Raw genomic sequence first — 56774 nt, forward strand, 5'->3', positions numbered from 1 at the left:
TGGTTGTACGTAGTGATAAGTCCGTTGCCGTGATCGATCTCTATCCGGTTGCCTCCACCCCAGGCATGCCAGCCCACCTCGCGCACGTAGCCGTCATCAGCAGAATGGACCGGTGTGCCACAGGCCGCTGCGAAGTCCTGCCCTGTATGAAATTCCCCCGGGGCACCTGTGATCGGATTGGTGCGTAGCCCAAAAGGTGAACTGGGGCGCAGATTCAGCAATGGGGACATCAACGAGCCGGGTCCCGGCCGTACATGACGGGACTCAGGGTTCCCCACCGATGTTTGCCACGAGCCGCCGCCGGAACAGGTAGATGCACCCTGGGAATTCAGGAAACTCACGATTTCCTGTGCCAGCTCCCGGTACTTGGTGTAGTGGTCTGGATCCTGGTTCCGCTGCACGAGGTGGATGGCCAGGCTGGACGGCAGAAGCTGCCAGTCCTTGATGCCCTTCAGGGCAAGGAAGAAGCTGGTTGCGCTGATGAACGGATCCATGCGATCCGCATAAGAGCCCCATGCGCCGTTGGCGCGCTGCTGGAAAAGCCCGCGGGAGTCCGGCCCAGCGGCGTCACCGAAGTCCTTGCTTTCAAGGGAAGATTCGCCAAGGGCGGCTTGTACCCCAAGGATTTGGGCGTCGAGTGTTAGCCCCAGCTTTTTGCCCGCCACCATGATGGCCGAAGCGTTGCGGAGTTGGAGGTCTGAAGGGCCGCCGCTGGTGGACGCCACTCCAAATCCTGAGGCTGTTTGTTGACAGAGTGTCGCGGCCAAGGGGTTCGTAGGCCCAGGCTCAACCGTTCCCGAAGGGGTGGTGCTATTAACGGCAGTGTCATTCGTGGACCGATTGGCTACTGAGGATGCATCAGCCGTTGAATCTGCCCGGATCTGCTGGGTGGCTGGGGGCGCCGTGGTGACCGCTGCAGATTGGAAGCAGCCAAGCATGACCGCCGCCGCGAGAACCGCTAACGGAATCCGGGCGTGCCCATGGAGCCGGGTTGGGCCCTTGTCAGGAGGTTTGTTGTTCACAAAACCCGCTCCTGACATGGATCCGTGCCCGGCGAAAAGTGTTGGAGGTCCACACCATTGTCTGGATCCGATCACTGCATGTTACGGGTACTGCAGGTCTATGGGAATGACGGGCTCACGTCAAGCCATGTTTGCGCGAACATCGCCACTTAACCAGACTTCTATCTGTCCTGTGCCCCTCCAAATCCAGATGCTTGGCTAAGTCAAACAAGGTAAGTTGGCATGGTGACCCCCTCCGTGAAGCCTGCCATTGACCGCGCCCCCGGAATCTCCAAGGAGATCGAGGACGCGGCCTGGTATGTGTTGGGCCCGGCACTCCAAGGGAGACCGTCAGCGCTGGACGGCCATACGCTGACGTGGACGGCGGACGCCGCCGGAGAACTGCTGGAACGCCTTGAGCGCGGGGTGGAAGATTCCAAGGCCCCCATGATGACCAATCTTCGGCAAAACCTCGAAGGCGCGTCACGGGAAGCCAAGCTGCTGGCAGTGGAATTGCTCTTCCTGCAGTCGCTGCCATTGGCCCATGAGGTCAAGTCCCTCAGGGTCAAGCGTGCTCGTGTGGCCGAGGCTGCCTCCTGGGTAGAGCCGCCGATCGAGTTGCCGGGGGAGCTCTACGAGGGCATGACGGACCACGGCGTGATCCGTGACCGTACCGCCGAGTTCAACTGGACCATTTGGGACCACCTGAAATGGCTGTGCCGCTTTGTTGCGCATGTAGACGGCCAGAGCACGGAGACCATCAACCAGGCGCTCGCCGATCCGTTGAAGTTCCACGAGCTTGCAGTGGGAACACCAGAGGACCAACCAGCCATGCGCCGCAGTATCGAGTATTTGGTGTGGCCCAGCTACTTCGAGCCTGTGGTGGCTGACGTGGAGCGCCGGGAGATTCGTGATGCTTTCGCCTCACTCGTTGGTGGCGCCGGGGGCGATACCGAGGAGGACGTGACTGCGGACATCCATCGGATCCGGCTGCACCTGGACGAACAAGCCGGCCAGCGCATCGATTGGTATGCACGCCAGCTGGTCAGCCAATGGCGCAAGGTGGGGGACCCCGGACGCCGCTCCTGGTTGCTGCGTACCCATCACGACAACGCTGACCTGCTGGCCGCCTGGGTTGCTGAAGAGAAGGCCACCCTGGACGTTGAGCACCTCCGCTCCCTCACTGCCGGAGTCACTGCCGGCGTGGTCCAGCATGCAGTGGACGAGGATTACAAGCACCTGGGCTACGTAGAGCGCGAGGACACCAAGACGGCGGTCTTCGCCTTCCTCACGGTGATGAAACCCGGTGACCTTACGCTCTACCAGCACGCCGGACGGGTCCGTGTGGGAGTGGTCCTTGGCGAGCCCGAACACCACGAGGACAACCGGCGTATCCGCCGCAAGGTCCGCTGGTTCGATGACAGTTACGCCATCACCGAACTCCCACGCCATGCACAGCGGCAATTGTCCACGCCCGGGATCATCGTGGATGTCACCAGGGTCATTCAGGCGTTGCAGGAACTCCTGCCGGTAGAAGCCGAAACCGACGGCGAGGACGAAGCGCCGCCCACCGCCGTCGTCGAGGTTGTCCAGCAGGGTTTCCGGCCGTTGACCGAAGAGTTCGCAGCTTCCCTTCACATGGACCTTGAGCCGCTGAAGGAAATCGCCGAACTGCTCGAAGAGAACCGCCAACTGGTTCTTTACGGACCTCCAGGTACCGGCAAGACGTACCTGGCCAAGCACCTCGCTGCCGAACTCGCCGGCGACAGCACCGATGAACGCGTGAAGCTGGTGCAGTTCCATCCGTCATACGCGTACGAGGATTTCTTTGAGGGTTACCGTCCGGACAAAACCGACGACGGCCAGGTCTCCTTCAAGCTCGTGGCCGGGCCGTTGCGTCGGCTCGCGGAGGAAGCTGCCAAGCCGGAGAACGCGCACAAGCCGTACTTCCTGATCATCGATGAGATGAACCGTGCCAACCTGGCCAAGGTCTTCGGCGAGCTGTACTTCCTCCTTGAATACCGTGATGACCGCATTTACCTGCAGTACAGCCCCAACGAACCCTTCAGCCTGCCGGACAACCTGTACATCATCGGCACCATGAACACCGCTGACCGCTCCATCGCCATGATGGACGCCGCCATCCGTCGTCGTTTCGCGTTCATCGAACTCCATCCCAAGGTGGAACCGGTGAGGGGCTCGCTGCGGCGCTTCCTGCAGGCCCGCGGCCTGGACACCCTCAATGCGGATCTCCTGGACGCCCTCAACGACGCCATCGATGACTGGGACAGGGACCTGATGATCGGGCCGTCCTACTTCATGAAGAACGCTGCCCAAAACCCCACAGGATTGCGGCGCATCTGGAAGTACGAGCTCATGCCGTTGCTGGAGGAGCACTATCACGGGCAGTTGAACCGTGCCCAGTTGGAGGAACGCTTCGGCCTGGACCAATTGCTGGGACGACTTGCTGCCCGCTAAGGCCGTCCCGCCACGCCCGCGGCGGCCACCGGCAAGTGCCGGTACGGCGCGGACGGCTGCCGGGACCCGGCACATCGTCATGGACGAGCTCTCACGGGGAGTCGTTGACAAGCTCGACCCCCCAACCGCTGCGTTCATCAACGCCAGTGGGCTGGCGAAAGCGTCACCGATTGGCATGGGCCTCTATAGGATCGAACCCGTCGGCAAAGTCGGTGCGGTGCGCACTTCCACTGTCCAGCTCGAGGTCCGCCCCAAGGACCGGCTTGGCCTGAGTCGCTTGCTTTTCCTCCTCAGCTACGCCGGTGACCAAGGCTTCCGCGACCACTCCGTAGAAGCGGTTGAGCACCCGGATCTCTGGAGCGCCTTGGCCGAGTCACTGGCCCAGCTGGCTGACCGCGCGCTGAGCCGCGGCGTCCTGCAGGGCTACCTCACCATCCATGAATCGCTGCGGACCGTCAAAGGCCGCATCCGCATCTCGGACCAGATCTCCCGCAGGCCCGGCATGATGGTGCCCTTGGAAGTGTCCTACGACGAATTCACCGAGGACATCGCTGAGAACCGCATCCTCCGCGCCGCCTTGGAACGGATGGGGAAGGTGCCGGGCGTCCGGGCCGACGTCCTGAGCCGCTTGCGCCAGCTCAAGGGAAAGCTCGACGCCGTCACCCGTCTGCAGTCCGGAGCCCCACTGCCGCCGTGGCGGGCCAACCGAATGAATCTCAGGTACCACGCCGTTCTGCGGCTCTCGGAGGTCATCCTGCGCAATGCCTCCGCCGAGGCCGGCGAAGGGAAGCAGCAGACGGCTTCCTTTGTGGTGGACATGGCACAGGTTTTCGAAGAGTTCGTGGGCACGGCTTTGCGTCATGCGATGAGTGTTTACCCGGGGGAGATGCGCCTCCAGTACGGAGCGCTGCTCAATGAGGCTGTCCGGGACGCGGATCGCCTGACAGTCCGCCCCGACGCCGTGCACTTCCTGGGTGGGAGGCCCGTGGTGGTCTACGACTCCAAGTACACAGCGGCAGGAGATGCCGGCGCTTCACTGAACGCGGACCATTACCAATTGTTGGCGTACTGCACCGCACTCCGGGTCCCGACGGCATGGCTTGTCTACGCTGGACCGGGCGAGATGAAGTTGCGCAGGATCCTGAACACGGACATCGACATCGTGGAGTATCCGCTGGACCTGTCCCTGCCGCCGTCGGAAATCCTGGCTGCCGTGGCGGACCTCGCGGAACAGTCGTGGGGCGAGGTAGTGCGTCAGGCTGTGGCGGGACGAACGGCGTCAGACTAGCCTGAGAACTACGGCCGGGTGAACGACGGCTGAGGGGAAATTCTCGAGGGAGGCATCATGGCTGGCAGGAAATCGTGGCGCGATATGAGCAAGGGCCAGCGGATCATGGTCATCGTCAGCGGAGCCATAAATATGGCCCTGCTGGGTGCAGCGCAACGGAGCATCGGAAAGACCCCCGACTCCAGAATCAGGGGAAAGAAGGCGGTGTGGCGCGCTGTTTCGTTCATCAACTTCTTCGGACCGGTGAGCTACTTCCTCTTCGGCCGCCGTCGTGATGCCGCAGTAGCAGGCAGCGGGCGCTAACGCCTAGGTGGGCATCTTCACGAGGAAGGTCGTGCCCCGGCCGGGTTCGCTTTCCAGCGTGATGGTTCCGCCATGCGCTTCGACGATCGCCTTGCTGATGGGCAGTCCAAGCCCGACGCCGGGAATGGTGCTGTTGCGTACGCCGCCGGCCCGGAAGAACTTGGTAAAGGCCTCGGACTGCTCTTCTTCAGTCATGCCCATGCCGGTATCGGAGACGCGGCAGAACACGAAATCCTGGTCCTCCCACGCGGCAACCTCTACGTTTGCGCCTTTGGGGGAGTACTTGATGGCGTTTGATACCAGGTTGTCCAGGACCTGGGCTATTCGTGAGGAGTCCACGTGGGCCTCCAAGGACTCAGGGACATCCATGGACAACCGGATGCCCGCTTTGGCTGCCCGGGGACCGGCAGAGCTCACGCTTCCCCGCACCAGCTCGGCCACGTCCACCGCGTGCGGCTGAATGACCATTTGGCCTGAACGCACTGCCAACAAATCCGATACCAGGGTAAGCAACCGTTCGGCGTTCCTTCGAACGATATCGAGTTGCCTGCGCGACGAGGGATCCAGGGAACGCGGTTCATCCAGCAGAAGCTCAACGTAACCAAGGATGGACGTCAGCGGCGTTCGGAATTCATGGGAGACGTTGGCGACGAAGTCGTCCTTGGCGGCCAGGGCATTGACCAGGTCTGTGACGTCGCTGAAGACAATAACCGAGCCGGCGAAGTTCCCGGCGTCGTCAACCATGGGGCGGGCGCTTGTGGTGAAGGCGCGCTGGTCTGCTCCGGAACCAAGCCATACGAGTTGGTCCGTGAACCTTTCCCCCAGGACCGCACGCCGGACTGGACGGCGGTCAGAGGGCAACGGCGTGGTCCTGTCCTGGTCGAAGACGAGCAGCTCGGATTCGTTCGGATCGTCATTGCCTGGAGGAGTTGCCAAGGAGTGGGTTTGCCGTTGGCGGCGGTTCATGAGGATGTCATGGCCTTCGCCATCCACCGCCACCACACCCAGGGGCAAGGCTTCCATGACAGTGTTCAAGAGCCGTTCCTGCTTGGTGCTGACGTCGAGCGCTTTCTTTAGTTCCTCATCCTTTTGTTCCAAGGCCCGCTGCTGGCGCACCATGCTCAGAGTCAGCACGCTCACGGACACGCCGATGCCAAGCATCAGGATCGGGAAGAGCAGGGGCTTGGTGAGGTCCTGCTCAGTGAAGGAGCCCTTGACGAACAAGGGAGCCCAAACGATGCAGAGCGGACCCACGAATGACAAGGCAATCGCCAGTCTTGGGTACAGGCCGGACGCACAGAGCCAAATGACGGGCAGGACCACCAGGACACTGAGCCCCGTGAGCGCTTCCTGCCCTCCTTCCCTGCCGAACGAAATCGACACCATGTCCAGGATCGGTAGCACCAGGAAGCTGGGGAACGGCAGCCGGTGCCACGGCACAATGACGCACACCGCCAACAGGAATGCCTGGCTGAGCAGGAAGAGGAGGAACATGGGATTTTCGAGCGTGGCCGGGAAAAACAGCCACACCAGAATCGCCGAAATGCACACACAGACGGACAGCGGCAATTGGCTGAGAACCACCCTCATTCGCAGGGTGTGTTCGTGGAAAGAGCGCCGGAAAACCAGGAGTTTTTTCTTCTCGCCAAGATCCCAGGTGGTTGGGCGGGTCACGGCGCAACCACCCGGAATGCAGAAGAAAGTCGGTTCATGAGATCAGCCTAACCATAATGGTTATACTTCGAAGGGTTATCGAAGGGGCTGAGGGGCAGCGATGAGTGAAGTACGTGTGGGGCTGGTCATTGAAGATGACCAGGATATTCGCGAATTGGTGCGTGTGGTCCTTTCCCAAGCGGGATTTGACGTCCATGTTGCATCCACTGGATCCGCGGGCGTCACGTCAGCCCGCGAACTGAATCCAGACGTCATAACGCTGGACCTGGGCCTGCCCGACATCGATGGTTTCGAGGTGGCACGCCAGATCCGGAAATCCTCGGACGCCTACATCATCATGTTGACGGCTCGTGCGGAGGAACTGGACACCCTCATGGGCCTCGAGGCCGGCGGCGACGACTACCTCACCAAGCCGTTCCGCCCGCGCGAACTTCGTGCACGCGTCGAGGCCATGATGCGAAGGCCCCGCGCGTCGTCGGAGTCCAAGGCCGCCGCTGAAGAAACCGACCCGGAGATGACCCACAACGGCCTTGCCGTTTCGGCCGGCTCCAGGACGGCAGTCTTGAACGGTCAGGAACTGAGGCTGACACGCACCGAATTCGACCTCCTGCTTGCCCTGCTCGAGACAGGCAGGATTGTGCGGACCAAGGCAGATCTGGCGCGGCGCCTTCGCAATGAACCCTACGACGTCGGTAGCTACGTCAGCGATGCCGACGAACGTGCCGTTGAGGTGCACATGGGCAACCTGCGCAAGAAACTTGGCGACAGCATCCAGAACCCGCGCTGGCTTGAGACTGTGCGCGGCGTGGGGTACCGGCTCGCGCCGCTGGCTCAGGGCAACTAAGGATCTGCTGGACCACGCCCGGAGCTTGCCCTATGGTTGGGGCATCAACGGTCGTTGGCCGATGGAGCTCCATCGCGGAGGTGCATCATGGGTATTATTTCTTCCGGTTTCCGTGGACGGCGGTCCGAGAATGCTGCGTTGCCTCCGGGACAGCATGAAACTCAGGACTTTCCTGTCCTGACCGCGGGACCCGCTCCGCTCATTCCCGTTGAAGAATGGGAGTTCTTCATTACCGCGGAGGATGGCCAGCGGCTCGCGTGGACCTGGGATGAGTTCATGGCCTTGCCGCAGGAAGAGATCACCCAAGACATTCACTGCGTCACCAGTTGGTCAAAACTGGGAACAGTGTGGCGTGGAGTTTCGGTGGACACGCTTTTCGAAAAGGTGGAGACAACCCGCGACTTCGCCACCGCCCATTCATTTGGCGGTTACACCACCAATGTTCCGCTGTGGGACCTGTTGGGCGGCAAGGCCTGGGTGGCGTGGGAGTTCGATAACGAACCACTTGAACGCGCGCATGGCGGTCCGGCGCGGCTTTTGGTGCCGCATTTGTATTTCTGGAAAAGCGCCAAATGGATTCATGGTTTGGAACTGACGGATGACGACGTTCCCGGTTTCTGGGAATCGAATGGATATCATCTGCACGGCAATCCTTGGCGCGAGGAGCGTTACTCGTGAGGCCTTTGCTGTGAGTTCTGTATGGCGGGTCGCTGAAGTGGTGGGCGGGGAACTGGAAAACGCCACAGCCCGGACCATTAGGCTGCGCGTGGATGGTTTGATGGGATACCTCGCCGGGCAGCACATTGATATCCGCCTCACCGCGGACGACGGCTATACAGCCATCCGGTCTTACTCGGTGGCATCGGCAAGTGCGGATGAGCATCTGGAAATCACCGTTGATGAACTGCCCGACGGCGAAGTCTCGCCGTACCTCGTCCGGGACCTGGCGGTCGGAGACCGGTTGGAAATCCGGGGACCCGTGGGCGGCTGGTTTGTCTGGCGGAATGGAAATGCCAACCCGGTGCAGCTGATCGGAGGAGGGTCAGGTGTGGTGCCGCTGATGTCGATGATCCGCGCCCATCAGGCATCCAACAGCGTGGCCCCTTTCAAGTTGCTCTATTCCCTTAAAGCTCCTGACGCTGCGCTCTACCGTGACGAGCTGCATCGTTTGGACCAGGATTCAGCCAAGCTGATGGTCGATTACGTCTACACGCGTTCGACGCCGGATGGCTGGCCGGCAGCGCCAGGCCGCCTTACGTCGGAGACCCTTTTGGGCAAGATCTTCCCGACAGAGGAGAACCCGGATGTTTTTGTTTGCGGCCAGACAGTCTTCGTGGAGACCGTTGCGGACTGGCTTGTAATGGCCGGTTATCGGCCGGAGTCGATCAAGACCGAGCGGTTTGGCGGGACGGGAGGTATCCGGTGACCAGCACCGACGACTTCGCTGTCCCCGAGTCCGATGACCCGGACATTGCAGCAGGACCCCATGACCCGATTCCGTATGTTGACGGGAACGCCGCGGCCGGCGCCCTGTCCGAAGTCTTCCGGATCGACATCATCGCGGCGCTCGGGCGGTGCAGGCACTGCGGTTCCGTCAGGGCTTTTGGCGAGGCCATGGTCTTCACGGACGCGCCCGGCATTGTGGTCCGGTGCCGCGACTGCCAGGGCGTTCTGCTGCGATTGGTCCAAACACCAACGCGTTATTGGCTGGATCTGAGCGGTCTCAGCTACTTGGAGATCGACCGCGAAGAATAAGCGCCAGTTGCGGCGCTTCAGGTAGGCGTTCATTGCCTGTACGGCTTCTTAATTACTCACGCACCTGGATGATCGTCTTCCCATTCCGGCGGGCGGCTGGATTGAGGGCGTTGAGCGCGTCGTCGAATTCGCCGATGTTTCCGATGTTCGTCCGGAGTCGTCCGTCCCGGATTCGCTGGACGATCTCACCCAGCTGCGCGCGATCCGACTCGACAACGAAATCCACTGCCAGACCATCCGTAGGGCGTGCTTCAACTGGACCGGTGATGCTCACCAGCGTTCCGCCGGGGCGGATCAGGGCCGCTGACTGCTTCTGGATGTCACCCCCGATCACATCGAATACCAGGTCAACCCCGCCGACATCTTGCAAGGTGTCATTGGCGAGATCGACGAACTCGTGCGCGCCGAAGTCAAGCGCCTTCTGCCGGTCGGCAGTTCGTCCGGTGCCGATGACGTAGGCGCCCGCTTCGCGTGCCAGCTGAGTCACCATCGTTCCGACTGCCCCGGCAGCGCCGTGCACGAGTAGGCTCTGCCCCGACTGGATGCGGCCATGGATAAACAATCCCTGCCATGCGGTCAGGCCAGAGATGGGCAGGCTGGCGCCAACTGTGAAGGGGACATCGCCAGGCAGCGGCGCAAGGTTACGTGCTTCCATGGACACGTACTCCGCCAAGGTGCCGTCCCGGTGCCAGTCCGCAAGGCCAAACACGCGTTGACCCACAGTCAGGCCTGTCGTGCCATAGCCGAGCGCGGTTACAACCCCGGCCACCTCGTGCCCAATGATGGAGGGTGTCCGATCCCTACCGGCTCGATCAGTCCAGGTCGAGGACCACTCGACCTCGGTCGGAACGAATCCAGAGGCATGAACCTGAACAATGACATCGTTTATCGATGCCGACGGCTGCGGCCGTTCGGCCATCCTGAGCCCGGCCCTTCCGGCGGACTGATCTGACACAACAATTGCTTTCATCAAAAGCTCCCGGTCATCGATCCTGGCCTACACGGCGGTTTCACACTTGTAGTTCTAGCAGTCCAATCGCTCCGGTACCGCGAGCAGTGCCGCCTAACTGGCCACCCGCACCGGCTCCGCGATCACTACAGGATGATCGCGGCCCACGTCCTCGAAAAACTCCGCGTTCGCCCTGACGTAGTCTGCCCATTCGTCAGGGACATCCTCAGCGTAGTAGATCGCCTCTACGGGGCACACGGGATCGCATGCCCCGCAGTCAACGCACTCGGACGGGTGGATGTAGAGCGAGCGTTCACCTTCGTAGATACAATCCACCGGACACTCGTCAATGCATGCCTTGTCCTTCACATCCACGCAGGGCTGTGCGATCACGTAGCTCATGGCGCACTAAATGCCTGTGTAGACGGTCTTGCCCCAGGTGTAGAAGTCCAGCGCTGACCTGCCTTGCTCACGGAAGGTATTGGTGGAGGAATCCTTCACACCGCCGAAGGGGACGTTCAGGTCCAGCCCGGCAGTTGGCCGGTTGATCTTCACCACCCCTGCCTGCGCCCTGTCAGCGAAGTCCGTCGCGAGGGCCAGTGAGTCCGTGCAGATGCCGGCGGTGAGCCCGTAGCGGGATTCATTGATGGCAGAGAGGCCGGTTTCGTAGTCGGCCACTTCGAGAACGGCCACCACTGGCCCGAAGATCTCTTCCGTCACGGCTGCGTCGTCGAACGGCAGTCCGGTGAGAATCGCCGCCGGGAAGAACAGCGCACCGTTGGGGTCGCCGTCGTACTGTCCGTGCAGGAGTGTAGCCCCGCGTTCGACGGCGGTACGCACCGCTGCCTGGTCCTGCTCGAATTGTTGCTTGCTCACTACGGCTCCCATCCGGGCGTCGCCATCAAGCCCGTCACCGGTGGTGTAGGCGGCGGTCTCCTGAACCAACGCATCGAGGAAGGCGGAGCGGATGCCGGGGGTCACGTAGACGCGGGACGTTGCTGTGCATGCCTGTCCGGTCAGGCCGAATGCGCCCGCCGCTACTACCTGCGCAGCTTTGCGGGGGTCGGCGTCGTCCAGCACCAACACGCCATTTTTACCGCCCATTTCGAGCTGTACGCGGGCGCGGCGGGCACTGAGGATCTCCTGCAGCCCAAGGCCAACATTGGTGGAACCCGTGAACGACAAGCCGGCAATGCGAGGGTCCCGGGCCAGCGCGTCGCCCACCACGCGGCCCTTGCCGTGCACCACGTTGAACACGCCGGCGGGCAGTCCGGCGTCCTGCAGGGCACGTGCCAGGTGGGTGGTGGACAACGGAGTGAGCTCGGCCGGTTTGATCACCACGGCGTTGCCGCTGATCAGGGCAGGCGCGGTTTTCCAGGCAGGAATGGCGATGGGAAAATTCCACGGGGTAATGAGCCCCACCACGCCCAGCGGTTCGCGACGCGTCGTGATGGTGGTGTCGGGCAGGCCGCTCGGGAGGACTTCGCCCGTTGCTGCCCAGCCCAGCGAGCCGAAGAAGCGCAGCACGTCCGAGGCACGCTTGACCTCGCCTTTTGCTTCCGCGAGCGTCTTTCCTTCCTCACGGACCAGGTCCTCGGCGATGGCGTGTTGGCGTTCGTTGAGCAGGTTTCCGGCCGCGATGAGGATAGCGCCCCGGGCTGGTGCGGGCAGGGCCGCCCACGATGGCTGGGCCGCGGCGGCCGCGGTGATGGCGGCGTCGACGTCCTGAACGGTGCCGCTCGGTGAGAGTGCTGCGATTTCGCTTGGTCGGGCCGGATTCATTCGCTGCGTGTCGGCGTCTCCGAGCCATTGGCCATTGATGAGGTGGTGGGCGGTAATCGTGTGAGGGTCGGTGGTGGCCTGCGTGTCAATCGCTGTGGAAGTCATGATGTTCCTTTGGTTTTCGTGAAGGGGGCTAAAGGCTGCGGATCAGGCCGCCGTCGCACCTCAGCGCGACGCCGGTGATGTACGACGCCGGCGCGCTGCACAGGAAGGCGGCAGCCGCGCCGAACTCGGCAGGTTCTCCATAGCGTCGGGCGGGGATGGTTTTGCGGGATTCGAGCTGGATGTCTTCCAACGTGGTGCCGCGCCGCTTGGCCGCGGCCTGGTCAAGTTGGGTTACACGGTCCGTGGCGATGCGGCCAGGTAAGAGCAGGTTCACGGTGACCTCGTCCAGGGCCACTTCCGCAGCGAGGGTCTTGAGATAACCGGCCAGGGCAGCCCGGCCAGTGTTGGAGACGGCGAGGTTGGGAAGCGGGGCTGTCACGCCGCTGGACCCGATAGCCAGGATCCGGCCCCACCGCCGTTCCCGCATTCCGGGAAGCACGTGGGAAACCAGGGCGTGCTGCGGTTTGACCAGCAGATCGAACGCCGCCGCGATGTCATCGGAGCTTAGCGTGGCTGCGGCACCGGGTTTGGGCCCCGGGCCGTTGAGGACCAGGATGTCGATGGGTCCCAAGTCCGCGACCGTCTGTTCGACTGCCGATTCGATGCCCTCGGGCGTGGTCAGGTCTGCCTCGATCGCCACGGCGTCGAAGCCCTTGGTCGCTATACCGGAAGCGCCGTTCCCGGCAGTACCTGTTCCGTACGCAGCCTGGAGTTCAGCGACGATCTCCTTTGCACGGTCCCGACGACGGCCCACGATCGCCACGCGAACGCCTTCGGCAGCCAGGGCACGAGCCACGGCCAGGCCCAGCCCGCCTGTGGAAGCGGCGACCAAGGCTGTCTTGCCCGCAATTCCCAGATCCATCACAAGCTCCTTACAAGGGTCGTGTCATTTTCGAGGGCAGCAGCTGCCTCCCGAAGGTGCGTGGCCATACTCCCGCGCAGGGCTTCGGGGAAGCCCGCTGCAGGTGCGCGAACGCCCGAGTCCTTGATGAGTCCCCGTTCACGCAGGCATTCCTTGCGAATAGCCAGGGCTACCTTCGCCTGCTGCTCAAAGTTGATCAGCGGCAGATACGGGAGCAGTTCGCGTTGGGCTGCTTCATAGCCCTCTTCCTGCCAGGCCCGCACACACGCGATGAGGGCCTCAGGGTAGGAGAAGCCAGTCATTGCGCCCGCTGCGCCGGTCATCAGTTCATCCAGCAGTCCCTGCCCGCCTAGGCCGCCAAAGACTGAAACCTCGACGCCGGCACTCAGCTCAGCGATCGCGACGCTGGTGGGTGGCGCTTCGGCCTTGACGGCAATGACGAAGTCGCAAGAGGTCACCACCCTGATCAGAGCGGGTGTGGGGATACTGACGCCACTCGCCAACGGATAATCCTGAAGGACAACCTTGGCGCCAGTAGCCCGGTGGATGGCATCCAAGTGCGCAATCACCGTCTCCGGCTTGGCCGAGTTGGCCTGCACCATCACAGCTGCGAGGCGTTCCCCGGCAACTTCCTGGGCTGCCCGCACCTCCTCGATGGCGGGACGCGTGGCCAGGGCGGTCACGCCCACCACCAACGGCAACGCAGTGCATTCGACCACCGTTTCCAGCACTTGCCGGCGTTCCTCAGCCGTCAGGGCGGCTGCTTCGCCGAAGACTCCCAGTACGGTGAGTCCCGTGGCGCCTATGGCCTCGTAATGCTCCACAAGCTCGGACAAACTGTCCAGGTCCACGTCCAGCGTGCTGCCTTGGAATGGTGTGGCAACAACGCCCCAGACACCCGGTTGCAGGCTGTCCTTGCGGGTGTTTTTGGGCACGGAAGATTGCTGCATGTTTCTTTCCTTTCAGGACGAACGTGGAAGGTTGGGGGATCAGCGGCCCGGCCAGACGGGCGCGCGCTTTTCCTGGAATGCACGAACTCCTTCGGCGGAGTCTTCGCTGTCCAGGGCCGCCATGAGAGCCGGCAGTCGCAGGCCGCGGGCTTCCCTGGCCGTGAGGTGGGACGTCTGTGTCACCATCTGCTTCACCGCGCGGACGGAGGTGGGGGCGCAGGCAAGGATCTGGTCCACCCAGCCCTGCACAGCGGCGTCGAGCTCTTCGGCAGGAACTACTTCGTTGACGAGGCCCATGGACTGCATCTCTGCGGCATCGGCTTTGCGGCCTGTCACGAGCATTCCCATAGCCTGCGTATAGGGGATCCGCCGCACCAACTGGTGGATGCCGCCGTCGAGCGCCAATCGCCCAACCCGAGGTTCCGTCAAGCCGAACTTCGCGGTGTCGGCGGCCACCACAATGTCGGCACCCAGCACAATTTCCATGCCGCCGCCAAGGGCGTAGCCGTTGACCCGGGCGATGACCGGGACATCCAAGGTGGTGCGCAGGCTCAGGCCGCCGAAGCCGTTGGGATCCAGTCCCGCCCAATACTCCAGGCCGGTCTTGTCCACGGCCGACGCCGACATGTCAGCACCAACGCAGAAGGCACGGGATCCCGCACCTGTGATGACAACCGCACGCACGGACGGGTCCTGCTCAAGCTGAGTCCAGATCTCGTTGAGCCGCGAATGGGTTGTGGCATCCACGGCGTTGAGGACGTGCTGACGATCGATGACCACCGTAGCCACGTGGTTCTCGATGGTCAGGGTGACAGTGTCCACTCGCTCGATTACGGATGTCACCGCAGAACCCCCAGCTGCTGCAGGCGCTCGATTGCCTCTTGGTCGAAGCCGTTCTCCAGCAGGACCTCCACGTTGTGCTCACCGAGGCGCGGTGCGGCGCGACGGATGGTGGGCGGGGTAGCGGAGAGCCGGATGGGGGCATTCAGCATACGGACCGTGCCGACGCCGGGGTGCTCTGCTTCCACGATCATCCCGTTGGCCTCGGTTTGCGCATCGGCCAACGCCTGTTCCAGGGTGTGAACCGGAGCATTCAGCAGCCCCTGCCCTTCAAGCTGGTGTGTCCAATACTCAGTGGTATTGGTGGCGATGCGCTCGCGGAAGATGGCCTGCAATGCCGGCTTGTTCTTGAATTGCTGCTCGAGGTTGGCGAATTCAGGCCGCTGGGTGAGGTCCTCGTCCAGGCCAAGTGCTTCGGAGATCCGGGCCAGGGGATCCGGCGTGAAACCACCCACCATGCACACGGCGCCGTCGGTGGTTTCGAAGACCCCGCTCAGCGGCATGGCGCCCCAGTTGACCTCGTAGCCGCGGTTGAGCTGCATGCACGCTTCCTGCATCTGCAGGTGCAGCATGGAGTCGTACATGGTCACCTCCACCTTCTGGCCCACCCCCGATGCCTCTCGTGTGCGCAGCGCCAGAAGGATGCCCTGCATGAGGTGCATGCCGGTGATGTAGTCGCACAGGGTGGTGGGGTAGATGGAGGGCTTGGTGTCATCGGATTCCCGGCGCCACATCACTCCGGAATACGCTTGCGCGATCGCGTCCTGGCCGCCTTTATGGGCGTAGGGTCCCTCCGGACCGAAGCCTGTGCCCGAGGCCCAGATGATCCCCGGGTTGGCAGCTTTGAGGTCCTCGTAGCCGAAACCCATCCGTTCCATGACTCCGGAGCGGAAGTTGCTGACCACTACGTCCGCATCCGCCATGAGCCGGTGCAGTACCTCGCGACCTTCGTCGGTGCGGGTGTCCACCGAGACGCTGCGCTTGTTCCGGTTGATGGACAGGAAGATCGGGTTGTCCTGTCCGTCCTGGTCCGGGAAGGAATTGCGGGAGATGTCGCCTGCGCCGGGACGTTCCACCTTGATGATGTCTGCACCGTAGTCGCCCAGCAGCTGCGTGCAGGATGGGCCCATGAACACCTGCGTGAAGTCCACGATTTTGATGCCATCCAGCGGGAGGGGCGTTGGTGAGGGAGCCGCGGCGGTGTGCGTCGCCGTCGTGGTTTCAGTCTGGTCGAGGACAACGGTGCTCATGCCGGCACCACTGCGTTCAAGTCGATGTCCACGGTAGCGTTCGACGACGGCACGTCGCCTGGGTCTGCACCATGCCGGCGCATGCCCTGCTGGATATCCAGCGCGGAGACGTCGCGGACCAACATGTTGTTCTCCACCGCGAGGGCCGCTGCAACGCCGACGGCCTGTCCCATAGCCATGCAGGGCGGGATCTCGCGCGACATTTTCTGTGCCTCGGGGGTGGCGGAGTAGTGGCGGCCGGCAACCAGGAGCTGGTCCACTTCCTTGGGCAGCAGCGAGCGGTACGGGTAGTAGTAGTCACGGCCGCGGGCAACGGTGTCCGCGAAGTGGCGGCGCTGGGTGACGTCGTCCTTGGTCATGACGTACTCGCCCTGCAGGAGCCGGGTTTGGCGGACGCCCATCTGGGAGGCGACGTCCAGCATGTAGCAGTTTTCGAAGCCGGGCAGGTTCGCGCGGACATACTCCACGGCTTCGGAGATCCGGTCCCGGGCGGCGAACTCGGCGGCAGTCATGTCCGCGGGGTCAACGCCGTCGAATCCGCTCATGTGCGGGGCGTTGCACCAGACCACTCCGTCGATGGGGGTCTTGAGCCACCAGAGTTCCCAGGCGCCGCCGAGGAGGCGCTTGATCTTGCGGTTGATGGCCCGGGCTTCCTTGGGGTTGGCCTGCTCGAAGGCTTCGGCTGCCTTGGTATTCACATTGCCCAGACGGAAGACCAGCGTGGTGAGGTAGTTGTCTTTGGCGTAGCTGGCGCCGGCACGGGAGGCGACGTCGATGTCGCCGGTGGTGTCGATCACGACGTCGGCCATGAACGCCTGCGGGCCCAGTTTCGTTTCGCAGATCACGCCCTTGATCACGCCGTTGTCCACGATGGGACGGGAGAACCAGGAGTGCAGGCGGAGGTCCACGCCGGCCTCTCGAACGAGGTCGTTGGACACGCGCTTCCAGCCATCGGGATCGAAAGCCGCGGCGTAGCAGATGGGCTTGGGGTTGGTGTGGGAGTGGAAATCGAAGGTGCCGTAGCGGCCCCATTTGTTCCACAGTTCCTCGGAGGTCTTACGGTCATCGGCGGGCGGGACGATTGCCAGGCCAAGCTTCTGCAAACGTTCCACGTATTCAGAGACGATGCCCGTGACGGTGATTTCCTGACCGTTGATCATGTCATCGAGAACCAGAACCATACCGCCGGAGGCGAGTCCGCCCAAGGATGAGTAGCGTTCCAGGAGAGTGACTTTGGCTCCTGAGCGGGCGGCGGTAACCGCCGCGGCGACGCCTGCGGGACCACCTCCGACTACCAGGACGTCGGATCGTGAGATGACGGGGGCGGTGAGGTCCGCCGTCGTAGTGCTGAGTTCAAGGGTGTTCATGGTGAGTCCTTACTTTCCGACGAAGATGCCGTTGGAGCGGCGTGCGGCGAGGTAGAAAACGATGCTGAGGATGGACAGGACGGCTACGTAGACCGGGAAGACCCAGGTGAGGTTCAGGGATTGGAACCAGACCAGAAGGTAGGACGCGGTGCCGCCGAAGAGAGCCACACCAATGCCATAGCCCAAGGCGACGCCGGTACCGCGGATGTTCTTGGGCATCAGGGAGGAGCTGACCACGTTGTAAAGGGTCATGTTCAGGACCAGGACGATCGAGCCACCCAGGAGGACTGCCGCGAATCCGCCAATGCCCGGTTGGACGTACATCAGCATGAGGAACACGGACGGGATGGCGAGGATGCGGGTCACCAGGAACCAGCGGGACATTGCTTTGCCGTCGGCCAGCTTGCCGATGACCCAACTGCCCACTACGAGGATGACGGCCAGGATGGTGGTGAGGGCGAAGACCGCGGTGGGATCTTCCTTGAAACCGCTACGGGCTGCGGTGGGAAGGCCAACGTTCCAGGCGTAGTTGTAGGCCTGTGCTGCACCCACCACGAAGATGATGGCAAGGACGGAAAGCCAGTGCTTACGGACTCCGGACCACACGGCACGCGGCGTGTTCGTGGCCATTTCCTCGGCCTTGAGGGTTTCCGGCAGGGAGCGGCGGAGGTAGAGAACCACAAAACCGAAGGCAGCGCCGATGATGAACGGTACGCGCCAGCCCCAATCGGCCATTGCTGCACCGCCGAGGACAAGGCTGCAGAGGAAGCTCACCAGCGAGGCCAACAGGATGCCGATGTTCACGTAGAAGGACATGATGCCGGCCACGTAGCCTTCGCGGCCTTCCGGTGCGAGTTCGACAGCGTGGGAGGTGGAGAGTGGGGCTTCGATTCCTGTGGAGATACCCTGCAGGACGCGGCACACCAGCAGGATTATGCCGGCCCAGGCTCCGATGGTGGCGTAGTTCGGCGTGATGGCAATGATCAGCGTGGTGCCGGCCATGAGCATGATGGACAAGAGCATGACCCGACGCCGGCCGATCCGGTCTGCGAGCGTCCCCAGCAGTATGCCGCCAAGGGGGCGGAAGGCGAACCCGACGGCGAACACGGCCAGCGCGTTCAAGGTGGCGGAGAGTGGCTCGGTGTTGGGAAAGAAGTTCGGTCCGATGAAGGCTGACAGGAGGCCGAAGACCATCCAGTCGTACCATTCAAGGGCGTTGCCGAGGCCCAGGCCCAACAGTCCTTTGCGGACCTGGGGAGTGAACTTTGCGTTCTTTGCGGGAGAGGAGTGGCTGGTGCTTGGTGACGGGACGGCGTTGTCCGTCGTTTGGGTGTTGAGCATGGAAGTGTCCTTACGCTGACGCCCCGGAGGGCGTGGGAGGGTATGACGCAGGAACGCCTGTTGGAGGAGGCGCATTGTGCGAAAGTGGCAAGGATTGTCAGCGGCCACGGTTCGTGTCCGGACAGTTAAGGGAAAACGCTGGCGCCGTTGAGGGGCAGCAGTGTTACCACGCGTGTGGTGCGTTGACCCAGATGGCTACGCATACCTCTTCGTAGCTGTTCTTGTACCAGTGGGGGATCTCTGAGGAGTAGGTGATCGAGTCGCCCTCTTCGAGGCTGTAGCAGACGCCATCCAGATAGACGTCCTTACGGCCGGAAATGATGTAGCAAAACTCTTCACCGCTGTGCGTAAAAGGGGTTGCGCTGGTGTCGTGCCCTGGGGGCGTACTGATCCACTGCGCTTCGATGCTTCCGTCGCGGTTGGGAGTCAGCAGTTCGTGTACGGCTTCGCCCACTGATTCGCGGGTGACGTTCTTAAGGTTGCGTCGTTCGGATCGGCGGACCACGGGTGAGGTGGAGTGGTCCTGGCCAATGAAGAATCTCCCTACGGGGATGTCCAGGCCGTGGGCCAATTGGGCAAGGGTGGTGAAGGAAGGGTTCGCCATTCCGCGTTCGATTTGGCTGACGATCGCCTGGCTGAGGCCGGTGATGTCCGAGAGTTGGGCGAGGGTCATGCCCTTTGCCTTGCGCATGGTGCGCACCTTGTTCCCCACAGTTGCCAGCAGTTCGCTTGTGGCTGGCGGTGCAGGAGTCTCGGTAGTCATTGCCGCATCCTTCGTTGGTGAGCTAACTCACACAACTATAGTGAAGATTTTTAGCGAGTCAATGGTTTTCTTTATTTTCGTGAAGATCTTTACGGAAGTGGGGGTTGGAGCTCGCAGATCGTGCCGAAGACGAAAGCCTCGATCAGCTCCACTTGCGGTCTCAACTCCTGAAGGTGGCTGGCGTTGGGGAGGAGCCTGATGCTGATCTCCAATTCCGCGGCCAAGCGGCGCATGCAGATGGCGCCCACCATCTCGCTTGAGGTCTTCAGGCTCAGTACAGCGTCCATGGCATCTTCGATGTCCAGGTTATTCAGCGCGTGATGCAGGCGGGCAACCCGCCATGGCAGGAGTTCCACGTAGGTGCGGACGAAAGCGCCAACGACGGTTCGGTCTCCGCCAAGTTCTGCCTGAAGCTGGATAAGGACGGCGGGATCCACCAGTGAGTCTGTGCACTCGTCATACTCAGACACCAAACCCCTCCCGCCTCCGAACAATAGATGCACGATTCAAATGTAGGTCCGGGGGAAGTATCGCAACGCCGGAAAGCGAAAGCTTGATCCAATCTTGAGCGGACTCAGAGGGGGTCTTGATCGAAGTCCCTGAAAGTAAGTAAAGGAAATGGAATAATCGCCGAACCGGGGGAGCAAGGCGTGGGTAAAGGAATGGAAATCAGCATGAACGGTGGTGTTCGACCCTCGGCGGGCCTCGTGGTCATCATCGTGTTGTGCCTGACGGTGCTGCTGGGCATTGGTGGAACGTCAGCGTATGCGCTGTGGGAGCAAGGTTCCCACGCCAGCACCGGTCACTCCGACTCCACTGGGTCCGCCGGGGCTGGGTCGAAGGCGCCATAGGGCGACCTGCCCTCCAACGGCCCCTCCAAGAACGCCGTCAGCCGTTCTTCGAGGACTGAGCTGTCCCGCAATTCGCATTCCCACACCGTCAGAACGTCCCAACCGGCAGCGTGCAGCTGTTCCCTCTGTGCCAGATCGCGTTCACGGGTCCGCGTGCGCTTGGCCTCCCAGAAGGCCGCATTGGCAGTGGGGGAGTGCAGGCCGACCTTGCAATCATGAAAGTGCCAGAAGCAGCCGTTGACGAAAATGACTTTGCGACGGCCGGAGAACACCAAATCAGGCCGGCCCGGCAGCTTGGTCCCACCGGCTTGCCCATGCAGCCGGTAGCGGTACCCCTTGGCATGCAGTAGTTTCCGGACCAGCAGCTCGGGCTTGGTGTTTTTGCCCCTGATTCTGGACATGTTTCGGCTACGCTGCTCCGGCGTCAGCAAGTCACGGCTCTCGCCCATACAGTCCAGCCTACCCACCCAAGCTGGCTAGGGGAGGGCAACTCTGACGGTCCGCGGAGCCTGAAAGGAGAGTAGCCGCAGCCACTCAGGGGTGGGGTTCCCGAGCCGGACCCCCTTTAGTGCCGCGGTGGTTTCCTGAACCACGACGACGGTCTCCAGCTCAGCGAGTTTGGCACCAAGGCAGCGATGGATTCCTGAGCCGAAGGCCAGGCCGTAGGGTGTGGGTCCCGGATGGTCTGTGCTTTCTCCGGCAGATTCCGCAGTGTCAACCCCGGCTGCCCACGGAAAGCCGTGGTTCCCGGTCAGCTCCACCAGGATTTCCTCCCCCGCAGGGATGTGCTCGCCATTAAGTTCGGTATCGCGGGCAGCCACCCGCCGCCAGGTAGGCACGGAAGACTCGGTGGCCAGCACATGCCGAACAATCTCGCGGGCTTTGGTGCTGGAGGAGGCCTCGTCCCAGGAGATTCCCCGCGACCCCTCGGCCAGCCGGAAGAGCGTGGTGCTGATGAGCTGCGTGGTGGTCTCCTGGCCCGCGATGAGCAGGAAGTAGCCCAAGGAACAGATCTCCGGCGTGCTGAGCCCGTGGTCTGCGAGTGCCCTGAAGAGGTTTGTTGTGCCCGGAACCAAAGGTGCCTCCACCGATTCAAGGACCAGTTCGCGCAGCCAGGTGTAGAAGTCCGCCGCGGTGTGGGCCAGCTCGAGCTGCCGTGCGGGATCCGGCCATCCCCAGAACAGCTCGAGGGAGTCCAGGCTCCACGCCTTCAATTGAGGAAGGTCGCGGACGGGGAGGCCCAGCATCTCCAGCATGATGACTGCCGGCGGATACGCGGCCACTGCCTGCACCAAATCAACATTTCCCACGGAGCGGAGGAGTTGGGCTGCGGCCGTGGCTGACTCCCGGGAGAGCTGCCGGATGCGTGGTTCCATGGCCGCAACTTTGGCGGGAGTGAAGAAGCCCGCCACCACCTTGCGGATAGCTGCGTGTGAGGGGGAGTGGTTGCTGGCCAGGACTGGTGGAAGGGCGAAGCGTGCCTTTTGCAGGATGCGGAGGGCTTGACCGCTCAAGGGCGTCACGGCCAGAAGTGCGTTGGCAGGGCTGAAGTCGCCAGGCCGGTGAAGGACCTCGCGGACGGAATCAGGATCGCGCAGCACCTTGTAGGGGCATGTGGTGACGGTGCTCATGCCGGCACCCCCTCAAGCCAGGAGGCCGCCTGTTCGCGGAACACTTCAGGGGCCAGTGCGGCGGCTTCGTGCCGGATGGCACCCAACAGCGGAACAGGCCAGGCAGCGATGGTGGCATGGTTGCTTCGCTCCACTGCCCCAGGGATTGCAGGCCAACTGCCAAGCACAACGCCGACCACCGGCAGGCCCCGTCGATCGAGCGCTTCGAGCGTCAGCGCCGTGTGGTTCAAGGTGCCCAGCGACGGGCGCGCCACCACAGTGAAGCCAGCCGAATCGCCCAGGAGGCTTCCGAGGTCCGCCAGCGTCCCGCCGTCGTGGTCCAACTCAACCAGCACCCCGCCGGCACCTTCCACAAGTACATGGTCATGGGTGTTGGCCAGTGCGCGGATTCGCTGGGCATGCGAAGCAAGCTGCGGCAGCACCACCTCGTCGCAGGCAGCAGCGGGGACGGGGGCCAGCGGCTGTTCCAGGACAATGCCGGCCTCCGCCGTGAGCGGGCCGGCAAGCCGCACCACTTCCGCGCAGTCCGAATCGCCGTCTACGTTGCCGCTTTGGCAGGGCTTGTAGACCGCCACCGAGCAGCCGCGTTGCTGAAGCGCTGTGGCGAGCGCCGCCGTTGTGATGGTCTTCCCGACGCCGGTATCGGTACCGGTCACCAGGATGATGCGGGGAAGTTTCATGGGGTTCGCTCCAGGATGTCGCGCAGCACTGTGCAGGCATGGTCGAGGTCGGTGGGGGTGAGGTTGGCCCGGGCTGTGAGCCGCAGGCGGGAGACGCCGTCGGGCACCGAAGGTGGGCGGAAACACCCCACCTGGACGCCGGCAGCGTACGCGGCCTGGCTCGCAGCCAAGGCAGCCTCCGCTGAAGGCATGGGGATGGATTGAACTGCTCCGGCAGAACGTTCGACGGCGGCTGGGCGTCCCAGCGTGGGTTGCAGTTGGGCGGCGAGGGCGGCTGCGTTGTGATGGACGGCCGCGGCGCGCCAAGGTTCCCGCTGGATGATTCCGACGGCGGCCATGGCAGCCGCCGCTGCCGGCGGGGCCAACGCGGTGTCGAAAATGAAGCTACGCGAGCGGTTCACCAAGTGCTCCCGCAGCAGGCTGGAACCAAGCACCGCCCCGCCCTGGCTGCCCAAGGCTTTGGACAGGGTGGCAGTGCGAACAACACCCGGATGGTCGGCCAGGCTGGTGCCCGCCACCGCGCCGCGCCCTTGTAAGGGGCCAACGCCGGCAACGCCCAGGCTGTGGGCCTCATCTATCAGCAGCACGGCGTCGTGTTCCTCGGCGAGGTTGAATAACTCCTGTAGTGGAGCAGCGTCACCGCCGACGCTGTAGATGGACTCAACAACAACAAGGGCCCGCGGCTGTGTCCGTCCCTCCAGGAGGCGTGCCGCGTCCGCAGCGTCATTGTGTTTAAATTCCCGCACTTCCGAGCGGCTCAGCCTAAAACCATCGATCAACGAGGCATGGCAGTACTCGTCTGCCACAATCAACGTTCCGGGACCACCCAAAGCCGTGGTGACACCCAGATTGGCGAGGTAGCCCGAGGAGAAGACCAACGCAGCCTCCGCTCCCGTGAACAGGGCAAGGTGGTGCTCCAACTCAAGATGCAGCTCGGTGGTGCCGGTGACCAAGCGGGATGATGCAGCGCCAGTGCCCCAGCGCCTGATCGCGTCCGTGGCAGCCTCAGCCAGGCGCGGGTCCGTGGAGAGGCCCAGGTAGTCGTTGCTGGCGAGGTCGATCATCCCGCGGTGTCCGGCTTTACGATCGGGGGCGCCTTCTCTGTCCGAGGCGCTTTCTTTGCCGCGGGCGCCCTGCGGACCACGCACTGTCGGCGTCCGCACCAGCCCGCGGCGCTCGCGGACCTCTGCCTGTTGCTCCAGCCAAGCGGTCATGGAGAGGCTCATACTCTGGCCTCCAGCCTGTCTGCGGCCGCGGAGACTGCCGCCACCATGCCAGCAGTGATGGTCCTGATCTGGGAGGTTGAGCTGATGTATGGCGGCATCGTATAGACGAGATTACGGAAAGGACGGATCCACACTCCCCGCTCGATCGCAGCCCGGGTCACTGCAGCGACGTCCACGGCGTCCGCCAACTCAATGACGCCCACCGCGCCGATATTGCGGACGTCCCTCACGCCGTCGAGCTCCAACGCCGGGGTCAAGCCCTCCGCGAGCCCTGCGCCTACGCGGTCAACGTCTGCGCGCCAGTCGCCGTCCCGCAGCAGCCCGAGGCTCGCGTTGGCCACGGCACAGGCGAGCGGGTTGCCCATGAACGTGGGGCCGTGAAGTAGGGCACCAGCATCACCGCTGGATACCACCCGGGCAACCTCACCCGTGCACAACGTTGCGGCCAGCGTCATGTACCCACCCGTGAGCGCCTTGCCGACACACAGGATGTCCGGGACGACGCCGGCATGGTTCGCAGCGAACAACTCGCCTGTTCGCCCAAAGCCCGTGGCGATCTCGTCCAGGATGAGCAGCAAGCCGTGCGCGTCAGCAACCTCCCGGAGGATCCGCACACACTCCGGCGGGTAGATGAACATCCCGCCAGCACCCTGCAGGACAGGTTCCACAATGATCGCCGCGAGCTCATCGGAATGCTCACGGGCCAGCATCTCGACTGATGTCCGCCACTCACTGATAACTGTTGGGGTGGCCGTCGCCGCGGCTGGAGGACGCGGCGCGAACACATTACCCGCCAGCAAACCAGGGAACGTGGAGTGCATACCGTCAACGGGATCACAGACGCCCATCGCCGCGAACGTGTCGCCGTGATAGCCACCGCGGACCGTCAGGAAGCGCTGCCGTTGTGGACGCCCGGAGGCCGTTTGGAACTGCACGGCCAGCTTTAGGGCCACCTCCACTGAAACGGAGCCGGAATCTGCCAGGAACACACGTTCCAGCTGGCGGCCAGGGTCCCGGGGTGCCAGCGCCAGCAGGTTCTCGGCAAGATCCACGGCAGGTTGATGCGTCAGTCCACCGAACATCACATGGCTGAAGGACCCCAGCTGGCGCTGAACCGCGGCATCCAGCACAGGATGGCGGTACCCATGGATCACTGACCACCATGACGACATCGCATCCAGCACCTCATGCGTTCGGCCGTCCTCGTCCCGAAGCCGCAGCGCCACGCCGTCGGCCGCTTCGACTTCCCAAAGCGGCAGCGTCCCGGACGCCGGAGCGTAAGGATGCCACAGGCTCGCCCGGTCCCGCTCGATCAGCGAACTCATCGGGACACCCGTCCGTGGCGCGAGCACTCCGCCGACCAACCCAACGGCGTCACCTGGACCTTCATCCTGCGGCGGCACTGCGCGCAATACCTGGGCGGTTCCATCGCCAACCGTTGCTGGCAGCCTTGGTGGGAGTCCGACGTCGAGTGGGGGTGCGACGTCGGGCGCTCGCCGTTGGTGCCTTTGAGAACGGTACCGCCCCCAATGACGGTGCCGTCCTCAACAGCGCCTTCAACAACGTCCTCAAAAAGGGCGCCGGCAACCGTGCCGCCGCAGTGCCCGCAGTATTCCGCCTGCATGGCGCCTATCGCGGTCATAGCGTCTTCTGGAGTTCCTTGATGGGCATGTTGAGCTCCACCAGGAGGTTCAGGTCGGCGGTGGCGGGGCGCCCAAGGGTGGTTAGGTAGTTGCCCACGATCACGGCGTTGATGCCGCCGAGCAGTCCCTCGCGGGTGCCGAGATCGCCCAGGGTCAGTTCGCGGCCGCCAGCGTAGCGGAGTACTGTGCGCGGCATGGCGAGCCGGAAGGCGGCGATGGCGCGGAGGGCGTCCTTGCCGTCCATGATGCCTTGGTTTTCCAGCGGCGTTCCCGGACGCGGATTCAGGAAGTTCAGCGGAACTTCGTGCGGTTCCAATGCAGCCAGTTGGGCGGCGAGTTCGGCCCGCTGCTCGAGGGTTTCACCCATGCCGATCAGGGCGCCGCAGCACAGTTCCATACCGGCGGCTTTGACCATGTTGCAGGTGTCCAGCCGTTCCTCGTAGCTGTGCGTGGTGACGACCTCGGGGAAGTAGCTCCGCGCGGTTTCGAGGTTGTGGTTATAGCGGTGGACGCCCCACTCGGCCAGCTGATCAACCTGGCGCTGGGTCAACATACCCAGGGAGCACGCAATGTTGATATCAACTTCCTCGTTGATGCGGTCGATCGCGAACTTGATCTGGTTCATGAGTTTGATGTCGGGGCCACGCACAGCTGCAACGATGCAGAACTCGGTGGCACCGGTGGCGGCTGTTTCCTTGGCAGCCTTCACCAGTTCGGGGATATCCAGCCACACGCCACGGACCGGGGAATCGAAAAGGCCGGACTGGCTGCAGAAGTGGCAATCTTCGGGGCAGCCTCCGGTCTTGATGGAGATGATGCCTTCAACCTCGACGTCCTCGCCGCAGTGCTTCAGCCGGACCTCGTGGGCGAGCTGCATGGCAGCGGGAATCGCTTCGTCAGGAAGTTGGAGGATCTCCACAAGCTGGGCTTCGTTGAGGCCTTCACCGCGCTCAAGGACCTGCTCGCGTGCGATGTCCAGGATGGCGTAGGCAGCGCCTGCTGGGGTTCGATGAGTTGTTTGGGTCGTCATGGACTTGACGGTATCCGTGGGGGCGGCACGCGATTTTGTGGGGTCCGCACAAAGTGGCGTGGCGGATTTTGGACTGCCCTTATGGCTGGTGGGCGCAGGCGGCTGGTGCAGAAGTTACAGCTGTGAAACATCGTTGTGACTGATTTGACCCGCTGCGTGACTAGCGTCGTTGACGAAGCACCGACCACGAATCGTGAAAGTGAGCCCGGATGAGCGACGTTCTGACAGACACCCAAAGAGTTACGACGGCGGGGAACGCCGATGCGATGAGCGCAGCGAAGGAGAGCCTGGAAGACTACACACTCCGGTTCGCCCCGCGCTCCTACCGGAAGTGGAGCGCCGGTGTGGTGGCCACCAGTGCCCTTGGCGGGATCGCCTACCTGGCTGACTTCTCGATCGGGGCAAACATCGGCATCGCCTACGGCACCGTGAATGCGATCTTCGGCATCATCGTTGCCGCGGTGATCATCTTCGCCACCGGCTTTCCACTGGCGTACTACGCCGCCCGCTACAACATAGACCTCGACCTCATCACTCGCGGGTCAGGCTTTGGCTACTACGGTTCAGTGGTCACGAACATCATTTTCGCGACTTTCACCTTTATCTTCTTTGCCCTCGAAGGCTCCATCATGGCCCAGGGCCTGCAATTGGGCCTCGGCGTCCCGCAATGGCTTGGGTATGCCGTGTCCACCATCATCATCATTCCGCTGGTGATCTACGGGATGAAGACCCTTGCTACTTTGCAAGTGTGGACCACGCCCTTGTGGTTGCTGCTCATGGTGGTGCCCCTTGGCTATCTGCTGTTGTCCCACCCCGAAAGCATCGACGCCTTCTTTGCCTACACCGGCGCTTCGGGCGAGGGCGGCACCAATCTCGCCTCCGTGATGCTGGCTGCCGGCGTTTGCCTTTCGTTGATGGCCCAGATCGCAGAGCAGATCGATTACCTGCGCTTCATGCCACCCAAGACCGCGGAGAACAAAGGTGCTTGGTGGCGTGCCGTAATCCTCGCCGGACCCGGCTGGGTAATTTTCGGTGCCATCAAGCAGGTTGTGGGCATGTTTATTGCCATTTACCTGACCGCCAGGCTGGATCCCGCCGCGTCCGTGCACGCCAATGAACCAGTCCACCAATTCCTGGGCGTGTACCAGGAGATGATGCCGGCCTGGCTCGCCATGTCCCTGGCCGTTGTGTTGGTGGTTATCTCGCAGATCAAGATCAACGTCACCAACGCCTATTCCGGATCGCTTGCCTGGACCAATTCCTTCACCCGCATCACCAAGACCTACCCGGGCCGCATGGTGTTCGTTGTGGTCAACCTGGTGATCGCATTGGTCCTCATGGAGTCGAACATGTTCGAATTCCTCAACACGATCCTTGGCTTCTACGCCAACTGCGCCATGGCCTGGGTGGTCACAGTTGCCTCCGATATCGCCATCAACAAGTACCTCTTGAAGATCTCGCCCAAGGTTCCTGAGTTCCGACGGGGCATGCTCTACCCCATCAATCCGGTCGGCTTCGTTTCCATGCTGGTCTCGGCAGGGATGTCCATCGCGGTCTTCTTTGGTGCTTTCGGTGCCGGAGTGCAGCCGTATTCGCCAATTTTCGCCGTCGTCCTTGCTTTGGTACTTCCCCCGGTCCTGGCTTTGGCCACGCGTGGCCGCTACTACCTCCGCCGCACCGATGACGGGATCGACCTGCCCATGTTCGACGCCGACGGAAACCCTAGCGACGAGAAGCTCCTCTGCCACGTCACCGGCCTTGAGTTCGAACGCCCGGACATGCTCCGCTCAGGCCAGGACGGTCCCGACGGCGAACCCCGCTTCATCTCCTCCCTCGCCCTGTCCACGGATAAGTCAGGCGCACTGGTGCTGCCGGCCCAAAAATAGGTACCTTGGCTAGCGCTGCGGGCGAAAAGTCAGGGTGCTTAGAATTAGGCATGGCACAGGATGAGCGGAACGAAGAGACCGGGCTGAGCGAGGAATCAGGGCAGCCAGAGGAATCCGAGCAGACCGACGACTCAGGGCAGGTTGAGTCAACAACCGACCTCGACGAGGACATCGCAATGGCGTTGGAAAACCACGTCCTTAACCCGGCGGAGGACCCGGAGGAGGCCTCAGATCCACGGACGATGTATCCGTCGGGGGAGTTCGAGCCGCAAACCCAGGACTACCCTGGCTGGACCGAGGCAATGATCCCGCGGCCGGATCACGGGGAGCAAAGCTATGTGGGCCATCACCGGATGATGGGATTCCGGACCTTGATTACTGGCGGCGACAGCGGGATTGGGAGAGCTGTGGCCATTGCGTTTGCGCGTGAAGGTGCAGATGTGGCGTTCACGTATTTGCCGGAAGAGGAGCAGGACGCCGAATTGACCGTCCAGTTGATCGAGGCCGCGGGCAGCCGGGCCCTGGCGTTGCCGGGTGATCTGCGGGACGAGGAATTCTGTCAGGAAGTCATCGCCCAAACCATCGAAGAATTCGATGGGCTGAACGTTCTGGTCAACCACGCAGGTTTCCAGATGACGACCAGCCAGGGGATCGAAGACCTCAGCAGCGAACAGTTCGACCGGACCTTCAAGAGCAACGTCTATGCGCTCTTCTGGCTTACCAAGGCGGCCTTGCCACATTTGCAGCCAGGGTCCTCGATCATCAACACCTCATCGATCCAGGGGTACCATCCGAGTCCCTCGCTCATCGATTACGCCGCCACCAAGGCAGCCATCAACAGCATGACGTTCTCGTTGGCAGAATCCCTGGGATCCAAGGGAATCCGGGTCAATGCGGTAGCTCCCGGACCCATTTGGACCCCCTTGCAGCCACCAACCCAGCCCGAGGAGAAGATCGTGAAGTTCGGCCAGGACACACCTCTCGGCCGGGCCGGTCAGCCTGCTGAACTTGCCGCGACGTATGTCCTGCTGGCGACAGAGGAGTCCAGCTACATTTCCGGCTCGGTTATTGGGGTTACCGGCGGAAAGCACCTCGCCTAAGGCGCCTCCGCCCATCTCTATCGACCAACGGATCCTCCAGGAGATGCAACCTGATCCTCCAGGAAATCAGGGCTTTAGCACCACCTTGATGCAGCCGTCCTGCTTCTTCTGGAATTTCTCGTACAGGTCAGGTGCATCGTCAAGACCACCGGTGTGGGTGACCAGATGCATGACTCCCAGCGGATCGGCGTCGTCCTCTACCAAGGGGAGCAGCTGGTCAGTCCAGTTGCGCACGTTGCATTGCCCCATGCGGAGTTGGACTTGCTTGTCGAACATGGTCATCAGCGGCATGGGATCGGCCTGGCCACCGTAAACGCCGCTGAGCGAAACAGTGCCGCCGCGCCGCACCAGATCCACTGCCGTGTGGAGGGCAGCAAGGCGGTCCACGCTCATGGTCTCCATGGCTACCTGCGCCGGCTTGTCAGGGAGCAATGAAACCGCCCGGTGCAGGAATGATGCCACCGGGGAGCCGTGGGCTTCCATGCCCACTGCATCCACCACCGCGTCCGGGCCGCGGCCGAGGGTCTCCTCGCGGATCTCCGCGGCGACATCCGGGCTGTAGTTCATGGTCTCCACGCCATGTTCTTCCGCCATCGCCCGGCGCTCGGGAACGGGATCCACGCCGATGACACGGAACCCCTTGTGGACGCCAATTCTGGAAGCGAACTGGCCCACAGGGCCGAGTCCGAGCACCGCCAACGTGCCTCCCTCGGGGACGTTGGCGTATTCCACGGCCTGCCACGCGGTGGGCAGGATGTCCGAGAGGAACAGATAGCGCTCGTCGGGGAGGTCCGAATCGACTTTGATGGGCCCGTAGTCGCCGAAAGGCACCCGCAAGTATTGTGCCTGGCCGCCCGGCACGGAGCCGTAGAGTTCGGAGTATCCAAAGAGTGCAGCCCCTGTACCTTTGGCTTTGACCTGCGTGGTTTCGCACTGCGACTGAAGGCCTTGGTTGCACATGTAGCACCGGCCGCAGGAGATATTGAAGGGTACGACTACCCGGTCGCCCTTCTGGAGCCGGTGGACCTCCGAGCCCACTTCCTCCACGATTCCCATGGGCTCGTGGCCGATGACGTCGCCCTTGTGCATGTAGGGGCCGAGTACTTCGTAGAGGTGCAGGTCCGAGCCACAAATGGCTGACGATGTTATTCGGACAATGACATCCGTTGGTTCCTGGATGGTGGGATCGGGGACATCAATAACGCTCAGCGAGCGCCTTCCTTGCCACGTCACTGCTTTCACAATCGCTCTCCCTGCTTTGGGGCTGGAGGTGTGTCCCGCGCTGCAGGAGACCTTCCCAGCGAAGCAGAGTTGGCAGCGGCGCACAAGGTCTTCGGTAGCCTCGACAGCCCTTGAAGCCCGGCCTACATTGAGGCTATGAGCGAAGAATCGAGCGAACGGGACAAATCGAGCGAGCGGGACGAATCGAGCAAAGGGGATAGGGCGCCTTCTGAAGCCTCAAAGCAGGCGGTACCTGACGACGTCGAGCATGGGGACAGCACCCCCGGGACGGGTGACTTTACTACGGAGGTGGACCCTACGTTCATCCCGGACGATAGCGGCGAGACGCCGGAGGAGAAGCGCGCCAGGGAGCATCCAGAGGCGACGGGTAGCTAAAAACACCTATTTTGGGCAGTAGTACGACGGCGTCCCCCGCTGACCGGCCTGGGTCACCTTCGCACCCACTTTAGTAAGTAACCTGATAATTGGTGTTAAGCTGGTAGGAGATAGCTGTCCACGTGATCAGAAAGCGTTTCGAACGAACAGTGGATGGGTACAACTTTGGGTACTAAGCACAGCATGGGCTAGGGGCGGCGCCCAAACAAAGCCGTTCACGAGGGAGGCAATCCACATGGACACAGGACAACTGGTATTGATCATCGTGTTGGCCGTCGTCGTAGTCGCAGCTGTGATCATTGCAGTGGTAGTTGGACGCAAGAAGAAGACCGAACTCAATCGCCGTCGCGCAGGGGAACTGCGCGAGAAGGCAGACCAGGAAGCCCTCGGCGCACACCAAGCGAAGGCTCAGTCGGCACAAGCTGAGGCAGCAGCCGTTCAGGCAGAAGTCGAGGCCAACCGGCTCCGGCGCGAAGCGGACCGGCATGCGGAGAAGGCCGAAGAAGCCAGCGGGCGCGTACAGGAACACCTGCGCCACGCCGACAAAGTGGACCCCGATGTCAGGACTGGCCGCGACCGGGAGAATGACGCGGATCGTGGACGTGACCGTGACATGGATACACGTGACATGGATACACGTGACATGGATACAAGCGAACAACGGCTTACACGGGATCGCTCGGCACGGGAAAGCGCCGTTAGGGAAGAGCCTTTGCGGGAGCGGGCTACGCGGGAGGGCTCTACCCGGGACGATTCTGTGCGGGACGGTTCCGTGAGGGACAGTTCGAGGCGGGACGGAGATAGGAACGTGTAAGTTCCTACGGTGAAACGGAGGCAGGAAGTGAGCATCGTGGTAAGGCGACCGGGCCAAGTGGTGCGCCCGACGGATTCAAGGCAGAACAGGCATGCGGTTGACGTTGTTCTTGGCCATTTGGGCGAGATCGGCCCAGCGGTAGCGGCCTTGCGCCGTGAATCGTCGCGGCTCGCTGAATGGGGAGAGGAACTGGCCCGCGTACGTCTTCGTGGCGGCAGCGTGTTTGCAGCCGGCAGCGATGGCTCTGCGCACGAAGCACAGAGATTCACCTCCGAGTTGGCGGCCCACGACCCCAGGGATGGCTCTGCCTTCAAGGCCATATCTGTCAGCAAGAGCGGCAACGACGGCGCCCGCGGAAGCATCAGTGACCAGATTCGAGGGCAGGTTCGCCGTGGCGACATCGTGGTGTTGCTCGCTGCGAAGGGAATCACGGATGATCTCCGGGAGGCCGCTGCTGCTGCCAAGGCCGCCGGAGCGCGGGTGTGGGCATTGACTGGCAAGGAGTCCAAGGACCTTGCCCAGGCTGTCAACGAAGCGATCTGCATTGACACTGACCCACCGCATGCCGAAGAAGCGCACCTGGTTGCGGTGCTGGCCCTTTGCGAATGCTTCGACGACGCCATGAGGCTGCGGGGCCAGGGCTAAGCAGCTTGTGATCTGCCTCGCATCCGGAATAGTTGCAGACGCCGCACAGTTGCCCAGAGTGAACCTGATTCATTCTGAAAGGAACTGCGCATGCTGTTTTCCCCCTTGGCCCTTGGTGAGCTCGAACTTCCCAACCGACTGGTGATGGCGCCCCTGACCCGGCTGCGGGCCGGCGCGGACGGCATTCCGGGTTCACTGATCGCCGAACACTACCGGCAGCGCGCATCCCTCGGGCTGATTGTCAGCGAGGGAACGTACCCGACGCCGGCCGGTCAGTCGTATCCAGGCCAGCCTGGCCTGGTGACGGAAGCGCAGATCGCAGGCTGGAAGACGGTCACTGACGCCGTCCACTCTGAGGGTGGGCGAATCTTCGCCCAGGTGATGCACGGTGGCCGCGTTTCGCACGCGGACATCACGGGCGGCCACGAAATCGTGGGCCCGAGTGCTGTTGCCATCGAGGGCGATGTCCGCACTCCCAGCGGCAAGCAGCCGTACCCGGCGCCGCGCGAACTCCGCACGGACGAGCTCCCGGGAGTCATTCAGGATATTGTCACCGCCTCGAAGAACGCGATTGAGGCAGGATTCGACGGCGTGGAACTTCACTCGGCAAACGGTTACCTGCTGCATGAATTCCTTGCGCCCAACTCGAATGTTCGCACCGACAGCTACGGTGGGTCCCCGGAGAACCGTGCGCGCTTCGTGATCGAGACTGTCAATGCGGTGGTTGAAGCACTTGGCGCGAACCGCGTTGGCATCCGCATCTCCCCGGAACACAACGTGCAGGGCATCGCCGAGACGGATGCCGCAGACGTCCGCGCCACCTACGAAGTCCTCGTAGAGACCATTGCGCCGCTCAACCTTGCGTACCTCAGCATCCTGCACCACGACCCCAAGGGTGCCCTGGTCCAGGATCTTCGCGAACGCTTCAACGGCACTTTCCTGGTGAACACTGGCTTCAGTGAAATCACCACGCGCGAGGAAGCTGTTGCATTGGTGGCCGATGGCCTCGCGGACGGCGTTGTGGTTGGCCGCCCCGCCATTGCCAACCCGGATCTCGCGCGCCGCTGGCGTGAAAGCCTCCCGCTTAACGAGCCGGACGCCTCCACGTTCTACGGCGAGGGTGCCAAGGGTTACACGGATTACCCGTTCTACGCCAACTAACCGCGCAGAACCCCAGCAAGACCGCGACGCCGGCACTCACCCGAGTGCCGGCGTCGTGCGTTAGCGTGTGCCCGCCCAACTAGGTCGCACTTAAGCGCGTTTTGAGCGCTCAAAACGCGCGCTGCTGCGACCTAGTTGGGAAAGAGGGGTCGGCTGGTGCTCGCGTTCCTATAGGATTTGTGGCATGTCTGAACCTTCGCCGGCTCTTCCCCGCCCGGGCTTTCCCGTCAGCCGCCAGGTGTTGGCCGACCACGTTTATGAAGCCCTCCTCGAGTGGCTCATGGATGGTCGGCTCGAACCCGGGGCAGCCGTCAGCATCGACGGAATGGCGCGGGAACTGGACGTTTCTCCCACCCCCGTACGTGAAGCCTTGGCGCGGCTGGAGCATACAGGCATGGTGCGCCGCGTGGCGTTGAAAGGGTATCGCGTAGCCCCCGTGTTCACGCGGGAGGACTTCGCTGAACTCATGGAAGCACGGCTTTCGATAGAGCCTGTGAATGCCCGCCTCGCGTGCGAACGCATGACTTCGGAAGGCTTGGACGCCTTGAAGCAGGCGGTTGAGGATCTCAAGACGGCGCCGCGGGGCGGCACGTTTGCTGAGTACCGCAGCTACCTCGAGGCTGACGAGCGTTTCCACCAGTTGATCGCGGCGCAAGCCAGGAACCAGTTCCTCCTCGCCGCTTACAACACACTGGGCGGGCAGATCCAGCGGTTCCGCTTGTTTGGGGGAGTGGGCATCACGGATGCGGAGCAGGCCATCGCCGAGCACCAAGCCGTGCTCGACGCGATGTCCACTGGAGACCCGGGGAAAGCAGCCGAGGCAATGGTCAACCACGTGCAAAAGGTGCGGGGTCGGGCCATGGCTGACGCGCCTGAAGACTGAACACCCACCGCTCCCTAAGGGCTCGTCGCGAATGCGGCGGGCCTTTTTCGTGCGATCAGTGAGCCCCTTCACAGACATATGTAAGACATATAGGATCTAGGAAGTTTCGCGAAAAGGGTTGACAGCTTTGCTTCGTTCATAAATCCTATAGGAAACAGGATTCCACGAAGGAGTGATCATCATGGCGTATACCGCCGAGAATTGGCCCATCACCGCGGCCCTCCTGCAGTTCCCCGGTGTGGACGCCGGGGGGCGGCACATCAACGACGCCGACGCTTCCGTTTGGGCTGAAGTCCTCCAGGAAGTGAAGGAGGCTGGGTTCGCAAACGCGGACCTCACCGACAGCTGGGTCCGCCCGGGCGATCTCAGCACGGAGCGTCTGGCCGAGTTCAAGCAGACGGCTAACGAAGTGGGCATCGGAGTGCCCGTCATCTCCGCAATCCGCCGCAGCGTCATCCACCAGACGGACTGGGCCGACAACCTCGCCTACAGCCACCGCACCATCGACGCCGCAGCAGAGCTTGGATGCGAGGTTGTCTCCTTCGGACTTCACCAGGCCATCACGCCTGAGCAGCAAAAGCAGTTGTGGTTCTGGACGGTGGAGGGTTACAAGGATCCGGTAGGCGACAAGGAAATGTGGGGCAACGCAGTGTCCCGCCTCCGTGAACTTGGCAAGCACGCAGCAGAAGCCGGCATCCTCATCTCCCTGGAAATGTACGAGGACACCTACCTCGGCACCGCTGATTCATCCGTGCAGCTGGTCCAGGACATCGGTCTGGACAACGTCGGCCTCAACCCGGACCTGGGCAACCTGATCCGCCTGCACCGTCCCATCGAGGACTGGCGCGAGATGGTGGCCAAGACCCTGCCGTACTCCAACTACTGGCACATGAAGAATTACATCCGCGACGAAGATGTGGCCCGCGACAGCTACATCACCATGCCCGCACCCATGGAAAGCGGCTTGATCAACTACCGCGAGGCATTCAAGTTTGCTCTCTCGGTCGGCTTCCAGGGCATCCTCTGCACGGAGCACTACGGTGGCGATGGGCTCAGCGTCACGGCCAGCAACCAGGAATATCTGCGCCGCCACGTCCTGCCGAAAACCGAGGGCTACAAACTCGGCGCGAGCCAGGTGGCGCAAGGCCGGCAACAGCCCGTCACGGAACTCGCAGGAGTCTAAGGAATGACACAGATTTTCGACAACCCGGCAGACTTTGCCGATGAAGCCCTGGACGGCTTCGTGGCTGCCAACCGCGGCTACGTTGCCAGGGTAGATGGCGGCGTGATCCGCTCCACCGAAGTACCTGCCGGGCAAGTGGCGTTGGTGGTGGGCGGCGGTTCCGGGCACTACCCGGCCTTCGCCGGATTGGTCGGCCCCGGACTCGCAACGGGCTCGGCCTGCGGCAACATGTTCGCTTCCCCGGCCGCCGGCCAGGTATACCGCGTGGCCAAAGCGGCCAATGCCGGAGGTGGCGTTCTGCTGAGCTACGGCAATTACGCTGGCGACGTCCTGCACTTTGGCCGGGCACAGCTCCGCCTCAACGCCGAGGGCATCGAAACCCGCACGGTCACCGTCACGGATGACATCGCAAGCGCTCCGATCGACCAACTCGAGAAGCGGCGCGGCATCGCAGGCGACCTGACGGTCTTCAAGATCGCAGGCGCCGCCGCCGAAGCGGGACTGAATCTTGACGACGTCGAGCGCTTGGCCATCAAGACCAACTACCGGACCCGGTCCCTCGGGGTGGCCTTCGACGGTTGTACTCTGCCTGGTGCCAAGGATCCGCTGTTCCACGTCCCGGCCGGGCAGATGTCCTTGGGCCTCGGAATCCACGGTGAGCCCGGCATCTCGGAACACCCGATGCCCACCGCGTCCGAGCTCGCACAGCTTCTGGTTTCCAAGCTGGTCGCGGACAAGCCCGAGGACGCCGGGGACCGCGTTGTGGCGATCGTCAACGGCCTGGGCACTGTGAAGTATGACGAACTCTTCCTGCTGTTCGGTAAGGTCGAAAAGCTGCTAACCGCCGCTGGTCTCACCGTTGTTGAACCGGAATGCGGCGAACTGGTGACCAGTTTGGACATGTCCGGACTGTCCCTGACGCTGCTCTGGCTGGACGATGAACTCGAACAGTATTGGGCAGCGCCCGCCGATACACCGGCTTTCCGCAAGGGCAGCATGGCACCCCGCGCAGCGCGCGCGAAGGCAGCAATCGTCGACGCCGAAACCGCCGCCGTCGAACAGTCCACCCCTGCGGCGGCGGAACTCGGGCGGCAGGCCGTAGCGATTCTCGCCCAGGTGCGCGATGTCGTTGTCGAACACGAAGACGAGCTCGGCAAGCTGGACGCTATCGCCGGCGACGGTGATCACGGAATCGGCATGCGTCGTGGCGTCGACGCTGCGGCTGCTGCGGGCGAAGCCGCATCCGGCTCTTCGGTAGCGCGAATCCTCCTCGCGGCCGGCGAGGCCTGGAGCGAACGGGCAGGCGGAACATCCGGCGCGCTGTGGGGTTCGGCGGTCATCGCGGCCGGCCAAGCACTCGGCAACCGCGAAACGTACAGTGCGGACGACGCCCGGGCCGCCGTTTCCGCGTTCGTCCGGGCCATCACCGAACTCGGGAAGGCCGAGCCCGGAGACAAGACCATGGTGGACGCCCTCCTGCCGTTCCGGGACGCGTTCCTGACAGAGCTCGACGGCGGTGCTCCCGTTGACAGGGCACTGGCAGCAGCTGCTGCGGCTGCTGAAATGGCTGCCGCGCAGACCGCTGAACTGCGCCCGCTCAAGGGCCGGGCCCGCCCACTGGCCGAGAAGAGCCTCGGCCACCCCGATCCCGGCGCAGTCTCCTTTGGCTTGATCGCCACAAGGATCTCCCACCACATCGATTCACTACTGGCCAGCGCTGCCTCAGCGGCTCCGGCCGGAAACGGAGCCTGAGAATGAGCGACACACAAGGCTGGCGCATCGTCGTCGGCAATGACGAAGCCGGAGTGGAATACAAGCAAGCACTTGTGGCATTGCTGGAATCCGACCCGCGTGTGGCATCAGTGACCGATGTCGGGGTCGGTGCCAACGATTCCACGGCCTATCCCCACGTGGCTGTCGATGCCGCCCGCAAGGTAGCTGACGGTGAGTTCGATCGGGCCCTCCTGATCTGCGGCACCGGGCTTGGCGTGGCCATTGCGGCCAACAAGGTCCCCGGAATCCGTGCGGTTACCGCCCACGACAGCTACTCGGTGGAGCGGTCCGTGTTGAGCAATAATGCCCAGGTCCTCACACTCGGTCAGCGGGTGATTGGCTTGGAACTGGCCAAGAAGCTCGTAGGGGAGTGGCTCGGCCACCGCTTCGACCAAAACTCATCCTCCGCCGCCAAGGTGGACGCCATTTGCTCCTACGAGCCCAACTCCACGAAGGCAGTCTGATCATGACCACTCCTGAAGCAAGCGAAGGCACCGCGAAAAGCACAGCCCGGAAGATCGCCGTCGTCGGCTCCGGATACATGGGCGGCGGCATCGCCCAGGTTCTGGCGCTCGGCGGAGCGCGCGTGGCTTTGGCGGACGTGTCTGCAGAGATCGCGCAGAAGAACTTCGACCGCCTGCTGGTCGAATCCGATCAGTTCATCGCCGATGGTCTGTTCCCGGCGGGATCCACTGAAATCCTGAAACAGAACCTCTGGGCTGCGAAGGACATCGAGGAAGCCGTTGCTGATGCCGACTTCATCGAGGAATGCGTTCCCGAGGTCCTGGAAATCAAGCATCAGACCCTCGCCCGGATCAGCGCCGCGGCCCGGCCGGATGCCCTGATTGGCTCCAACACCTCCACGATTTCCATTGCCGCCCTGGCAGAAGCCGTGACCAACCCCGAGCGGTTCCTGGGCGTTCACTTCTCCAACCCGTCGCCGTTCATTCCGGGCGTCGAAGTTATTCCGCACGCCGGCACTGACGCCGCTACGGTAGCTGCTTCCCGCGAGCTGGTCCATGCGGCCGGTAAGCAGACCGCCGTCGTGAAGGACGTTACGGGTTTTGTGCTCAACCGCCTGCAGTACGCGCTGTTCCACGAAGCTGCGCAGCTGGTGGAGCAGGGCATCGCAACAGCGGACGACGTCGACACCTTGGTGCGTACGACGTTCGGCTTCCGGTTGCCGTTCTTTGGTCCGTTCGCGATCGCGGACATGGCCGGTTTGGATGTCTACAACTTCTGCTACAAGTCCCTGCAGACCGGCTTCCCGGAGCGGTTTGCGACGCCGAAGATCCTGTCGGACCTTGTGGAGGCAGGCAAGCTCGGCACCAAGACCGGCGCGGGTTTCCTCAACGTCCCCGCCGAGCGCACTCCGGAACTCATCGCCTACCGGAACAAGGCCTACGTCGCCATGCAAAAGCTCATTGAAGAGCTTGGCCCGGCACCCATCAACTAACTCTTTCTAGGAGAAACACATGACTTTCCCCGCTGAACGCACCGCCATCGTCACAGGCGCCGTTTCCGAGCGCGGCATCGGCAGGGCCACGGTGAACTACCTGGCCGCCCAAGGTTGGAACATCGGCATCATCGACCTGGATGACGCGGCCTGCAAGGCTGCGGCCAAGGAAGTTGCTGCAGAATACGGAGTCCAGGCCCGCGGCGTGGGTGCGAACGTCGCCAGCGAAGCCGAAGTCCGGGCAGCGATCGATGAACTGGAAGCCGAGCTGCCGCAGATCGTCGCCTTGGCCAACGTCGCTGGAGTCAGCTCGCCCATCGGCTACCTGGAACTCGAACCCGCCGAGTGGGATCGCGTGCTGAACATCAACCTCAACGGTGTCCATTACGCCACCCGTCGAGTGGCCGAATCCATGGTAAAGAACCGGATCGGCCGCATCGTGAACATCTCCTCGGTCTCTGCCCAGCGCGGTGGCGGAACGTTCTCCAAGACTCCCTACTCGGTTGCCAAAGCCGGTGTCATCGGCCTGACCCGTGCCACAGCCCGGGAACTCGGCGAATACGACATCACCGTCAATGCGATCTCACCCGGGCCCGTCGATACCGACATCATGGGCGGCACGCTGAGCCAGGAACGCAAGGACGAACTGACCAAGGACCTCGTGGTGAACCGCGTGGGCTCAACCAGGGACATCGCAGCCGCGATCGCCTTCCTCATCAGTGAGGACTCCGGCTTCATCTCCGGACAAACACTGAATGTGGATGGCGGGCTGTACATGCATTAGGCCCCGCAAGGGAACTGACCACATGAAGACCTGGACTAGAGAACGCAAGATCTACCTTGCCGTGGGCATCCTTGCCTGCGCAGTGGGCATGGTGCTCATTTTCTTCCCGCGCTGATGGCGCGCTTCCTTAGCCATCACAACCCCAACTGATTGCTCAAAGAGGAGTTTCAATGTCCGTTGCCTCAACTTCCACCAAGGAGTTGCTGGATTCGCCGATCCTGAAGTCGGCGATCTCCAAGGCTTCGCTGCGGCTGATGCCCATGCTCGTCATCCTGTACGTGGTGGCATTCCTTGACCGCACCAACGTGGGCTTTGCAGAAGCTGCCCTTGGGGTGGACAAAGGCATCACGGCAGGTGCTTATGCCCTGGGTGCCGGTATCTTCTTCATCGGCTACGCACTGTTCGAGATCCCCAGCAACCTGCTGCTCACCAAGTTCGGCGCCAAGGTCTGGCTCGCGCGCATCGCCATCACCTGGGGCATCGTGTCCGCGTGCTTCGCCTTCGTGCAAGGTGAGACGTCGTTCATCATCCTCCGCTTCCTGCTGGGTGTCACAGAGGCAGGGCTCTTCCCAGGCGTCATTATGTTCCTCGCCGCCTGGTTCCCCAACAAAGTCCGCGTGAAGATGTTCGCCATCTTCTACCTGGCTCAGCCTCTCTCCCAGATGCTGGGTGCTCCGCTGTCCGGCTGGCTCATCAACATCGGTGACCAGGTTCCCGGGGTCGCCGGATGGCAGGTCATGTTCTTCGTTGAGGGTTCGTTGGCCATCGTGGCTGGCATCGCGTCCTTTTTCTTCCTCATCAACAGCCCACAGGACGCCAAGTTCCTGAGCAAAGAAGAGAAGCTTGCCCTGACCGATGTCATGGCACTGGAAGACACTGTCAAGGAAGAATCAGGTCCGCGCGGCGTCTTGGCTGCCATGCGCAACGGCCGTGTCTGGTACTTCACCGTCATTTACTTCTGCCTGCAAGTAGCTGTCTATGGCGTCACGTTCTACTTGCCGCAGCAGGTCTCCCAGCTCACCGGCCAAAAGGTTGGGCTCGCCGTCGGACTCCTGGCCGCTATCCCGTGGTTCTTCGGGATCTTTGCCTGCTACTTCGTTGGCAAGGCTGCAAACACCGTGGCACGTCGCCGCCGCTGGGGCACCGCACTATTCGTATCCACGGGGCTCTGCATCTTCGGCTCGGCTTGGGCCGGCGCCAACCACCTTCCCGCGCTGGGCATTATCTTCATCAGCCTGGCGGTGTGCAGCTTCCTGTCCACCGGTCCCATTTGCTGGTCATATCCGACGGCGTTCCTCACCGGAACTGCCGCGGCTGCGGGCATCGGGCTGATCAACTCGCTGGGCAACCTCGGCGGTTTCGTCGCACCGATCCTTCGCACCACGGTTAACGAAGTCACGGCCTCGGACACGGGCACCATGGGTGTCTACGCTCTGGGCGTCCTGCCGTTCCTGGCCGCGCTGATGATGTTCGGTACCCGGGCCTTCAGCAACAAGGCCGACGAGTTGCTGGCCAAGTAAAGGTGGATGCCCAAGTAGCCGTGAACATTCCTGCTCCTGCTTCCGCCTTGTTCATCGGGGTCAGTACCAAGATGTACATGGGTTATGCGCAGAGTTTGGCGTGGCTGGAGCAGTTGCTGGCAGAAGTGGACGCCCGTCCGGCCCTTGCGGCCGGGCGGGTGGTCCCGTTTGTGATCCCCTCATTCCCGGTGCTGCCCACAGCGTCTGCGATGCTTCAGGGTTCGCCAATGGTCCTTGGAGCCCAGAACTGTGGGTGGTCGGACGGGCCGTGGACTGGCGAAGTCTCACCGTCGATGCTTGCCGAGCTTGGTGTCGGCCTGGTGGAGATCGGCCACGCGGAACGGCGCCGTTACTTTGCAGAAGACGATGCCATGGTGGCCTTGAAGGTTCGTGCCGCCGTCGACGCTGGCCTGACGCCACTGCTGTGCGTGGGGGAGGGCGTGGTTGCTGAACCTGAAGATGCCGCCGGTACCGTCTTCCGGCAAGTCAAAGCGGCCGTGTCCGGAGACTGGTCCGTCGCTTCCCAACTGGTGATCGCCTACGAACCCGTATGGGCCATCGGTGCTGCAGAGCCGGCGTCGGCTGCTTATGTGTCCACGGTTGTAGCTGCACTGCGTGTACTGCTCGGTGCCCACGGGTTGGAGGAGCTGCCCATCATTTACGGTGGCTCAGCCAAACCGGGTCTGCTGCCGAGGCTGGACGGTGTCTCCGGACTCTTCCTGGGCCGCTTCGCTCACGATGCCACCAATTTCGGCCGTGTGTTGGACGAAGCCCTGTCCCTCCCCAACTGAGTAGCAGCAGATGCCTTTATGGAGCGTCAAAACGGCGTCTGCTGCTACTTAGTTGGCCTCCCCACGATGGCACAGGGCCACGAAGCCGCCAAGGTTTTCCAGGCCTTCCGGATGCGTCGGGAGGTAGTTGGTGAGTTCAGGCGAACGCACGACGACGGCACGCCACTGACCGCGCGACACCGCCACGTTGATTCGGTTGCGCAAGAGCAAGAACTCCATGCCGCGCGGTACTTCCCCTGCGGCTGATGCGGCCATGGAGACGATGACCACCGGCGCTTCCTGGCCTTGGAACTTGTCCACCGTTCCTACCCGCACTTTTGCCAACCCTGCTGCGCGGAGCTGGTGCTTGATCAGTTGCACTTGGGCGTTGTAAGCGGCCACCACCAGGATGTCTGTTTCTTCAAGAGGCCGGCTCCCCGATGATTCAGAGGGGTCAGTCCACGGCAGGCCCACGTGTGCCCGGACTTGGCGGACAACCTCTGCGGCTTCCTCCGGCGAGGAAGTCGAGTTGCCGGTGTGGGGGACATACACACAGGAAATGCCAGGGCCGGCACCATCCAAGCGGCGAAGTGACGCGGCGGGCGCCGCTTCCAACCGGTGATCGTAAGAGAGCTCCGAAACGGCGTCACATAGGGCAGGATGCATCCGCCATGACAATGCGAGGAAGTAACCAAGTTCGGGCGGCAACGTGTTGTAACCGTCCGACAACCACCCCAGCGCAGATTCGTCTACGGGTTCCGGGTGTTTGCCTTGGGTGACTTGCGGTAGTTGCTGCGGATCACCCAACAGCAGGAGGCGTTTTGCTGCGCGGCTCACAGCCATGGTGTTGGCAAGGGAGAACTGGCCGGCCTCATCAATAACCAGCAGATCCAGGGAACCAGGCGGAACCTCTTTACCTACCATGGCCCATGCAGTTCCGCCGATCAGAGCTCCACCTGGTTTGGACAGGATGTCGCTGACGTCGGCCTTGGCGCACCCGTTCCACGGCACAGGCTCGTTGTGCTTGACCTCCTTGGCCACCCGCAACGGATCCACACCGGCTTTCTCCACTGCCGCACAGAGCATGTGTTCCACTACGGCATGGGACTGCGCCACGACACCGACTTTCCAGCCATCGGCTACGAGCCTGGCCAGGACATGGGCACCAACATAGGTCTTTCCGCTGCCGGGAGGACCCTGGACGGCCAAGTAGGAATGGTCCAGATCCTTCACAGCAGCAGTGATGGCGTCGATATAGCCATCAGGACCGGATTCCACGGCGGGCAAGGATGGCAGGGTACGCAGTCTTGGCGGCTTCCTTCGCACCAGGTCCAATGCAGGATCCTGCGGCCATTCCGGCAGCGAATCCCTGAGCCTGCCAGCCAACGCTGCCAACGCCGCCCTCTGGCCCTTCGTCGGAATCGGGCTGTCTGGCGTCAGCGCCATTGGAGTCTGTGAAAACTCCGTGGAGTCATTCCGTAATCCCTCGGCCATGGTGACCGACTCGAAGTCCCCATCTTCACCGACTTCGATGATCTTGGTATTGTTCCAGCCAGCACGGCCGAGGACGGAGGATTCCTTAGCCGCCAAGGCATCAGGCAAGGGCGGACCGTACATGCGGAAATACGTCTTGCCCAGCTCCAAACCCGCGCCGTCACCTGAACGGCCGAGCAGTTTCACAATCCGGGCGGGGTTACTGCGAGGCGTTGGTTTGGCCCAGTCCTGAAGAACCACAGCCTGCTCCACCGTGAAAATGTCGCGGCCGTCCTCCCACTGGGACACTGGCTTTTCCAAGCGATCGAAGTGCCCCCACCAATATTGCTTGTCCTCACGCCGGTGATATCCAACGCCCGCGGCCACAATCGCAATCGCCCGGGAATCGCGGGACAGCTTTTCCTCTTCCGTCAGCTCGGCAACGTAGTCCAGCAGGGCGGTTTCTTCCGGTGCAGCCTCATATTTCGTCGGTTCGGCTGCGGTCTGGGAATCATCGGACCCGTCCCCCAAATCTTGCGCATTCCCGGGGTCGTCGCCGGCAGAGCCGCCCGGGACGATGGACCGCTCGGCGGCACGGGCCAACAACCAGTTGCGGAGCTCCAGCGTCGAGAGGCAGTCGTACTCGTTGTAGTCCCTGATGCTTTCGAGGATGGCCGCAGCCTGGTCAGGGTTATCGGTGTCTCGAGCCGTGCAGTAGTCGGCATAAGCAACCACCGAGGCTCCGGCGTCGGTCACGTCTCCGGAGCGCAGGTGCTGACCCATGTAAAGGGGCTCCAGTTTCTTGATGCTGTACGAGTTCTCGGACACGCGGATGCTGTGGCGGACGGTGTCGTAGAGGTCCACCAGCACGCCTTGCTTCAGGAGATCGTCCACCGCGTTTTCACCCGTCACGTGCGTCAGGGAGAGATTGCGGAGGGCCGTTTTCTCGTAAGCTGCGTAGTGGTAGATATGCATGCCGGGGTAGCTGGCACGGCGCTTGGCAACATACTCCAGGAAGTCTACGAATGCCTGGCCTTCTTCAGCTCGTGAATGCGCCCAGAACGGGCGGAAGACCGGTTCGGAGCCAGGCTCCAAGGGGTTTTCGATGACTCCGAAAAGGTACTCAAGGCCCCATTTCCCTGTGACTGGATCCTGCCAAAGGGGATCGCCCTCAAAATCGAAGAAGATGTCCCCGGGGTCCGGCGTGGGGAGCCTGCCGAGGGTGTTGTCCGGCAGGATCTTGTAACTTACTGCTTTGGCTTCCCCGGCTTTGTCCGTGTAGTTCACCGTCCCGTCCGGAGCCCCAACGCCGGTCTGCAACTGCGCTTGCTCGCGCAGCCGCAGCAAGGTGGGATCACCAGCGTCGGGGAGCGCCGCGAGCTGATCGATCGTGGTGACCCCGGCCTCCATCAGCTTCTTGCGGCGGCTGATCCGCATGCCGGCAACCATGAGGAGGTCACGGTGCAGTTTTACTTGCTCGGCACAGTAATCGCAGCGGCCGCACGCCGAGAAGCGGGAGTCGCCCCATTCGATGGGTCCTGAAGCAGCCCTATGGGCCGTGGTCATTCCGAGGAAGCGTTCCCGGCGTTCCTTGAAGACGGGCAAAATCTCCGCGAGCGGGTGATCGCTGTGCACGCGATTGCCCAGGACCAAGGTGACAATGGGATCCGGCGTAATACCGGCCTGAAGAAGTTGATCGCCATAGGCAGCCAGCTGCAAAAGCGCAGTGACCTTGGCATGGCGTGCAAGCTTTGTGTCGAAGACGGCGTATTGACCGCCGGGACGCTTGACCAAGAAGTCGGAGCGGCCGTGGAATTGGCCATCGAAGAACGCGGCCTGGAACACGATGTCCGCCCCGGAGCGCAAGGCCTCGATGGATTCCGCATGCTTGGCCAAAAGGGTGGCGCGGTCCATGGCGGAGGCGGGAACGACGTCGTAAACGCCCTGTCCTGTAGCCGGATCCCAGGGCCCGAACTCTGCCATGAACTCGTCCAGGACCCTGTGCTCGTGGACATCGCCGAGCTTCGCCGTGCGATCCAACATGGCATCTGCCGCGAACTCGGCTTTGGGGGAGCGGCCCAGTTTTTCGTCGAGTTTCCGGAGGAGCTGGTACTCACAGGTGGCCGCGATGACAAGATCGCTGGCTGAGAACACCAAATCCTGCGGCGCGCCCGCTATCTCCGAATCGAGAAAGAACACCGTGACCTACTCCCTGTTGCCGGATGAACCACTGCGAAGTGGACCATGAAGCCAAGCTATCAGCGGCCCCCGACAATTTAGCGTGCGGGCAATTTGGCGTGCGGGCAACTTAGACTGCCCCCATGACTGAATCAGCCTTCACCATTGCGGACCCAGCGTTCGAGGCCGCGTACCAAGCCGCGCAAAAGAGTCTCAGCGAGGGCGGGATTCCCATCGGCGCCGCTTTGGCCCGCGCTGGGAAGGTCATCGCGAGTGGGCACAACGAACGTGTCCAGCATGGCGATCCAATCGCGCACGGCGAGATGTCCGCGTTGCGCGCTGCGGGCCGGCAAAAGAGTTACCGGGACACGACGCTTTACACCACGCTGGCGCCGTGCGCGATGTGCACGGGAACCATCATCCAGTTCAAGATCCCGCGCGTCGTGGTGGGCGAAGCGGAGACGTTCCCGGGGGAATTCGAGCTCCTGCGTTCGCGTGGCGTTGAAGTAGTGGTCCTCAATGACCCCCGCTGCGTGGACATGATGCGCACCTTCCAGGACGATCACCCCGAACTGTGGGCCGAGGACATAGCGGAATAACTGCAACTGCTAAAAGGAGCGACGGCGGCACCCACCTTTCGAGCGATGGAGCGTGCCGCCGTCGCCGGCTGCGGAGTAGCCACATGCCAAACGGTCATCCGACGACTATTTGGCAGGCTTCCTCGGAGCCGACCGGCGGGAACGGGCCGCCGGAGTTGGTGGGGTTCCAGTGGATCGGACCGCAGCTGATGGAACCAGCTCCTTGACCTGAGCCAGGACCGTGGGGTTGACGCCGCGGGAGCCAAGATCTTTGGCTAGGGTTTCCACCTCTGACTTGGCGGCCGCGGGGTTGTCGGCCTTGACGTGCAGTTCCGTGCGCAGTTCAACCAGGTTGCGGTAGGCGAGGTTGCTGCTCGCTGCTCCTTCTTGCTGGTACTTGGCCAGGCCCGCATCCGTCAGCGCCAACGCCCGCTCAGGATCGGCGCTGTGGTGCTTCACCATCTTGTCGTCCTTGCGGCGGAAGAAGTCGTCTCCCACGGATTGGGCGACGGCGGTAGCGGCCTTGACGCCCAAAGGCTCACCGCTGAAACGCTCGGCAGCCTCGACCAGGGTATCCAGTCCCTTGCTCAAATGGGGCGACATGGACCCTTCGAACGCCAGCGTCAGGCCTACCTCCCGGGTGAAGAACTCCGGCGCAAACCGGTCTTCTTCCTTGGTGACGGGGAAGCCCACCCGCAACGGCCACGTGTTGGACGCTTGGACCAGCCCGTCCGTGCTGTAAACGGCCCTGACCAAGTACTGGCCCGGCTTGTCGAAGACGAACCCCACCGTTCCATAGGCCAACTGGACGAGCTGGCTGTATCGGTCGCTGCCGTCGCTCCCACCCGAAGGGGCGGCCGGCGAGAGCATCACCATGTCTGGTATCCCGTAGAAGCAAACCACCGATTCGTGGAGCACCACGGTCCCATCGGGTTTTTGGACGTACACGGTGGTGTTGCCGTACCTCGGATCGAGCCGCCCGTCCACCGGGACAGGTGCATCACTGGTGTTCCGCAGCCGGAATTCGAGTGCCACGGGTTCCATGTAATCGAAGTAGTCCTTGCCGGTGAGCGTCAGCTCCACATCGCTGCCGGGCCCTGAGACCGTCATAGCCCCCGGAGGAGATTCCAGATGTCCGCCCGAAGCCCACGGATCACCGCCCATGATCACGGAGGCCCGGTCGCCGTGACGCATGTGGAGCAGCTCGTCGTCGTCGAAACGGAAGCGGAAGTTTGCCCAGAAGGTGTCCGTGCCGTTGCGCTGATCGTATTTCCAGTCGTAGTTCATCCACGAAAGGGAATCAGGCCTGGCTTTGTCCCACGCATGCAGGAAGTTAAAAGCATGTCCTGCCTCGTGGACCCAGGTGTAGAGGAAATGGCGCATGGCCCACGCTTGGTCCTGGGTGGTCGGATTGGAGACGAGATTCGTAAACCACGTGTGGTTGCGGAATATCGCGAAACCCTGGCGATCCGGACCGCGACCTGCGCCGCCAAAGCCCGCAGCGGCGTCGAACATGATGCCACCCACTCCGGCAGTGTCGAAGATGCCGGCCTGCACGCCCCACAAGTTCCATGCTGGCCAGCCGGAGTTGAACTTGCCGAACGAAGTTTCCATGGCATCGTGCAGTTCGCCGACGTTCCAGGAGGCGAAGCCCGCGGCGCTGTCGTCGATCACCGTGTGCACGGGGTCGATGGTGACGGCCACCCCTGCGTCTTTGTACGAGGACTCGATGCTGAGGGTCCGCTCGGAGAGATCGGCCGGGCGGTTGTTGTGGGCGTGGCTGTTGTAGATCGGGACTTTGGGATCGACATCCACGGAACTGCAATAGTCCAGTTCAAGGTTGACGTCCCGGAAACAGCCCGAACGGTAGGCACAGGCGTAGGGCTGCCCGGCAACGCCGCCTGCCGTGAATGTGGCTACTGCGCCAGTGATGGCCCCGTGGGACCAGGACACAGTGATTTCCACGGTTGTGGCCGGGTGCGTGCCTTTCCAGTAGCGGACCGTTCCAGTGATGTGTGCATCGGCATGGGTCATGGTGACTACCGGCGCGTCCACGATCCAAGACTCCACATAAGTCTTCACGAGTTGGTTGACGCCATCCGCTTTGACCCAGCGGGTGTTGTATAGATCGCCACTGACTTTGTTCAGCACCGGGGATTCCACGCCCTGGCGGGGATCGACGTCCAAGCGGAGGTCCAGCGCGCTGCCGACAGGGCCGCTGCTTGCCTGGTTGCCTTCATAACGGCCGCTGACGGGTGCAGAGCGCCAGCACCTCCACCAATCTTCGGAGGGCCATGTCAAGGTGCTGGGTTGGGGCTCAAAAGCGCGGGACCCAAAAGCGTGGGGCCCAAAAGCGGTCGGGAACGGGGTTTCATTGGTGTGGTGGGGGACAGGGGAGTAGCGGGTGCTGGGGACGTTGGGGGTGTCCATGGGAGGATCTTTCTCGCTCTGCAAGCAGTCAACAATGCGTTCGTCCATCACTGGATACAGCAGATGGACGGCATGACGGTTCAGGGCGGAGGCGATGCATGTGGGGAGTCCCGAAGGATGTGAGTGGCCGATGCCCAGAAGCCGTGTGTAACCCAAAATGGAGGATACTCCAGCGAATGGATTATATCTAGGGGGCTGACAAAAATTCCGCCCGGCAACCTGCGGGATCGCCTAGTCAGCCGCAGCCGCCGAGCGTAGGCTGGCATCATCGGCGTCGGTGCCGAAAGGACCATCCCGAAGGACCCCGCGTCGATAAAGCCCAATCGATGAAGGAGGACCCATGAGTGTCGTACGTGAATTCATGACAACGAATGCCTGGTGCATTCCTGAAGACCAGACTCTCCAGGACGCCGCCCGCAAGATGAAGGAATTGGACTGCGGTTCACTTCCTATCTGCGGGAATGACGGCAAGCTCTCCGGTTTCATCACCGACCGCGACATCGTGGTCAAGGTCCTGGCCGAAGGCAAGGACGCCCGTGAAGTACGTGCCAGCGAGCTCGCCCAAGGCAAGCCCTACTGGATTGATGCGGACGCCAGCATCGATGAATGTATTCGGATGATGGAGGAGCACCAGGTTCGCCGGCTTCCCGTCATCAGCGACCACAAGTTCGTTGGCATCATCAGCCAAGGTGACATTGCACGGAACTACACCGAGGACCGCGTTGGCGAACTGGTGGAGCACATTTCGGCCAAGGAGCACATGGCACACTAAGTTGCCGATCCGGCACGTACATCCAGCCGCCGCGAAGCGCTCCTCGTCAGAGGAACGCCTCGCGGCCCGTTCCTTCGCGCAGCACGAGCTCGTCGTCCTCTATGGAGACAATCAGGCTCCTGGGTTTACCAGCGAGCTTTTTCGTTGCGCTGAGCTTTCTGCTTCGGACTTCAACTCCCACCGTGGCGCCTTTCGCCGGCAGCTCCACCGTGATTTCGTCGGCCATTCCCAACAGCATCTTGGTGGACACATCCCGTTCGGACACAGCTTCCTTGCCGTTGACGGTCACGCTCACGTCATCGGAAACAAACCCGTCCTGAAGGATGATGAGCAGTTCCTGCATGCTCCAACTACAGCACTAACAGCGCTCCCGGCATAGGCTTTCCGGAACCCGAACCTGAAAACTGTCGGTCATGTGAGGCAAACTGTCAGGGTGACTCAATCTCTCCAACACCAGTCAGCCGATTCTGCCATCCACCACCTCATCGCCAACGAACTCGGCGTCAAGGCCTGGCAGGTCAAGGCCGCGGTGGAACTGCTCGACGCCGGATCCACCGTTCCCTTCATCGCCCGCTACCGTAAGGAAGTCACCGGGACGCTCGATGACACCCAGTTGCGCGATCTTGAGGAACGGCTCCGCTACCTGCGAGAGCTGGAAGAACGGCGCAAGACCGTCCTGGAGGCGATAGCAGCCCAAGGCAAGCTAACCCCGGAACTGGAAGCCGCCGTCGTGGGTGCTGACACCAAGGCGCGGCTGGAGGACATCTACCTCCCCTTCAAATCCAAGCGCCGCACCAAGGCTCAGATTGCCCGCGAAGCCGGATTGGAGCCGCTGGCCGACGTCCTGCTTGCCAACCCACAGCTGGACCCCGAAACCGAAGCCGCCAAGTACCTCAACGCCGAGCACTCCATTGAGGACGCATCCGCCGCGCTCGCAGGTGCCCGGGCGATTCTGGTGGAGCGCGTGGCCCAGGACCCCGACCTGGCCGAGGACCTGCGCGAACGGCTCTGGAAGCAGGGGCGGATGGTCTCCCGCGTCAAGAAGGGCATGGAGGCCGAGGGCCAGAAGTTCAAGGACTACTTCGAGTTCACGCAAGTCCCGTCCGGAATGCCGTCGCACCGGGTGCTCGCCCTCTTGCGGGGTGAAAAGGACGGCGTACTTGAGTTGGACCTCGCCGAAGCGGATCCCGCCGACGACGACGCCCTGGCCGCCGCCCGCGGCCGCTACGAGAACGCTGTGGCCAAGTGCCTTGGGGTCGCCAACCACGGCCGTCCCGCCGATCTCTGGCTCACCCAGACTGCCCAGCTCGCCTGGCGCGGTCGCATCCTGGACCGCCTCACTACGGATCTTCGGGGACGGATGTTTGCAGACGCCGAGGATGAGGCTGTCCGCGTCTTCGCCGCCAACCTGCGTGATGTGTTGCTCGCTGCGCCTGCGGGCAACCGCTCCACTCTTGGCCTGGACCCGGGGCTCCGTACGGGGGTCAAGGTGGCGGTGGTGGACGGCACGGGCAAGGTGGTTGCCACGGACACCATCTATCCCCACGCGCCGGCAAAGAAATGGGACGAGGCATTGGCCACCCTCGGCCGCCTCGCCAAGCAGTACAACGTGGAACTCGTGGCAATCGGCAACGGCACCGCGTCCCGGGAAACGGACAAGCTGGCCAACGAGCTCATCAAGTCCCTCGAGGCCGCAGGTTCCAAGGGTGTCCAGAAACTCGTTGTCTCCGAGGCGGGGGCTTCTGTGTACTCTGCGTCGGCACTGGCAGCTTCCGAGCTCCCCGGCATGGACGTTTCACTCCGCGGAGCTGTCTCTATTGCCCGCCGGCTTCAGGATCCGCTGGCCGAACTGGTGAAGATCGAACCCAAGTCGATCGGGGTTGGCCAGTACCAGCACGATGTCACGGCTGCCAAGCTGGACCGCTCACTGGATGCCGTGGTGGAAGACTGCGTGAACGCCGTGGGCGTGGACGTTAACACGGCGTCTCCTGCCCTGCTGAGTCGAGTGGCCGGCGTCGGACCTTTGCTGAGCGAAAACATTGTGGCGTACCGCAATGAGAATGGCCCTTTCGCCAAGCGGAGCGACCTCAAGAAGGTACCCCGCCTGGGAGCGAAGGCGTTCGAGCAGTGTGCAGGCTTCCTACGGATCACTGGGGGAGCGGAGCCGTTGGATGCTTCCAGCGTGCACCCGGAGGCCTACTCCGTTGCGCGCAAGATCCTCGTCGCGGCCGGTGGCGGGCCCACCACTTCACTGGATCCGCAGGCATTCGTGGATGGCACGTTCGGCCTGCCGACCGTCAAGGACATCATGACCGAGCTCGAGAAGCCGGGCCGCGACCCCCGTCCTGCGTTCAAGGCGGCATCATTCTCGGAGGGCATCGAAAAGATCTCGGACCTCAAACCGGGCATGATCCTGGAAGGCACCGTCACCAACGTTGCCGCTTTCGGTGCTTTTGTGGATGTAGGAGTGCACCAGGACGGCCTGGTCCACGTGTCTGCGCTGTCCAACAAATTCGTCTCGGATCCCCGCGAGATCGTGAAGTCCGGGCAGGTAGTGCGGGTCAAGGTGCTTGAAGCCGATCCCGAGCGCAAGCGCATCTCCCTGACCTTAAGGCTCGACGACGAACCCGGCACCGGGGGCGGCCGCGGTTCCGGAGGACGCTCCTCGGGCGGAGGAAACCCGGGTGCACGGAATGCTGGAGGCCAACGTTCGGGTGGGCAGCCGGGCCAGCGTGGTGGTGGTCAGCCGGGCCAGGGTGATCGTCGCCAGGCCAAACCCCAGCAGTCTGAGGCTCCCGCCAACACAGCGATGGCCGAAGCACTTCGTCGGGCAGGGCTCGGCAAGTAGCCCTTCACCCGAGCCACAAATCCCGGTCTTGTTCGCTAAACCTCACCTACAACGGTGGGATCAACGAACAAGACCGGGATTTGCTGCGACGGAGCCCCTACGACGGAACCGACGAGCCGTCCGGAACTGAGCTGCCGCCGTCGTGCTCTTTTTCCTTCTGCCACGGCCAACGGCCAGTGATCTCCAACTCCAGCGAGAAGCTCAGGAACGTCCGGATCAGCACGATGATCGCAAGCACGCCCACGCTTTCAAACGTGGGCGTCACAGCAACTGTCCGGATGATGTCGGCGGCCACCAGGAGCTCAAGGCCCAGGAGGATCGACCGTCCCAGCAATTGCCGGTAGGCGCGGTAGGGCGAAAATGGTGCGAGCCCACTGGCGCGTTTGGGTTGGTAGCCGCGCAACGCGAGCGGGATGGAAACCAGCGCCCCAACCACCATGACTGCCACGCCGGCGAAGTCCATGTACCGGCCGACTTCTTCGATGATGTGCTGGAAATCCATGGCCCTCCCTCGCTGCTACTGTGCCGGTGCGGGGATCGGGAAGAAGACCCGCGGGTCCTGCAACAGGGCCGGGTAGTCGAAATCGGAGCGCTTGACCACGTCAGTGACTTCGAAGTTGCGGGCGAACTTGCCGTCAACCGTGATAGGCCGTCCCTGGACCAAGCCGACGGCGAAGATCTGGCCGACGTCGAACGGGACGGCGATCTCGGTCTTGCCGGGAAGCGTATTGAACGCAGCTTCCTGGGCTTGGCGCTTCCGCGTGGGCTTCTTTTCCAATTGTTTCACCGGCCGCTTCTTGGGCCCGCCCACCTGACGCCGGGACTTCTCCTCGGCGTACACGAACTCATACTCATCGGCGTTGGAAACGGCCTTTGCCTTGCCGTGAGGGGGCATGCTTACCGTGGTGAGCTGCTCCGGACGGAGGTCCTCCACGTTGGCCCGCAGGATCCAGAGTCGGTCCTCGTCAGGGTCTTCAGGGTGGAACTCGTGCTTGGGCTCGGGCCATATGTACTCGAGCTTTTCTTCGACGCCGGGGAAGAGCGGTCCGTAGAACTTGGGATCTTTCCCAAGGAGCTTGGAGCGGTGGCTGAGGTGCAGGTCCTCGTAGCCCAGCCACGGCGGCATGACGATCCTGGAGGCGTAGTCCGGGTGTGCCGCCTGGGGTGCGAACTCAGCGATGTTGTTGCGGGTGTTGTCCGGGTGGCCACGCTGGATCCACTCGTCGGCCATTGCGAGTCCGTACATGGTGAGGGCGGGGACGTGGCCCATCCACATACGGACGGCGGGGTGCTGCTGCCAACCGTACTCCGGGATGACCAGTGCGCGGAGGACCTGGAGGGCTTCGACGCGCTGTTTGCCGAGCCTTGAGGTGTCGAGCGCCGCGGCGCTCTCACGGAAATCGGCGAAAGGGAGGAAAGTCTGCATCCTTTCAGTTTGGGGGTCCCGCGGCGAAGAACCAAGTTGAGTGCTCCGGGACACGTGCGGATATGGGGCCTAGAGTTGTCGAGTGGAAACTTTTGGCGAGAAAACGACGACGACGGCGCCCCCGGTTGCCGAACTGCACCTGCACATCGAAGGGACTCTCCAGCCAGAGCTGATCTTTGCCCTGGCCGAACGCAACGGCATCGAACTGCCCTACGAAGACATCGAGGAACTGCGCGAGAAGTACGAATTTACGGATCTGCAGTCCTTCCTTGACCTGTACTACGCCAACATGGCCGTCCTGCAGACTGAACAGGACTTCACCGATATGACCCGCGCTTACCTTCAGCGTGCCGCAGCCGGGGGAGTGCGCCACGCGGAGATCATGATGGATCCCCAGGCGCATGTATCCAGGGGTGTCCCGCTTGAGGTGTGCGTCAATGGCGTCGCAAATGCACTGGCGACATCCGAGGAAGACTTTGGTGTTACGACGCTTCTCATAGCGGCCTTCCTCAGGGACATGTCCGAGGAATCCGCACTTGAAGTGTTGGACCAGTTGCTCGCGATGCACGCCCCCATCGTCGGCATTGGGCTGGACTCAGCAGAGGTGGGCAATCCGCCGTCGAAGTTTGAGCGACTGTACCAGCGTGCCGGCGAGGCCGGGCTGCGAAGGATCGCCCACGCGGGCGAGGAAGGGCCGGCCGCCTACATCACCGAGGCACTGGACGTGCTGCATGTGGAGCGGATCGATCACGGTATCCGCTGCATGGAAGACACGGAGGTGGTGCAGCGACTCGTCGCCGAGCAGGTCCCCCTGACTGTTTGCCCGCTGTCCAACGTCCGTTTGCGTGCGGTGGACAAGCTGGCCGACCACCCACTGCCGGAGATGCTTGCCATCGGTTTGAACGTTTGCGTGAACTCGGATGACCCCGCCTACTTTGGCGGCTACGTAGACGACAACTTCGAGCAGTTGGCCAAGGTCCTTGAGTTCTCGGTTCCAGAGCAGGCCACGTTGGCGGCAAACTCGATCCGCTCCTCGTTTGCCAGCGATGCCCGGAAAGCCGTATTGCTGGACGAAGTGACGGAGTGGGTTAAGGCGTCTGCACCTGCCCAATAAACCCGGAATTGGTGCTGGAGGCGAGACTCATCGATCACTTCCGGCCGCGGGAATGTCATACTCGGTCACGACACACGGTGTTTACCATTAGCAGTCGCGCGAATTAACAATTCATTGGCAAACTGCAAGGGATATCCACCGTAGAAGGAGAAGCATGGGCGCGAACACCGCCGAGAACACCAACCTTCGTCTGAAGGCCGTACTGGACATCCTCGCTGAGGGCGTATGGTCTGGAGCCACGCTGAACGCAGGGGAAGTCCTGGCAGAGGCCATCGGACGCGTTCCTTTCAACGATCATGAGGCTGAACTTCTCAGTGGGGGCATTCCCCGCGGCCACAAAACCCTGACGTCGGCATCGGCAAAGCTGGTCAAGGCCGGCTGGCTGGTCAAGGGGCGTTCGGGATGGACCATCCCGGAAGACGGACTGCGGGCGACTGTCGCCTTCCCTGACGTTTCGGCTTTCGCAGAGGCCCTCGACGCCGGAACACCGGTACCAGCCGATGTTCCCGTGCCTACGGCCCCTACGGCCCCTCCGGCCAAGGCCAAGACGAAGCGTGCGGCAACGTCGAAGAAGGCTGCAGCTCCGAAGGCTGCGACCGCCAAGACTGCGACCACTAAGGCTGCGACCTCTAAGGCTGCGACCACTAAGGCCGCGCCAGCCGCGAAGAAGCCTTCCACTCGCAAGGCTCCTGCGAAGGCAGCGGCGGCTCCCGCCGTCGAGACCCTGCCCCAGCCGGACGCCGTCGCGATTGCGGGCGACTTCAACAAGATCCTGGGAGCTCCGGAAGACTGGGCTCCCCAGTACGACGAAGTCCAGATGGAGTTCAACCCGTTGGTTCAGCTGTGGACGCTGACGGCTGAACTGCCGGCCGGTTTCTATACGTACAAGATCGCGCTGAACCGTTCGTGGGATGAGAACTATGGCGCGTTTGGCGTCCGCGATGGCGCCAACCACGAGTTGAACCACGACGGCGGCACGGTCACCTTTACGTACGACCACGCGACGCACGACATCGTGGTGGGCTGACCTGGTTCCTGCCGCACTGGTCCCCTGATGCACGCCGGACCCGCCCTTGTTCGCTCCACTCACCCTTGTGCGGTGAGTAGTGTGAACAAGGGCGGGTTTCGTTGGGCTCCCCACTCGGCATCGCAGGTGTGCCGGGCTAGATTGGGTCCATGACTGAGTCGCTGGAAAACCGCTCTGCCGATGACGAGGTACGGATCACTGCCCGCATCACCGGCGTGGTCCAAGGCGTGGGGTTCCGCTACTGGACGGCCCGCAAAGCGGATGAGCTAATGCTGAGGGGGACGGTCCGGAATAATCGCGACGGATCCGTGCAATTGGTTGCCGAGGGACCGGTATCCGATGCCGAGGCACTGGTGAGTTGGCTCCATTCGGCGCGGGCACCTGGTCGGATTGAGAATATGGAGTTTGACGTCTCCGATGCGACCGGCGAATTCGAGGAGTTCCGGATCGTGGGCTAAACCGGGCTTAGCCAGGCTCGAAAGGTCAGGCCGCGAAAGGTCAGACCGCGAAAGACGTGCGCGTCGCCCCAACGTAGTGCTGCAACGACTTCAACGCAGGCTGTGACGAAGCATCCCGGACAGCATCCGCACCCACGGCGTTGGCCACGGCCAGAGCATGGCTGTGCTCAAGTCCGGAGCGGAGGGCCAAGACCAGCGCTGCGCAGAAGGCGTCGCCCGCTCCGATCGTGTTGGCGATATCCGTGACCCGAACCGCGGGAGCTTC

At 62.6% G+C, this 56774-nt stretch carries 54 protein-coding genes (2 of these 54 cut by a window edge); 27 read left to right on the top strand and 27 right to left on the bottom strand.

Annotated elements, in window-relative coordinates:
• A protein-coding gene (locus ACFX4T_RS17600) for a M23 family metallopeptidase (protein WP_377652977.1) crosses the window boundary here: on the bottom strand, nt 1–725 show its 5' portion. 700 nt of this gene lie to the left of the window's left edge; the window shows 725 of its 1425 coding nt (coding positions 1–725); the start codon lies at nt 723–725; its stop codon lies off the left edge, out of view.
• Nucleotides 726–1244: 519 nt separating this feature from the next.
• On the opposite strand from ACFX4T_RS17600, the gene ACFX4T_RS17605 reads away from it, so the two are divergent.
• From ACFX4T_RS17605 to ACFX4T_RS17615, 3 genes are all read left to right on the top strand, one after another.
• Nucleotides 1245–3479, top strand: a complete 2235-nt coding sequence (locus tag ACFX4T_RS17605; protein WP_377652979.1) for an McrB family protein — start codon at nt 1245–1247, stop codon at nt 3477–3479.
• 79 nt (nt 3480–3558) lie between these two features.
• Nucleotides 3559–4767 carry a restriction endonuclease gene (locus tag ACFX4T_RS17610; protein WP_377652981.1) on the top strand — a complete coding sequence of 403 codons (1209 nt, stop codon included), beginning with the start codon at nt 3559–3561 and terminating at the stop codon, nt 4765–4767.
• 57 nt (nt 4768–4824) lie between these two features.
• The gene (locus tag ACFX4T_RS17615) at nt 4825–5070 is read left to right on the top strand and encodes a PLDc N-terminal domain-containing protein (protein WP_216926111.1); all 246 of its coding nucleotides are present in this window, start codon (nt 4825–4827) and stop codon (nt 5068–5070) included.
• Nucleotides 5071–5073: 3 nt separating this feature from the next.
• Here the strand turns inward: ACFX4T_RS17615 and ACFX4T_RS17620 are convergent, their stop codons facing one another.
• On the bottom strand, nt 5074–6744 hold the full coding sequence (locus tag ACFX4T_RS17620; protein WP_377652983.1) for a sensor histidine kinase: 1671 nt from the start codon (nt 6742–6744) through the stop codon (nt 5074–5076).
• Between the two features lie 100 nt (nt 6745–6844).
• Here ACFX4T_RS17620 and ACFX4T_RS17625 point away from each other — a divergent pair, with 100 nt between their 5' ends.
• From ACFX4T_RS17625 to ACFX4T_RS17640, 4 genes are all read left to right on the top strand, one after another.
• Nucleotides 6845–7588, top strand: a complete 744-nt coding sequence (locus tag ACFX4T_RS17625) for a response regulator transcription factor (protein ID WP_377652985.1) — start codon at nt 6845–6847, stop codon at nt 7586–7588.
• An 87-nt stretch (nt 7589–7675) separates the two neighbouring features.
• The gene (locus ACFX4T_RS17630; RefSeq protein ID WP_377652987.1) at nt 7676–8266 is read left to right on the top strand and encodes a molybdopterin-dependent oxidoreductase; all 591 of its coding nucleotides are present in this window, start codon (nt 7676–7678) and stop codon (nt 8264–8266) included.
• Between the two features lie 10 nt (nt 8267–8276).
• Nucleotides 8277–9014 carry a ferredoxin reductase gene (locus ACFX4T_RS17635; RefSeq protein ID WP_377652989.1) on the top strand — a complete coding sequence of 246 codons (738 nt, stop codon included), beginning with the start codon at nt 8277–8279 and terminating at the stop codon, nt 9012–9014.
• Entirely contained in the window at nt 9011–9343 is a 333-nt protein-coding gene (locus tag ACFX4T_RS17640) for a DUF6510 family protein (protein ID WP_308169415.1), read from the top strand. The genes ACFX4T_RS17635 and ACFX4T_RS17640 overlap by 4 nt, the downstream gene beginning before the upstream one ends.
• A gap of 52 nt (nt 9344–9395) precedes the next feature.
• Here the strand turns inward: ACFX4T_RS17640 and ACFX4T_RS17645 are convergent, their stop codons facing one another.
• The 18 genes from ACFX4T_RS17645 to bioB form a co-directional block, all read right to left on the bottom strand.
• Complete coding sequence (locus tag ACFX4T_RS17645; RefSeq protein ID WP_377652991.1) at nt 9396–10313, bottom strand: NADP-dependent oxidoreductase; 918 nt, start codon at nt 10311–10313, stop codon at nt 9396–9398.
• A gap of 93 nt (nt 10314–10406) precedes the next feature.
• Entirely contained in the window at nt 10407–10694 is a 288-nt protein-coding gene (fdxA, locus tag ACFX4T_RS17650) for a ferredoxin (RefSeq protein ID WP_377652993.1), read from the bottom strand.
• Between the two features lie 6 nt (nt 10695–10700).
• Nucleotides 10701–12179 (bottom strand): aldehyde dehydrogenase family protein, encoded by a 1479-nt coding sequence (locus tag ACFX4T_RS17655; RefSeq protein WP_377652995.1) that lies wholly within the window; start codon nt 12177–12179, stop codon nt 10701–10703.
• A 28-nt stretch (nt 12180–12207) separates the two neighbouring features.
• On the bottom strand, nt 12208–13041 hold the full coding sequence (locus ACFX4T_RS17660; protein WP_377652997.1) for an SDR family oxidoreductase: 834 nt from the start codon (nt 13039–13041) through the stop codon (nt 12208–12210).
• Nucleotides 13041–13991, bottom strand: a complete 951-nt coding sequence (locus tag ACFX4T_RS17665) for a dihydrodipicolinate synthase family protein (protein ID WP_377652999.1) — start codon at nt 13989–13991, stop codon at nt 13041–13043. Before ACFX4T_RS17665 ends, ACFX4T_RS17660 begins: the two co-directional genes overlap by 1 nt.
• A gap of 39 nt (nt 13992–14030) precedes the next feature.
• Entirely contained in the window at nt 14031–14834 is an 804-nt protein-coding gene (locus tag ACFX4T_RS17670; protein ID WP_377653001.1) for an enoyl-CoA hydratase-related protein, read from the bottom strand.
• Nucleotides 14831–16081, bottom strand: coding sequence for a CaiB/BaiF CoA transferase family protein (locus ACFX4T_RS17675; RefSeq protein ID WP_377653003.1), 1251 nt, complete (start codon nt 16079–16081; stop codon nt 14831–14833). The genes ACFX4T_RS17670 and ACFX4T_RS17675 overlap by 4 nt, the downstream gene beginning before the upstream one ends.
• Nucleotides 16078–17448: an FAD-dependent oxidoreductase gene (locus tag ACFX4T_RS17680; RefSeq protein ID WP_377653005.1), complete on the bottom strand. Its 1371-nt coding sequence runs from the start codon at nt 17446–17448 to the stop codon at nt 16078–16080. The genes ACFX4T_RS17675 and ACFX4T_RS17680 overlap by 4 nt, the downstream gene beginning before the upstream one ends.
• A gap of 9 nt (nt 17449–17457) precedes the next feature.
• Nucleotides 17458–18789 (bottom strand): MFS transporter, encoded by a 1332-nt coding sequence (locus ACFX4T_RS17685; protein ID WP_377653007.1) that lies wholly within the window; start codon nt 18787–18789, stop codon nt 17458–17460.
• A 163-nt stretch (nt 18790–18952) separates the two neighbouring features.
• Nucleotides 18953–19552, bottom strand: a complete 600-nt coding sequence (locus ACFX4T_RS17690) for a helix-turn-helix domain-containing protein (protein ID WP_223948191.1) — start codon at nt 19550–19552, stop codon at nt 18953–18955.
• An 89-nt stretch (nt 19553–19641) separates the two neighbouring features.
• Nucleotides 19642–20022, bottom strand: a complete 381-nt coding sequence (locus ACFX4T_RS17695) for an Hpt domain-containing protein (RefSeq protein WP_216926126.1) — start codon at nt 20020–20022, stop codon at nt 19642–19644.
• Between the two features lie 332 nt (nt 20023–20354).
• The gene (locus tag ACFX4T_RS17700) at nt 20355–20852 is read right to left on the bottom strand and encodes a very short patch repair endonuclease (protein WP_216926127.1); all 498 of its coding nucleotides are present in this window, start codon (nt 20850–20852) and stop codon (nt 20355–20357) included.
• 27 nt (nt 20853–20879) lie between these two features.
• The gene (locus ACFX4T_RS17705) at nt 20880–22034 is read right to left on the bottom strand and encodes a cytochrome P450 (RefSeq protein ID WP_377653010.1); all 1155 of its coding nucleotides are present in this window, start codon (nt 22032–22034) and stop codon (nt 20880–20882) included.
• The gene (gene bioD / locus ACFX4T_RS17710; RefSeq protein WP_377653012.1) at nt 22031–22714 is read right to left on the bottom strand and encodes a dethiobiotin synthase; all 684 of its coding nucleotides are present in this window, start codon (nt 22712–22714) and stop codon (nt 22031–22033) included. Before bioD ends, ACFX4T_RS17705 begins: the two co-directional genes overlap by 4 nt.
• Nucleotides 22711–23940 carry an 8-amino-7-oxononanoate synthase gene (locus ACFX4T_RS17715; protein ID WP_377653014.1) on the bottom strand — a complete coding sequence of 410 codons (1230 nt, stop codon included), beginning with the start codon at nt 23938–23940 and terminating at the stop codon, nt 22711–22713. The genes bioD and ACFX4T_RS17715 overlap by 4 nt, the downstream gene beginning before the upstream one ends.
• Nucleotides 23937–25265: an adenosylmethionine--8-amino-7-oxononanoate transaminase gene (locus ACFX4T_RS17720; RefSeq protein ID WP_377653016.1), complete on the bottom strand. Its 1329-nt coding sequence runs from the start codon at nt 25263–25265 to the stop codon at nt 23937–23939. Before ACFX4T_RS17720 ends, ACFX4T_RS17715 begins: the two co-directional genes overlap by 4 nt.
• Complete coding sequence (locus ACFX4T_RS17725) at nt 25262–25582, bottom strand: hypothetical protein (protein ID WP_377653018.1); 321 nt, start codon at nt 25580–25582, stop codon at nt 25262–25264. The genes ACFX4T_RS17720 and ACFX4T_RS17725 overlap by 4 nt, the downstream gene beginning before the upstream one ends.
• Entirely contained in the window at nt 25579–26613 is a 1035-nt protein-coding gene (gene bioB, locus ACFX4T_RS17730) for a biotin synthase BioB (protein ID WP_377653020.1), read from the bottom strand. Before bioB ends, ACFX4T_RS17725 begins: the two co-directional genes overlap by 4 nt.
• A 209-nt stretch (nt 26614–26822) precedes the next feature.
• On the opposite strand from bioB, the gene ACFX4T_RS17735 reads away from it, so the two are divergent.
• On the top strand, nt 26823–28499 hold the full coding sequence (locus ACFX4T_RS17735) for a purine-cytosine permease family protein (protein ID WP_377653022.1): 1677 nt from the start codon (nt 26823–26825) through the stop codon (nt 28497–28499).
• Nucleotides 28500–28675: 176 nt separating this feature from the next.
• Nucleotides 28676–29599, top strand: coding sequence for an SDR family oxidoreductase (locus ACFX4T_RS17740; protein WP_377653083.1), 924 nt, complete (start codon nt 28676–28678; stop codon nt 29597–29599).
• Nucleotides 29600–29665: 66 nt separating this feature from the next.
• On the opposite strand, the gene ACFX4T_RS17745 is transcribed toward ACFX4T_RS17740, so the two are convergent.
• Nucleotides 29666–30841: a zinc-dependent alcohol dehydrogenase gene (locus tag ACFX4T_RS17745; RefSeq protein ID WP_223948198.1), complete on the bottom strand. Its 1176-nt coding sequence runs from the start codon at nt 30839–30841 to the stop codon at nt 29666–29668.
• Between the two features lie 135 nt (nt 30842–30976).
• Here ACFX4T_RS17745 and ACFX4T_RS17750 point away from each other — a divergent pair, with 135 nt between their 5' ends.
• The 12 genes from ACFX4T_RS17750 to ACFX4T_RS17805 all read left to right on the top strand — a co-directional run bounded on the left by ACFX4T_RS17750 (nt 30977) and on the right by ACFX4T_RS17805 (nt 42226).
• Complete coding sequence (locus ACFX4T_RS17750) at nt 30977–31216, top strand: hypothetical protein (protein ID WP_377653024.1); 240 nt, start codon at nt 30977–30979, stop codon at nt 31214–31216.
• Between the two features lie 235 nt (nt 31217–31451).
• Complete coding sequence (locus tag ACFX4T_RS17755; RefSeq protein WP_377653026.1) at nt 31452–32030, top strand: hypothetical protein; 579 nt, start codon at nt 31452–31454, stop codon at nt 32028–32030.
• Nucleotides 32031–32057: 27 nt separating this feature from the next.
• On the top strand, nt 32058–32675 hold the full coding sequence (locus tag ACFX4T_RS17760) for an SIS domain-containing protein (RefSeq protein ID WP_223948201.1): 618 nt from the start codon (nt 32058–32060) through the stop codon (nt 32673–32675).
• A 90-nt stretch (nt 32676–32765) separates the two neighbouring features.
• Nucleotides 32766–33836 carry an alkene reductase gene (locus ACFX4T_RS17765; protein WP_377653028.1) on the top strand — a complete coding sequence of 357 codons (1071 nt, stop codon included), beginning with the start codon at nt 32766–32768 and terminating at the stop codon, nt 33834–33836.
• A gap of 184 nt (nt 33837–34020) precedes the next feature.
• The gene (locus ACFX4T_RS17770; RefSeq protein ID WP_377653030.1) at nt 34021–34719 is read left to right on the top strand and encodes a GntR family transcriptional regulator; all 699 of its coding nucleotides are present in this window, start codon (nt 34021–34023) and stop codon (nt 34717–34719) included.
• Between the two features lie 181 nt (nt 34720–34900).
• Nucleotides 34901–35902: a sugar phosphate isomerase/epimerase family protein gene (locus tag ACFX4T_RS17775; RefSeq protein ID WP_377653032.1), complete on the top strand. Its 1002-nt coding sequence runs from the start codon at nt 34901–34903 to the stop codon at nt 35900–35902.
• 3 nt (nt 35903–35905) lie between these two features.
• Entirely contained in the window at nt 35906–37654 is a 1749-nt protein-coding gene (gene dhaL, locus ACFX4T_RS17780; RefSeq protein ID WP_377653034.1) for a dihydroxyacetone kinase subunit DhaL, read from the top strand.
• Between the two features lie 2 nt (nt 37655–37656).
• Nucleotides 37657–38139 carry a ribose-5-phosphate isomerase gene (locus tag ACFX4T_RS17785; protein ID WP_377653036.1) on the top strand — a complete coding sequence of 161 codons (483 nt, stop codon included), beginning with the start codon at nt 37657–37659 and terminating at the stop codon, nt 38137–38139.
• Nucleotides 38140–38141: 2 nt separating this feature from the next.
• Complete coding sequence (locus ACFX4T_RS17790; protein WP_216926142.1) at nt 38142–39131, top strand: 3-hydroxyacyl-CoA dehydrogenase family protein; 990 nt, start codon at nt 38142–38144, stop codon at nt 39129–39131.
• A 19-nt stretch (nt 39132–39150) separates the two neighbouring features.
• Entirely contained in the window at nt 39151–39915 is a 765-nt protein-coding gene (locus ACFX4T_RS17795) for an SDR family NAD(P)-dependent oxidoreductase (protein ID WP_377653038.1), read from the top strand.
• A gap of 170 nt (nt 39916–40085) precedes the next feature.
• Complete coding sequence (locus ACFX4T_RS17800) at nt 40086–41435, top strand: MFS transporter (protein WP_216926144.1); 1350 nt, start codon at nt 40086–40088, stop codon at nt 41433–41435.
• Between the two features lie 20 nt (nt 41436–41455).
• Nucleotides 41456–42226, top strand: a complete 771-nt coding sequence (locus tag ACFX4T_RS17805) for a triose-phosphate isomerase family protein (RefSeq protein WP_377653040.1) — start codon at nt 41456–41458, stop codon at nt 42224–42226.
• Between the two features lie 48 nt (nt 42227–42274).
• Here ACFX4T_RS17805 and ACFX4T_RS17810 read toward each other — a convergent pair whose 3' ends face one another.
• Nucleotides 42275–45877 carry a TM0106 family RecB-like putative nuclease gene (locus tag ACFX4T_RS17810; RefSeq protein WP_377653042.1) on the bottom strand — a complete coding sequence of 1201 codons (3603 nt, stop codon included), beginning with the start codon at nt 45875–45877 and terminating at the stop codon, nt 42275–42277.
• 122 nt (nt 45878–45999) lie between these two features.
• Here ACFX4T_RS17810 and ACFX4T_RS17815 point away from each other — a divergent pair, with 122 nt between their 5' ends.
• Nucleotides 46000–46455, top strand: coding sequence for a nucleoside deaminase (locus ACFX4T_RS17815; protein ID WP_377653045.1), 456 nt, complete (start codon nt 46000–46002; stop codon nt 46453–46455).
• 105 nt (nt 46456–46560) lie between these two features.
• On the opposite strand, the gene ACFX4T_RS17820 is transcribed toward ACFX4T_RS17815, so the two are convergent.
• Nucleotides 46561–48864, bottom strand: a complete 2304-nt coding sequence (locus ACFX4T_RS17820) for a hypothetical protein (RefSeq protein ID WP_377653047.1) — start codon at nt 48862–48864, stop codon at nt 46561–46563.
• Nucleotides 48865–49204: 340 nt separating this feature from the next.
• Between ACFX4T_RS17820 and ACFX4T_RS17825 the strand changes: the two genes are divergently transcribed.
• Nucleotides 49205–49636, top strand: a complete 432-nt coding sequence (locus tag ACFX4T_RS17825) for a CBS domain-containing protein (protein ID WP_216926149.1) — start codon at nt 49205–49207, stop codon at nt 49634–49636.
• A 46-nt stretch (nt 49637–49682) separates the two neighbouring features.
• On the opposite strand, the gene ACFX4T_RS17830 is transcribed toward ACFX4T_RS17825, so the two are convergent.
• Complete coding sequence (locus ACFX4T_RS17830; protein WP_216926150.1) at nt 49683–49979, bottom strand: hypothetical protein; 297 nt, start codon at nt 49977–49979, stop codon at nt 49683–49685.
• Nucleotides 49980–50069: 90 nt separating this feature from the next.
• On the opposite strand from ACFX4T_RS17830, the gene ACFX4T_RS17835 reads away from it, so the two are divergent.
• The gene (locus ACFX4T_RS17835; protein ID WP_377653049.1) at nt 50070–52484 is read left to right on the top strand and encodes a Tex family protein; all 2415 of its coding nucleotides are present in this window, start codon (nt 50070–50072) and stop codon (nt 52482–52484) included.
• Nucleotides 52485–52581: 97 nt separating this feature from the next.
• Here the strand turns inward: ACFX4T_RS17835 and ACFX4T_RS17840 are convergent, their stop codons facing one another.
• Together ACFX4T_RS17840 and ACFX4T_RS17845 are read right to left on the bottom strand one after the other, a co-directional pair.
• Nucleotides 52582–52986 (bottom strand): DUF1622 domain-containing protein, encoded by a 405-nt coding sequence (locus ACFX4T_RS17840; RefSeq protein WP_216926152.1) that lies wholly within the window; start codon nt 52984–52986, stop codon nt 52582–52584.
• Between the two features lie 15 nt (nt 52987–53001).
• Nucleotides 53002–53910: an MSMEG_6728 family protein gene (locus ACFX4T_RS17845; protein ID WP_377653052.1), complete on the bottom strand. Its 909-nt coding sequence runs from the start codon at nt 53908–53910 to the stop codon at nt 53002–53004.
• Nucleotides 53911–53992: 82 nt separating this feature from the next.
• On the opposite strand from ACFX4T_RS17845, the gene ACFX4T_RS17850 reads away from it, so the two are divergent.
• From ACFX4T_RS17850 to ACFX4T_RS17860, 3 genes are all read left to right on the top strand, one after another.
• Nucleotides 53993–55024 (top strand): adenosine deaminase, encoded by a 1032-nt coding sequence (locus ACFX4T_RS17850; RefSeq protein ID WP_377653054.1) that lies wholly within the window; start codon nt 53993–53995, stop codon nt 55022–55024.
• Between the two features lie 154 nt (nt 55025–55178).
• Complete coding sequence (locus ACFX4T_RS17855) at nt 55179–56051, top strand: glycosidase (RefSeq protein WP_377653056.1); 873 nt, start codon at nt 55179–55181, stop codon at nt 56049–56051.
• Between the two features lie 149 nt (nt 56052–56200).
• Nucleotides 56201–56509, top strand: coding sequence for an acylphosphatase (locus tag ACFX4T_RS17860; RefSeq protein ID WP_377653058.1), 309 nt, complete (start codon nt 56201–56203; stop codon nt 56507–56509).
• Between the two features lie 40 nt (nt 56510–56549).
• On the opposite strand, the gene ACFX4T_RS17865 is transcribed toward ACFX4T_RS17860, so the two are convergent.
• On the bottom strand, nt 56550–56774 hold the final stretch of the coding sequence (locus ACFX4T_RS17865) for a ribokinase (RefSeq protein WP_377653060.1). It continues 675 nt past the right edge of the window; the window shows 225 of its 900 coding nt (coding positions 676–900); its start codon lies off the right edge, out of view; the stop codon is at nt 56550–56552.

Origin of the sequence: Paenarthrobacter sp. YIM B13468 (assembly GCF_042788025.1) — a bacterium.
Classification (GTDB): Bacteria; Actinomycetota; Actinomycetes; order Actinomycetales; family Micrococcaceae; genus Arthrobacter; species Arthrobacter aromaticivorans.

Bases quoted from the DNA above. Each gene is read 5' to 3' on its own strand.
- ACFX4T_RS17860 (WP_377653058.1), top strand. From the start codon at position 56,201: ATGACTGAGTCGCTGGAAAACCGCTCTGCCGATGACGAGGTACGGATC.
- ACFX4T_RS17675 (WP_377653003.1), bottom strand. From the start codon at position 16,081: ATGAGCACCGTTGTCCTCGACCAGACTGAAACCACGACGGCGACGCAC.
- ACFX4T_RS17630 (WP_377652987.1), top strand. From the start codon at position 7,676: ATGGGTATTATTTCTTCCGGTTTCCGTGGACGGCGGTCCGAGAATGCT.
- ACFX4T_RS17715 (WP_377653014.1), bottom strand. From the start codon at position 23,940: ATGAGCCTCTCCATGACCGCTTGGCTGGAGCAACAGGCAGAGGTCCGC.
- ACFX4T_RS17735 (WP_377653022.1), top strand. From the start codon at position 26,823: ATGAGCGACGTTCTGACAGACACCCAAAGAGTTACGACGGCGGGGAAC.
- ACFX4T_RS17855 (WP_377653056.1), top strand. From the start codon at position 55,179: ATGGGCGCGAACACCGCCGAGAACACCAACCTTCGTCTGAAGGCCGTA.
- ACFX4T_RS17825 (WP_216926149.1), top strand. From the start codon at position 49,205: ATGAGTGTCGTACGTGAATTCATGACAACGAATGCCTGGTGCATTCCT.
- ACFX4T_RS17830 (WP_216926150.1), bottom strand. From the start codon at position 49,979: ATGCAGGAACTGCTCATCATCCTTCAGGACGGGTTTGTTTCCGATGAC.
- ACFX4T_RS17605 (WP_377652979.1), top strand. From the start codon at position 1,245: ATGGTGACCCCCTCCGTGAAGCCTGCCATTGACCGCGCCCCCGGAATC.
- ACFX4T_RS17700 (WP_216926127.1), bottom strand. From the start codon at position 20,852: ATGGGCGAGAGCCGTGACTTGCTGACGCCGGAGCAGCGTAGCCGAAAC.
- fdxA (WP_377652993.1), bottom strand. From the start codon at position 10,694: ATGAGCTACGTGATCGCACAGCCCTGCGTGGATGTGAAGGACAAGGCA.
- ACFX4T_RS17740 (WP_377653083.1), top strand. From the start codon at position 28,676: ATGGCGTTGGAAAACCACGTCCTTAACCCGGCGGAGGACCCGGAGGAG.
- ACFX4T_RS17775 (WP_377653032.1), top strand. From the start codon at position 34,901: ATGGCGTATACCGCCGAGAATTGGCCCATCACCGCGGCCCTCCTGCAG.
- ACFX4T_RS17815 (WP_377653045.1), top strand. From the start codon at position 46,000: ATGACTGAATCAGCCTTCACCATTGCGGACCCAGCGTTCGAGGCCGCG.
- ACFX4T_RS17625 (WP_377652985.1), top strand. From the start codon at position 6,845: ATGAGTGAAGTACGTGTGGGGCTGGTCATTGAAGATGACCAGGATATT.
- ACFX4T_RS17790 (WP_216926142.1), top strand. From the start codon at position 38,142: ATGACCACTCCTGAAGCAAGCGAAGGCACCGCGAAAAGCACAGCCCGG.
- ACFX4T_RS17685 (WP_377653007.1), bottom strand. From the start codon at position 18,789: ATGCTCAACACCCAAACGACGGACAACGCCGTCCCGTCACCAAGCACC.
- ACFX4T_RS17750 (WP_377653024.1), top strand. From the start codon at position 30,977: ATGAGCGAAGAATCGAGCGAACGGGACAAATCGAGCGAGCGGGACGAA.
- ACFX4T_RS17840 (WP_216926152.1), bottom strand. From the start codon at position 52,986: ATGGATTTCCAGCACATCATCGAAGAAGTCGGCCGGTACATGGACTTC.
- dhaL (WP_377653034.1), top strand. From the start codon at position 35,906: ATGACACAGATTTTCGACAACCCGGCAGACTTTGCCGATGAAGCCCTG.
- ACFX4T_RS17770 (WP_377653030.1), top strand. From the start codon at position 34,021: ATGTCTGAACCTTCGCCGGCTCTTCCCCGCCCGGGCTTTCCCGTCAGC.
- ACFX4T_RS17725 (WP_377653018.1), bottom strand. From the start codon at position 25,582: ATGACCGCGATAGGCGCCATGCAGGCGGAATACTGCGGGCACTGCGGC.
- ACFX4T_RS17720 (WP_377653016.1), bottom strand. From the start codon at position 25,265: ATGAGTTCGCTGATCGAGCGGGACCGGGCGAGCCTGTGGCATCCTTAC.
- ACFX4T_RS17795 (WP_377653038.1), top strand. From the start codon at position 39,151: ATGACTTTCCCCGCTGAACGCACCGCCATCGTCACAGGCGCCGTTTCC.
- ACFX4T_RS17645 (WP_377652991.1), bottom strand. From the start codon at position 10,313: ATGAAAGCAATTGTTGTGTCAGATCAGTCCGCCGGAAGGGCCGGGCTC.
- bioD (WP_377653012.1), bottom strand. From the start codon at position 22,714: ATGAAACTTCCCCGCATCATCCTGGTGACCGGTACCGATACCGGCGTC.
- ACFX4T_RS17690 (WP_223948191.1), bottom strand. From the start codon at position 19,552: ATGACTACCGAGACTCCTGCACCGCCAGCCACAAGCGAACTGCTGGCA.
- ACFX4T_RS17845 (WP_377653052.1), bottom strand. From the start codon at position 53,910: ATGCAGACTTTCCTCCCTTTCGCCGATTTCCGTGAGAGCGCCGCGGCG.
- ACFX4T_RS17705 (WP_377653010.1), bottom strand. From the start codon at position 22,034: ATGAGCACCGTCACCACATGCCCCTACAAGGTGCTGCGCGATCCTGAT.
- ACFX4T_RS17665 (WP_377652999.1), bottom strand. From the start codon at position 13,991: ATGCAGCAATCTTCCGTGCCCAAAAACACCCGCAAGGACAGCCTGCAA.
- ACFX4T_RS17820 (WP_377653047.1), bottom strand. From the start codon at position 48,864: ATGGACACCCCCAACGTCCCCAGCACCCGCTACTCCCCTGTCCCCCAC.
- ACFX4T_RS17680 (WP_377653005.1), bottom strand. From the start codon at position 17,448: ATGAACACCCTTGAACTCAGCACTACGACGGCGGACCTCACCGCCCCC.
- ACFX4T_RS17615 (WP_216926111.1), top strand. From the start codon at position 4,825: ATGGCTGGCAGGAAATCGTGGCGCGATATGAGCAAGGGCCAGCGGATC.
- ACFX4T_RS17655 (WP_377652995.1), bottom strand. From the start codon at position 12,179: ATGACTTCCACAGCGATTGACACGCAGGCCACCACCGACCCTCACACG.
- bioB (WP_377653020.1), bottom strand. From the start codon at position 26,613: ATGACGACCCAAACAACTCATCGAACCCCAGCAGGCGCTGCCTACGCC.
- ACFX4T_RS17755 (WP_377653026.1), top strand. From the start codon at position 31,452: ATGGACACAGGACAACTGGTATTGATCATCGTGTTGGCCGTCGTCGTA.
- ACFX4T_RS17660 (WP_377652997.1), bottom strand. From the start codon at position 13,041: ATGGATCTGGGAATTGCGGGCAAGACAGCCTTGGTCGCCGCTTCCACA.
- ACFX4T_RS17765 (WP_377653028.1), top strand. From the start codon at position 32,766: ATGCTGTTTTCCCCCTTGGCCCTTGGTGAGCTCGAACTTCCCAACCGA.
- ACFX4T_RS17785 (WP_377653036.1), top strand. From the start codon at position 37,657: ATGAGCGACACACAAGGCTGGCGCATCGTCGTCGGCAATGACGAAGCC.
- ACFX4T_RS17610 (WP_377652981.1), top strand. From the start codon at position 3,559: ATGGACGAGCTCTCACGGGGAGTCGTTGACAAGCTCGACCCCCCAACC.
- ACFX4T_RS17800 (WP_216926144.1), top strand. From the start codon at position 40,086: ATGTCCGTTGCCTCAACTTCCACCAAGGAGTTGCTGGATTCGCCGATC.